49 protein-coding genes and 3 pseudogenes (2 of these 52 cut by a window edge) are annotated in these 57135 nt (G+C 73.5%); 28 read left to right on the plus strand and 24 right to left on the minus strand.

Going from position 1 to position 57135, the window contains the following annotated elements:
* From ACZ434_RS11075 to ACZ434_RS11100, 6 genes are all read right to left on the minus strand, one after another.
* Positions 1-1103: the 5' portion of a neutral/alkaline non-lysosomal ceramidase N-terminal domain-containing protein gene (locus ACZ434_RS11075; RefSeq protein ID WP_468454120.1), read on the minus strand. It extends 964 nt beyond the left edge of the window; 1103 of the gene's 2067 nt are visible here — the first part of the coding sequence; the start codon lies at positions 1101-1103; its stop codon lies beyond the left edge, outside the window.
* A 137-nt stretch (positions 1104-1240) separates the two neighbouring features.
* Complete coding sequence (locus ACZ434_RS11080; RefSeq protein ID WP_468454122.1) at positions 1241-2845, minus strand: alpha/beta hydrolase; 1605 nt, start codon at positions 2843-2845, stop codon at positions 1241-1243.
* Between the two features lie 229 nt (positions 2846-3074).
* The gene (locus tag ACZ434_RS11085) at positions 3075-3791 is read right to left on the minus strand and encodes a peptidyl-tRNA hydrolase (protein WP_468454124.1); all 717 of its coding nucleotides are present in this window, start codon (positions 3789-3791) and stop codon (positions 3075-3077) included.
* 34 nt (positions 3792-3825) lie between these two features.
* Entirely contained in the window at positions 3826-4017 is a 192-nt protein-coding gene (locus tag ACZ434_RS11090; RefSeq protein WP_468454127.1) for a hypothetical protein, read from the minus strand.
* Complete coding sequence (locus tag ACZ434_RS11095; protein WP_468454129.1) at positions 4014-4886, minus strand: polysaccharide deacetylase family protein; 873 nt, start codon at positions 4884-4886, stop codon at positions 4014-4016. The genes ACZ434_RS11090 and ACZ434_RS11095 overlap by 4 nt, the downstream gene beginning before the upstream one ends.
* Before the next feature lie 93 nt (positions 4887-4979).
* Positions 4980-6503, minus strand: coding sequence for an FAD-dependent oxidoreductase (locus ACZ434_RS11100; RefSeq protein ID WP_468454131.1), 1524 nt, complete (start codon positions 6501-6503; stop codon positions 4980-4982).
* A gap of 84 nt (positions 6504-6587) precedes the next feature.
* Between ACZ434_RS11100 and ACZ434_RS11105 the strand changes: the two genes are divergently transcribed.
* Positions 6588-7004 carry an ArsR/SmtB family transcription factor gene (locus ACZ434_RS11105; protein WP_468454133.1) on the plus strand — a complete coding sequence of 139 codons (417 nt, stop codon included), beginning with the start codon at positions 6588-6590 and terminating at the stop codon, positions 7002-7004.
* Positions 7001-7489, plus strand: a complete 489-nt coding sequence (locus tag ACZ434_RS11110) for an SRPBCC family protein (RefSeq protein ID WP_468454135.1) — start codon at positions 7001-7003, stop codon at positions 7487-7489. Before ACZ434_RS11105 ends, ACZ434_RS11110 begins: the two co-directional genes overlap by 4 nt.
* Positions 7490-7541: 52 nt before the next feature.
* On the opposite strand, the gene ACZ434_RS11115 is transcribed toward ACZ434_RS11110, so the two are convergent.
* Positions 7542-8936, minus strand: a complete 1395-nt coding sequence (locus ACZ434_RS11115; protein ID WP_468454137.1) for an alkaline phosphatase PhoX — start codon at positions 8934-8936, stop codon at positions 7542-7544.
* Between the two features lie 227 nt (positions 8937-9163).
* Complete coding sequence (gene zapE, locus ACZ434_RS11120; RefSeq protein ID WP_468454527.1) at positions 9164-10231, minus strand: cell division protein ZapE; 1068 nt, start codon at positions 10229-10231, stop codon at positions 9164-9166.
* Positions 10232-10304: 73 nt separating this feature from the next.
* Here zapE and ACZ434_RS11125 point away from each other — a divergent pair, with 73 nt between their 5' ends.
* From ACZ434_RS11125 to msrB, 4 genes are all read left to right on the plus strand, one after another.
* Entirely contained in the window at positions 10305-11129 is an 825-nt protein-coding gene (locus ACZ434_RS11125) for a pyrimidine reductase family protein (protein WP_468454139.1), read from the plus strand.
* A gap of 193 nt (positions 11130-11322) precedes the next feature.
* Entirely contained in the window at positions 11323-11796 is a 474-nt protein-coding gene (locus ACZ434_RS11130) for an indole-3-glycerol phosphate synthase (RefSeq protein WP_468454141.1), read from the plus strand.
* 80 nt (positions 11797-11876) lie between these two features.
* Positions 11877-13265 carry a UDP-N-acetylmuramate--L-alanine ligase gene (gene murC / locus ACZ434_RS11135; protein ID WP_468454143.1) on the plus strand — a complete coding sequence of 463 codons (1389 nt, stop codon included), beginning with the start codon at positions 11877-11879 and terminating at the stop codon, positions 13263-13265.
* A gap of 14 nt (positions 13266-13279) precedes the next feature.
* Positions 13280-13690 carry a peptide-methionine (R)-S-oxide reductase MsrB gene (msrB, locus tag ACZ434_RS11140; RefSeq protein ID WP_468454145.1) on the plus strand — a complete coding sequence of 137 codons (411 nt, stop codon included), beginning with the start codon at positions 13280-13282 and terminating at the stop codon, positions 13688-13690.
* 227 nt (positions 13691-13917) lie between these two features.
* On the opposite strand, the pseudogene ACZ434_RS11145 reads toward msrB, so the two are convergent.
* Positions 13918-15331, minus strand: a pseudogene (locus ACZ434_RS11145) (sensor histidine kinase).
* A gap of 38 nt (positions 15332-15369) precedes the next feature.
* A complete protein-coding gene (locus tag ACZ434_RS11150) occupies positions 15370-16059 on the minus strand; it encodes a response regulator transcription factor (protein WP_468454147.1) in 690 nt (229 codons plus the stop codon).
* A gap of 150 nt (positions 16060-16209) precedes the next feature.
* Here ACZ434_RS11150 and ACZ434_RS11155 point away from each other — a divergent pair, with 150 nt between their 5' ends.
* From ACZ434_RS11155 to ACZ434_RS11185, 7 genes are all read left to right on the plus strand, one after another.
* Positions 16210-17550: a ferredoxin reductase family protein gene (locus ACZ434_RS11155; protein ID WP_468454149.1), complete on the plus strand. Its 1341-nt coding sequence runs from the start codon at positions 16210-16212 to the stop codon at positions 17548-17550.
* A 29-nt stretch (positions 17551-17579) separates the two neighbouring features.
* The gene (locus tag ACZ434_RS11160) at positions 17580-17975 is read left to right on the plus strand and encodes an FMN-binding protein (protein ID WP_468454151.1); all 396 of its coding nucleotides are present in this window, start codon (positions 17580-17582) and stop codon (positions 17973-17975) included.
* A gap of 1 nt (position 17976) precedes the next feature.
* A complete protein-coding gene (locus ACZ434_RS11165) occupies positions 17977-18717 on the plus strand; it encodes an FAD:protein FMN transferase (RefSeq protein ID WP_468454153.1) in 741 nt (246 codons plus the stop codon).
* A 117-nt stretch (positions 18718-18834) separates the two neighbouring features.
* Positions 18835-19959 carry an ABC transporter ATP-binding protein gene (locus tag ACZ434_RS11170; protein WP_468454155.1) on the plus strand — a complete coding sequence of 375 codons (1125 nt, stop codon included), beginning with the start codon at positions 18835-18837 and terminating at the stop codon, positions 19957-19959.
* The gene (locus ACZ434_RS11175) at positions 19956-20660 is read left to right on the plus strand and encodes an ABC transporter permease (RefSeq protein WP_468454157.1); all 705 of its coding nucleotides are present in this window, start codon (positions 19956-19958) and stop codon (positions 20658-20660) included. Before ACZ434_RS11170 ends, ACZ434_RS11175 begins: the two co-directional genes overlap by 4 nt.
* Positions 20657-21322: an ABC transporter permease gene (locus tag ACZ434_RS11180; RefSeq protein ID WP_468454160.1), complete on the plus strand. Its 666-nt coding sequence runs from the start codon at positions 20657-20659 to the stop codon at positions 21320-21322. The genes ACZ434_RS11175 and ACZ434_RS11180 overlap by 4 nt, the downstream gene beginning before the upstream one ends.
* 88 nt (positions 21323-21410) lie before the next feature.
* Positions 21411-22367, plus strand: a complete 957-nt coding sequence (locus ACZ434_RS11185) for an ABC transporter substrate-binding protein (RefSeq protein ID WP_468454162.1) — start codon at positions 21411-21413, stop codon at positions 22365-22367.
* Between the two features lie 42 nt (positions 22368-22409).
* Here the strand turns inward: ACZ434_RS11185 and ACZ434_RS11190 are convergent, their stop codons facing one another.
* From ACZ434_RS11190 to ACZ434_RS11210, 5 genes are read right to left on the minus strand one after another with little or no spacing between them, the layout of a single operon-like run.
* Complete coding sequence (locus ACZ434_RS11190; RefSeq protein WP_468454164.1) at positions 22410-23006, minus strand: GTP-binding protein; 597 nt, start codon at positions 23004-23006, stop codon at positions 22410-22412.
* On the minus strand, positions 22993-23352 hold the full coding sequence (locus tag ACZ434_RS11195; protein ID WP_468454166.1) for a DUF742 domain-containing protein: 360 nt from the start codon (positions 23350-23352) through the stop codon (positions 22993-22995). Before ACZ434_RS11195 ends, ACZ434_RS11190 begins: the two co-directional genes overlap by 14 nt.
* 1 nt (position 23353) lies before the next feature.
* Positions 23354-23785, minus strand: a complete 432-nt coding sequence (locus ACZ434_RS11200; RefSeq protein WP_468454168.1) for a roadblock/LC7 domain-containing protein — start codon at positions 23783-23785, stop codon at positions 23354-23356.
* The gene (locus ACZ434_RS11205) at positions 23782-26166 is read right to left on the minus strand and encodes a sensor histidine kinase (RefSeq protein WP_468454170.1); all 2385 of its coding nucleotides are present in this window, start codon (positions 26164-26166) and stop codon (positions 23782-23784) included. The genes ACZ434_RS11200 and ACZ434_RS11205 overlap by 4 nt, the downstream gene beginning before the upstream one ends.
* A gap of 51 nt (positions 26167-26217) precedes the next feature.
* The gene (locus ACZ434_RS11210; RefSeq protein WP_468454172.1) at positions 26218-27228 is read right to left on the minus strand and encodes a substrate-binding domain-containing protein; all 1011 of its coding nucleotides are present in this window, start codon (positions 27226-27228) and stop codon (positions 26218-26220) included.
* A 676-nt stretch (positions 27229-27904) separates the two neighbouring features.
* Between ACZ434_RS11210 and ACZ434_RS11215 the strand changes: the two genes are divergently transcribed.
* The 4 genes from ACZ434_RS11215 to ACZ434_RS11230 all read left to right on the plus strand — a co-directional run bounded on the left by ACZ434_RS11215 (position 27905) and on the right by ACZ434_RS11230 (position 32636).
* Positions 27905-28552 carry a ScbR family autoregulator-binding transcription factor gene (locus ACZ434_RS11215; RefSeq protein WP_468454174.1) on the plus strand — a complete coding sequence of 216 codons (648 nt, stop codon included), beginning with the start codon at positions 27905-27907 and terminating at the stop codon, positions 28550-28552.
* Positions 28553-28593: 41 nt separating this feature from the next.
* The gene (locus ACZ434_RS11220; RefSeq protein ID WP_468454176.1) at positions 28594-29772 is read left to right on the plus strand and encodes a damage-control phosphatase ARMT1 family protein; all 1179 of its coding nucleotides are present in this window, start codon (positions 28594-28596) and stop codon (positions 29770-29772) included.
* A gap of 94 nt (positions 29773-29866) precedes the next feature.
* Positions 29867-32023, plus strand: a complete 2157-nt coding sequence (gene cyc2 / locus ACZ434_RS11225) for a germacradienol/geosmin synthase Cyc2 (RefSeq protein ID WP_468454179.1) — start codon at positions 29867-29869, stop codon at positions 32021-32023.
* A 28-nt stretch (positions 32024-32051) separates the two neighbouring features.
* Positions 32052-32636 carry a PDZ domain-containing protein gene (locus tag ACZ434_RS11230; protein WP_468454181.1) on the plus strand — a complete coding sequence of 195 codons (585 nt, stop codon included), beginning with the start codon at positions 32052-32054 and terminating at the stop codon, positions 32634-32636.
* On the opposite strand, the pseudogene ACZ434_RS11235 reads toward ACZ434_RS11230, so the two are convergent.
* A pseudogene (locus tag ACZ434_RS11235) lies at positions 32629-33383 on the minus strand (metallophosphoesterase). The gene ACZ434_RS11230 and the pseudogene ACZ434_RS11235 overlap by 8 nt on opposite strands.
* A gap of 191 nt (positions 33384-33574) precedes the next feature.
* Between ACZ434_RS11235 and ACZ434_RS11240 the strand changes: the two are divergent.
* Complete coding sequence (locus ACZ434_RS11240; RefSeq protein WP_468454183.1) at positions 33575-34702, plus strand: M24 family metallopeptidase; 1128 nt, start codon at positions 33575-33577, stop codon at positions 34700-34702.
* Between the two features lie 50 nt (positions 34703-34752).
* Positions 34753-35709, plus strand: a complete 957-nt coding sequence (locus ACZ434_RS11245) for an aminoglycoside phosphotransferase family protein (protein WP_468454185.1) — start codon at positions 34753-34755, stop codon at positions 35707-35709.
* Positions 35710-35803: 94 nt separating this feature from the next.
* On the opposite strand, the gene treZ is transcribed toward ACZ434_RS11245, so the two are convergent.
* Complete coding sequence (gene treZ, locus ACZ434_RS11250; RefSeq protein ID WP_468454187.1) at positions 35804-37549, minus strand: malto-oligosyltrehalose trehalohydrolase; 1746 nt, start codon at positions 37547-37549, stop codon at positions 35804-35806.
* Between the two features lie 174 nt (positions 37550-37723).
* Between treZ and ACZ434_RS11255 the strand changes: the two genes are divergently transcribed.
* The 3 genes from ACZ434_RS11255 (at position 37724) to ACZ434_RS11265 (ending at position 40234) form a co-directional block, all read left to right on the plus strand.
* Positions 37724-38275: an FHA domain-containing protein gene (locus ACZ434_RS11255; RefSeq protein WP_468454190.1), complete on the plus strand. Its 552-nt coding sequence runs from the start codon at positions 37724-37726 to the stop codon at positions 38273-38275.
* Between the two features lie 166 nt (positions 38276-38441).
* Entirely contained in the window at positions 38442-39794 is a 1353-nt protein-coding gene (locus tag ACZ434_RS11260) for a M14 family zinc carboxypeptidase (RefSeq protein ID WP_468454529.1), read from the plus strand.
* Positions 39791-40234: an SSI family serine proteinase inhibitor gene (locus ACZ434_RS11265; protein ID WP_468454192.1), complete on the plus strand. Its 444-nt coding sequence runs from the start codon at positions 39791-39793 to the stop codon at positions 40232-40234. The genes ACZ434_RS11260 and ACZ434_RS11265 overlap by 4 nt, the downstream gene beginning before the upstream one ends.
* A 625-nt stretch (positions 40235-40859) precedes the next feature.
* On the opposite strand, the gene ACZ434_RS11270 is transcribed toward ACZ434_RS11265, so the two are convergent.
* From ACZ434_RS11270 to glgX, 3 genes are all read right to left on the minus strand, one after another.
* Positions 40860-42116: a M14 family zinc carboxypeptidase gene (locus tag ACZ434_RS11270; RefSeq protein WP_468454194.1), complete on the minus strand. Its 1257-nt coding sequence runs from the start codon at positions 42114-42116 to the stop codon at positions 40860-40862.
* A 135-nt stretch (positions 42117-42251) separates the two neighbouring features.
* Entirely contained in the window at positions 42252-44600 is a 2349-nt protein-coding gene (treY, locus tag ACZ434_RS11275; protein ID WP_468454196.1) for a malto-oligosyltrehalose synthase, read from the minus strand.
* Positions 44601-44694: 94 nt separating this feature from the next.
* Entirely contained in the window at positions 44695-46803 is a 2109-nt protein-coding gene (gene glgX, locus ACZ434_RS11280; protein ID WP_468454198.1) for a glycogen debranching protein GlgX, read from the minus strand.
* 299 nt (positions 46804-47102) lie between these two features.
* On the opposite strand from glgX, the gene ACZ434_RS11285 reads away from it, so the two are divergent.
* A complete protein-coding gene (locus tag ACZ434_RS11285) occupies positions 47103-48344 on the plus strand; it encodes an SAV2148 family HEPN domain-containing protein (protein ID WP_468454200.1) in 1242 nt (413 codons plus the stop codon).
* A 131-nt stretch (positions 48345-48475) separates the two neighbouring features.
* Complete coding sequence (locus tag ACZ434_RS11290) at positions 48476-49198, plus strand: exonuclease domain-containing protein (protein ID WP_468454202.1); 723 nt, start codon at positions 48476-48478, stop codon at positions 49196-49198.
* A gap of 51 nt (positions 49199-49249) precedes the next feature.
* On the opposite strand, the gene ACZ434_RS11295 is transcribed toward ACZ434_RS11290, so the two are convergent.
* Complete coding sequence (locus ACZ434_RS11295; RefSeq protein ID WP_468454204.1) at positions 49250-50113, minus strand: phosphotransferase enzyme family protein; 864 nt, start codon at positions 50111-50113, stop codon at positions 49250-49252.
* Positions 50114-50412: 299 nt separating this feature from the next.
* On the opposite strand from ACZ434_RS11295, the pseudogene ACZ434_RS11300 reads away from it, so the two are divergent.
* Together ACZ434_RS11300 and mgt are read left to right on the plus strand one after the other, a co-directional pair.
* Positions 50413-50524, plus strand: a pseudogene (locus tag ACZ434_RS11300) (ErmE/ErmH/ErmO/ErmR family 23S rRNA (adenine(2058)-N(6))-methyltransferase); the annotation flags it as partial.
* A gap of 201 nt (positions 50525-50725) precedes the next feature.
* Complete coding sequence (mgt, locus tag ACZ434_RS11305; protein ID WP_468454207.1) at positions 50726-51925, plus strand: macrolide-inactivating glycosyltransferase; 1200 nt, start codon at positions 50726-50728, stop codon at positions 51923-51925.
* A 64-nt stretch (positions 51926-51989) separates the two neighbouring features.
* On the opposite strand, the gene ACZ434_RS11310 is transcribed toward mgt, so the two are convergent.
* Positions 51990-54239 carry an MMPL family transporter gene (locus tag ACZ434_RS11310; RefSeq protein WP_468454208.1) on the minus strand — a complete coding sequence of 750 codons (2250 nt, stop codon included), beginning with the start codon at positions 54237-54239 and terminating at the stop codon, positions 51990-51992.
* A 370-nt stretch (positions 54240-54609) separates the two neighbouring features.
* Between ACZ434_RS11310 and ACZ434_RS11315 the strand changes: the two genes are divergently transcribed.
* Positions 54610-55179: a DUF1697 domain-containing protein gene (locus tag ACZ434_RS11315; RefSeq protein ID WP_468454210.1), complete on the plus strand. Its 570-nt coding sequence runs from the start codon at positions 54610-54612 to the stop codon at positions 55177-55179.
* Between the two features lie 66 nt (positions 55180-55245).
* Positions 55246-55863: a mycothiol-dependent nitroreductase Rv2466c family protein gene (locus ACZ434_RS11320; protein WP_468454212.1), complete on the plus strand. Its 618-nt coding sequence runs from the start codon at positions 55246-55248 to the stop codon at positions 55861-55863.
* A gap of 187 nt (positions 55864-56050) precedes the next feature.
* On the opposite strand, the gene ACZ434_RS11325 is transcribed toward ACZ434_RS11320, so the two are convergent.
* Positions 56051-56788: a sirohydrochlorin chelatase gene (locus ACZ434_RS11325; protein ID WP_468454214.1), complete on the minus strand. Its 738-nt coding sequence runs from the start codon at positions 56786-56788 to the stop codon at positions 56051-56053.
* Between the two features lie 8 nt (positions 56789-56796).
* Positions 56797-57135, minus strand: partial view of an ABC transporter permease gene (locus ACZ434_RS11330; RefSeq protein WP_468454216.1) — the 3' end only. The gene runs 558 nt beyond the window's last position; the window shows 339 of its 897 coding nt (coding positions 559-897); the start codon falls outside the window, past its right edge; it ends in the stop codon at positions 56797-56799.

Raw genomic sequence — 57135 nt, forward strand, 5'->3', positions numbered from 1 at the left:
TGGGTGCGTCCGTCGCCGGTGAACTCGGGGCGTACGGTGACGTCGGAGAGGTCGACGTACACCAGCCGGGAGTCGACCGGACCGGACAGCCTCACGCCGGGCCGCCCCAACTGGGCCGCGGCGGCCTCGTACTGCCGGAGCCCGCTCGCGCGGGTGCGCGCGAAGTCCTCGGGCGTCGTGGGCGGTCGGAGATCCAGGTTCGGCGACATGTCGCCGCTGTTGGTCTGGGCGAAGGCGGAGACGAACGCCGGGGAGCCGTCGGCGAGATAGTCGACGCCACTGACCTCGCGCTCCCAGTGGTAGGCGGCGTAGCCCTTGTTGTCCGCGCTGATCAGCCGGTTGTCCCCGGACATGCTGGTGCTGTGCACCGGGAACCAGTTGACGGCCCCGACCGCCCGGCCGGCCCGCTCCACCCGGAGCAGGGTGGTGTGCGTGTCGACGGCGTCGGGGAAGTGGTCGCGGTCCGCCTTCGGGTTGCGGTCGAAGGCGGCACGGGAGCGGTTGACGCTCGCGCCGGTCAACGTGCCGTGGGTGAGCACGAGTTCGGACGGGGCGAGGTCGTCGTGGGCCCGCTGCCCGGCCTCGAACAGGCCGTCCGCCACCGCCTCGAAGGTCTTGCGGTGGAAGCCGAACGTCGTCGTGTTGTACAGCAGGTGATGCGAGTAGCCGCCGGGGCCGGCATGGGTGTGGGTGGCGGTGATGAGCACGTTCCGCACGGTGTAGAGATCGCCGTACGCCTCGGCCAGCCGGCGCAGCACCGCCTGGTGCACGCTCTCGAAGATCATCGGTGAGTCGGCGACGATCAGCATGACCCGCCGGCCGCTCGCCCGGTCCACCACGACGAACGCCCGCGCCCGCAGCCGCGTGTGCAGCCCCGCGGCCTGCTGGTCGAACCGGCCGTAGCCCATCATCCCGACCTCGGCGACCTCACCGGTGGCGTCGGCGAGACCGCGCCCGACGAGAAAGCCGCCCTCACCGGAGGGGGCGGCGCCGGCCGGACCGGGGGCCGCCAACTGCGCCCCGGCCAGCCCCAGACCGGTCAGGGCGCCCGCCCGCAGGACGGTACGACGGCTGCTGCTCATGGGACGACGTTCCGCGGACATCCGCTGCTCCTCCGGCTCGATCGGCCCCCCTGAGGACACGGAACCTGAACAACGTTCAAGTTCCGCGCCCTCATTGGTACACCGCGCGTCGCGGGCGCGGCAAGGGGTGTGCCGATCGGCGGGGGAGAAGCGCGGCGCTACTGCTTGCCCTGGGGCGGCTCGTGCGCGCACACGCTTCCCGGGGCGGGGAGTTCACCGTCGAGGAGGTACGCCTCGACCCTGCTCCGGACGCAGGCGTTGCCGGAGTTGTACGCGCCGTGGCCCTCGCCCTCGTAGGTGAGTTCCACGCCGACGCCCTCGCCGAGCTGCTCGGCCATCCGCGCGGCCCCCTGGTACGGGGTGGCGGGGTCGCCGGTGTTGCCGACGAGCAGGACGGGCGCGGCGCCGGGGGCCCGGACGTCGGGGTGCTCGGACCTGCCGGGCACCGGCCAGTCGGTGCACTGCAGCGCGCCCCACAGCATGGTGTCGCCGAAGAGCGGTGAGGCCTTCTCGAACTCGGGGGCCGCCGCCAGCAGTTCGTCCACGGTGTAGCGGTCGCTGCGGTCCGCGCAGGTGATCGCGGCCTGGGCGTCCTGCTGGTCGCTGTAGACCCCGGCGTGGCGGTCGCCCAGGGCGTCGGCGAGGTTCAGCATGGTCTCGCCCTCGTCCCCGGTGAGGAGTTCCAGGCCGACCTCGAGGGCGGGCCAGGCGGTCTCCAGGTAGAGCGCCTGGACGACCGCGTCGAGGAGGAGCGAGCCGGTGAGCACCCTGTCCCCGCCGAGGGGCAGCGGATCGTCGTCCAGCGCCGCCTCCAGCTCCATGACGACCGCCGCCACCTCGTCGGCGCTGTCGCCCAGCGAACACCCCGTCCGCACGCACCACTCGGCGAAGTGGTCGAAGGCGAGCTGGAACCCGCCGGCCTGTGCCAGCGCCTCCTCCAACGGGTCGAGCGTGGGGTCCACGACCCCGTCCAGGACGGCACGGCCGACGTGCTCGGGGAACAAGTGGGCGTACACACCGCCGAGTTCGGTGCCGTAGGAGATACCGAAGTAGTGCAGCTTGTCGTCGCCGAGGAGGTGCCGCATCAGGTCCATGTCGCGGGCGGCGTCCTCGGTGCCCACGTGCGGGAGCATGCGGCCGGACTCCCGTGCGCAGGCCGCCGCGTATTCCTGCCTGCTCTTCAGGACGGCCCGCACCTCGTCGTCGCCGTCGTCCGGGGTGTCGTCCCGCTCGGCCATCTCCTCCATGGCTCCGGAGTCCAGGCACGTGACCCCGTTGCTGGCGCCGACCCCGCGCGGGTCGAAGGAGACCAGGTCGTAGCGGGCGCGGAGTCGCTCGTAGTCGGTGGCGAGAGCGGGCAGGGTGGCGACTCCGGACTCACCGGGGCCGCCGAAGTTGAACAGCAGCGAACCGATCCGGTCGCCGGCCTCCGCGGCGGACCGGGCCCGGATCAGGGCGACGTCCAGGGTCTCGCCGCCGGGCTTGTCCCAGTCGAGCGGGGACTTCATGGTGGCGCACTGCCACCGCGTCCCGTCGGGCAGCGGCGCGGGCGCCTCTCCGCCGCCTTGCAGGGGGGACGGGGCGGGGCAGTCCTTCCAGCTCAGGGACTGGGCCCATATGCGTCCCGGGTCGTTCCCGCCGGGCTCGCCCCCGCCGCCGGTGCCGCTCTCGCCGGCCCGGCCGCAGGCGGCCAGGGACACGGAGAGCAGCACGGTGGTGGAGAGCAGCGCGGCAGCGGCTGTCGCAGGTCTTCTTTTCGGCATGCGCCCAGCCTCCGGCCGCCCCACCCCCACCGCACGGTCGCGCGTCCATCCGGGGGAACGGGCCGGCCGCACCAGACGCCGAGGCGGCTGTCAACTCCCGCCGCGGCCGGGGCAGTCCGCGCACGCCCGCCGAGCCCCGGGCCGACCGGGCCGCCTCCCGGACGGCCTCGCCGTCACCGCTCCTGCCGACGAGCGGCGAGCGGATCGTGCGTCCCGCCCCGGCACCGGGTCAGCGCAGCGCCGGATGGTCCGCCACCACGGTGCACGAACCCGGGGCGATCTCCGTGAAGCCCGCGTCGCGGACCGTGGGGAGGCCGCCGGCGGTCAGGGCGGGCCAGTGGGCCGGGTCGGCGGTGCGGACGGTGAGGGGGAAGCCCGTGGCCCGCCAGATGTCGCGGGCCTCGGGGGAGAGCGCCAGCCAGGCCAGTTGTGCGCCGTGGCCCGCCTGGGCCATCGCCTTGCCGGCCGACATGTCGAGGCCGGGGTTGAGCCACAGGGCGGGGCCGGCGGGGTCCGCCGGGGGCAGCGGGCCGGGGTCGTCGAGGTCGGTGCCGGAGACCTGGAGGCGCGCCAGGTCCTTGGGCCAGCCGTCCAGCGGGACCGGCGGGAAGACGCGGACCTCGGCGGACGTGCCGGTGACCGTGACGCCGGGGAGCGCCTCCGCGCGGCGCCACTCCGCGCCGCGTGCCCGGCGCACCACCTTGCGGATGCGGCCGTCCTGCCAGTCCCGCATCGCCCCCGCCCACTCGCCCTCGCCCACCGAGCGCTCGTCGGACAGCATCACCAGGACCGCGCGGGCCGCCGTCTCCAGGGCGTCCGTACGGGCCGGGGGTGCCGCCCGTTCGATGCGGACCACCAGGGGCAGCACGAACTGGGGCGCCCGGTCGCGGTCGGCCGGGTCGGGGCGGAAGGGACGGTCGGCGGCGGAGGATCGGTCGGTGCTCACGGAGCCCAGTGTGCCAAGCCGCGCGCCGGCGCCGTCAGCCGGAGCAGGAGGTGCGCTCCGCCTCGCGCCACTCGCAGACCGGGCACAGCGTGATGCCCTTGTACGACTCCGGGTACTCCGTGGGCTCCTGGCACAGCACGCACTCCGCGTACGGCGGGCCGTCGGCCTTGGGCGGCCTGGCCGTGTCGATCAGGCAGTAGTCGGTGTCGGTGTCGGTGTCGCTCATGACTCCAGCGTAGGACGCCCGGCCCCGTCCGCCCCGGCGGCGATCAGTTCGGAGACCTTCACGAAGCGGTACCCCTGGCGGCGCAGCTCGGGGACGATCCTCCGTACGGCCCGTTCCGTCGCCGGGGCCGCGCTGCGGGTGCAGTGCAGCACGACCACCGAGCCCGGGCGCACGCCGTCCAGCACCTGCCGGGCCACCGCGTCCGCGTCGGTGGCGAACGCGTCGCCGCCGACCACGTCCCACTGCACCGCCGTGACGCCGGCCGGGACCAGGGCCTTGAGCGCCCCGCGGTCGTAGCAGCCGCCGGGGAAGCGGAAGTACGGCATCGGATCCCGCACGCCCACCTTCCGGAACACCGCGTACGCCCGTTCCACGTCCGCCCGCATCCGGTCCGCGGAGACGGTGGGCAGGCCGTAGCAGTCGCCGGTGAAGGCGTAGTGGCTGTAGGAGTGGTTGGCGACCTCGAAGAGCGGGTCCCGGCCGATGGAGCGGGCCTGGTCCGGGTACTCCTCGGCCCAGCGGCCGGTCATGAACACCGTGGCCGGCACCTTCAGCGCGCGCAGGGCGGTGATGAGCTCGGGGTGGTCGAACCGCTCGCCCGCCGCGGCCCTCGGGCCCTGGTCGGCGGTCATGTCGGCGTCGAAGGTGAGCGCGACCGTCCGGCCGCCGGTGCGCGGACCGTGGTCGAAGACCGGGGTCAGGCCCGCGGGCCCCGGGGCGAGGGTGGGCGGCGGCGGAGCGGCGGGGGAGGCCGAGGGGGCGGGGCGGGGCGACTGCCGGGCGGGCTCGGTGGGCTGGGCGGTGGCGCAGGCGGTGAGCGCGGTGGCCAGCACACACAGGGCGGCCACCCGACGTGAAAGTGTGATCACCGCATGACGGTATGAGGTGATTCGTGGAGATCCCGGCTGCCTGAGCGGAGGTGCGGCGGGCTGTCACCCGGCCGGCCGCCCCCCGCCCGCCCCTCAGATGTCCCGCTGCTCCAGCGGCCGAGTCGCCGGACCCTGGACGACCTTGCCGTCCGTGTCGAAGCGGGAGCCGTGGCAGGGGCACTCCCAGGCGCGCTCGGCGGCGTTGAAGTCGACCAGGCAGCCCATGTGGGTGCAGCGCGCCGAGAGGGCGTGCAGATTGCCCTCGTCGTCGCGGTACACCGCCAGCCGCCCGCCGTCGGCGCGCACCACGGCGCCCTCGCCCGGCGGCAGCGCCTCCACCGGCGGGGACGGTCGCAGCCGGTCACCGACGAAGTGCTTCGCGACCTGCGCCTGGTGCTTGAGGAAGGACGGCGCCTCGCGCACGGCGGAGGCCAGGCGGCGCGGGTCGTACAGCGCGCTCCACTCGCACTCCTCGCCGGTGATCTGCCGGGTGAGCAGCAGGCCCGCCATCATGCCGCCGCTCAGGCCCCACCCGCCGAAGCCGGTGGCCACGTAGGTGTGCCGCGCGCCCGGGTGCAGCGGGCCGACCAGCGGCACGGTGTCGGTGGGATCGTTGTCCTGGGTCGCCCAGGAGTACGTGAGCTCCACCTCGGGGAAGTGCCCGCGGGCCCAGGCGGAGAGCCGGTCGAAGCCGGCCCGGGTGTCACCCGTGCCCGGCGTGAAGTGCTCGCCCGTGACCACGAGCAGGCGCCGGGTGCCGTCCTCGCCGTAGGGGGCGGTGCGGACCGAGCGGGTGTTCTCCTCGGGCGTGATGTACATGCCGTCCGGGTCCAGGCCGGCCGGGACCGGCCCGGCGACGACCAGTTCGCGGCGCGGGGACAGGCGGGTGAACAGCAGCGCCCGGTCGAAGATCGGGTAGTGGGTGGCGACCACGACGTCGCGGGCCCTCACCACGGCCCCCGTCGACGTCGACAGCCGGCACGGCGTCCCCTCCTCCAGGCCGAGCACGGTGGTGTCCTCGTGGATGCGTCCGCCGTGCGCGACGATGTCCCGGGCGAGGGCCAGCAGGTACTTGCGCGGATGGAACTGGACCTGGCCCGTCACCTCGACGGCGCCCGCCACGGGGAACGGCAGCCCGGTCTCCGTCACGAACGAGGCGGGCAGCCCCGCCTCCCGCGCGGCCCGCGCCTCGGCGCGCAGCTCCTCCACCCCGCTCTCGTCGCGTACGAAGGTGTAGGCGCTGCGGCGCTCCCACTCGCAGTCGATGCCCAGCTCCGCCACGACGTCCGCCGCGTGCTCGATCGCCTCGGACTGCGACCGGGCGTACAGCCGCGCGCCCTCGCTGCCGCGGGTGCGGCGCAGCTTGTCGTAGATCAGCGTGTGCAGGGCGGTGACCTTGGCCGAGGTGTGCCCGGTGACGCCGGCCGCGATCCGCCCGGCCTCCAGCACCGCGACGCTCCGGCCCGCCCGGGTCAGCTCCCGTGCCGTGCACAGCCCGGCGATGCCCGCGCCGATCACGGCGACGTCCACCTCGAGGTCGTCGGTCAGCGCGGGATGCCGCCCGTCCGGTGCGGTCTCCAGCCAGTACGAGGCGCCGGTCTCATGCTTCTCCGTCATGCCGGGGCGAGTACCCCGGTGTGTCCTGTTCAGTGGCGGTCCTCCACTTGCGGGACGGGCGGGACGGGATTAACGTACAACCAAATGGTTGTACATGGGATGGCGGACGAGTCCGCAGAAACCGTGGACCGGCTGTTCCAGGCCCTGGCCGACGCGACGCGGCGCGACATACTGCGCCGCTGCGTCCGGGGTGAGCTGTCCGTGTCACGTCTGGCCGCGGCGTACCCGATGAGCTTCGCCGCGGTGCAGAAACACGTCACGGTGCTGGAGCGGGCCGGTCTGGTCACCAAGGAGCGACGCGGACGGGAGCAGCTCGTGCGCACCGATCCCGATGCGGTGGGCCGGGCGCGGCGGGCCCTGGACGAACTGGAGTCGGCCTGGCGGGCCCGGGTGGACCGGATGTCCGGTCTGCTGGCGGAGGACGCCGGCGGGACCGACGGGACCACCCGTCCCGGAGCCTCGGCCCACGAGGACGACACGACGGAAGGACCGGACAGATGACTCTCACCAGCGTGGACAAGGACGTCGACCACCTCACCCTCACGCTCGTCGCCGACTTCACCGCCCCGGTGGAGCAGGTGTGGCGGCTGTGGGCCGACCCGCGGCAGCTGGAGCGCTGGTGGGGCCCGCCGAGCTACCCGGCGACGTTCGAGGAGCACGACCTGACGCCCGGCGGCGGCGTGAAGTACTACATGACCGGACCGGAGGGCGAGAAGTTCGGCGGCTGGTGGCGGATCTCCTCGGTCACGCCGCCGACCGCACTGGAGTTCACCGACGGCTTCTCCGACCAGGACGGCAAGCCCGACCCCGAGATGCCGACCACCTCGGTACGGATGACGCTCACCGAGCACGAGGGCGGTACGCGGATGGAACTGCGCTCCGTGTTCGACACGCGCGAACAGATGGAGCGGCTGGCCGAGATGGGCATGGTGGAGGGGCTGAGCCAGTCCGTCGGCCAGATGGACGCCGCGCTGGCGGCGGGCTGACCGCGGAGCCGGGACGGAGGACGGCGCACCGCCCTCCGTCCCGCGGACGTGGCTACCTGCGCCAGGGGCCCGTCACCGCGAACGTCGTGCCCGGGTCGTAGCAGTTGACGTACATCGTGCGGCCATCCGGGGAGAAGGCGACCCCGGCGAACTCGCCGAACTCCGGTTCCTCGGGGGTGTTCGTGTTCTGGCGGTTGCGGGCCATCTCGTAGACCTCGCCGTGCCGCGTGACACCGTAGACGTGCTGGGCGCCGCCACCGTCCTCGCAGACCATCAGACCGCCGCTGGGCGCGAGGCAGATGTTGTCCGGTGACTCGCCGGGCAGCTCGACGTCCGTGTCCGGGCCGAAGACGATCACCAGGGTCAGCCGGCGCCGGTCCGGGTCGTACCGCCAGATCTGACCGTAGTGGTCACCGGCCGAACCCTCGGCGCTGCGGGCGAAGGACGAGACGAAGTACACCGAGCGGCCGCCCCAGTAGCAGCCCTCGAGCTTCTGCGCGTGCGTGATGCCCTTCGGGCCGAAGTCCTGGTGGCGGATGGGTGTTTCGACGGCCAGCGGGTCCGGTACGTCGACCCACTCGACGCCGTCGAAGCGGGCGCCCGTCTCCTGGATCGAGGACAGGTCGGGCACTCCCGGCACCCGCATCGCCTGGAGCCGGCCGCCCGCGCGCAGCGAACCGGTGCCGCCCAGGGGCCTCCTGGGCAGGAAGCGGTAGAACAGGCCGAAGGGCCGCTCGAAGGCGTCCTCGGTCTCGTAGACCACGCCCCGCTTCGGATCGACGGCGACCGCCTCGTGCTGGAAGCGGCCCATCGCGGTCAGCGGGACGGCACCGGTGCGGTGCGGGTCGGCGCCGTCGACCTCGAAGATGTATCCGTGGTCCTTGGTGTAGCCGTTGGTGCCGGCCTTGTCCTCGGTCTCCTCGCAGGTCAGCCAGGTGTCCCAAGGGGTCGGGCCGCCCGCGCAGTTGACGGCCGTACCGGCGATCGCGACCCGCTCCGACAGCACCCGGCCGCGGTGGTCCAGGGTCAGCGCCGTGCAGCCGCCCTTGCCCTCCGGGTCGTAGGTCAGACCGTCGATCACCGGGACGGGGGCTCTGCCGGTGGCGCGGTTCTCGTGGTTGCGGACCAGGTGGACACGGCCGTGGCGGCCGGCGAACGCCGCCATGCCGTCGTGGTTGGAGGGCACCGGGCCCTCGCCGGAGCGCAGTGGGTCGCCCTCGCGGGAGAGGACCCGGTAGCGGAAGCCCCTGGGCAGGTCGAGCAGTCCGTCGGGGTCGGGGACGAGGGGGCCGTAGCCCTCGTGGCCGAGGCCCTGGGCGGCGGCGGTGCCGGTGAAGAGTTCGGAGAGGGCGCCGGAGAAGGCGATGCCGATGCCCGCGGCGCCGGTACGGGCGAGGACCTGACGGCGTGACGCGGCGGAGTCGGTGGGGGACCCGGTCGTGGACATGGTGGGGGAAACCTTCCTGCTGGCGGACAGGAACTGTGACCCAGCCGTGTCTATCACCTGGTGCGGGTCCCGGGAACCACGCGTGTCGCATGTGTCCCCCGGCCCGGGGGCTTCGCCCCCGGATCCCCTTGGCGCCACGCGGCGGAGCCGCAAGCCTTCGCCCGACAGGCACACCGGGACGGGCCCCGCTCATCGACGCCGATTCGCCCGGTCGTCCCAGACCCGCCCTACGGGGTGTCGGCGAGGCGTTTCGCGTCGCGGGCCAGTGCGGTGAGCCGCGAGATCGCCCGGAAGTACTTCTTGCGGTAGCCGCCCTTCAGCATGTCCTCGCTGAACAGCCGGTCGAACGGCAGCCCCGAGGCGAGGACGGGCACCTCACGGTCGTAGAGCCGGTCGGCCAGGACGACGAGGCGGAGCGCGGTCGACTGGTCCGGCACCGGGCGCACCCCGGTGAGGCACACCGCGCTCAGCCCGTCGGTGAGGGCGCCGTAGCGGCTGGGGTGCACCTTCGCCAGGTGGTCCAGCAGCTCCGGGAAGGCGTCCAGCGAGGCGCCCCCGGTGGCGTGCGCGGTCCGGGTCACCAGCTCGTCGGAGTACGGCGGCGGCGCCTCGGGCAGACCGCGGTGGCGGTAGTCCTCGCCGTCGATGCGCAGGGCGCGGAAGTGGGCCGACAGGCCCTGGATCTCGCGCAGGAAGTCGGCGGCCGCGAACCGGCCCTCGCCGAGCTTGCCCGGCAGTGTGTTCGAGGTCGCGGCGAGTGCGACACCGGCCTCGACCAGCCTGCCCAGCAGGGTGGAGACGAGCACGGTGTCGCCCGGGTCGTCCAGCTCGAACTCGTCGATGCACAGCAGCCGGTGCCCGGAGAGGGTCCGCACCGTCTGCTGGAAGCCGAGGGCGCCGACCAGATTGGTCAGCTCCACGAAGGTGCCGAACGCCTTGAGCGAGGGCTCCGCCGGGGTGGCGTGCCACAGGGAGGCCAGCAGATGGGTCTTGCCGACGCCGTAGCCGCCGTCGAGGTAGACGCCGCGCGGGCCCGCCGGGGCCTTCTTCGGCGCCTTGCCGAAGCCGAACAGCCTGCGCCGGCCCGGGTCACCGGCCGGCGCCCCGCCGAGACCCGCCGCGAAGCCCTCCAGGACGCGTACGGCCTCGGTCTGGCTCGGCTGGTTCGGGTCGGGTATGTAGGTGCCGAAGCGCACCGAGTCGAACCGCGGCGGCGGCACCATCTCGGCGACGAGCCGGTCCGCGGGGACGTGCGGCTCACGGGCGCACAGGGACAGCGGAGCCACGTCGGCCATCGGACCGGGACGGGGGGCGGGGGAGGAGGACGACACGGTTCACCATGCTACGGGGCGTGGAAGACTGCTCGGCATGCGACGCCTGTTCCCCGTGACCGACGTGACCGACGAAACAGCAGCTCCCGGCGGGGCGGACGGCGGTGAGTGGAGCCTGGCCGAGCTGGCCGCCGCGTACGCCTACCCCGAGCCGGGGCCCGGCGGCCGGGAGCCGTGGCTGCGGGCCAACATGGTGTCCACCCTCGACGGCGCCGCCCAGCACGACGGCCGCTCGCAGCCCATCTCCTGCCCCGCCGACATGCGGATCTTCGGCGTGCTGCGCGCCCTCGCCGACGTGGTGGTCGTCGGCGCCCAGACGGTACGGCAGGAGGGCTACCGTCCGGCACGCGCGCGGGCCGAGTTCGCCGCGGCCCGGGAGGCGGCAGGGCAGGGACCGGCGGCTGTGATCGCGGTGGTGACGGCGAGCCTGGACCTGGACTTCTCGCTGCCGCTGTTCACCTCGCCCCTGCTGCCCACGCTCCTCCTCACCGGCGCCGGGGCCGCCCCGGACCGGGTCGCCGCCGCCGAGAAGGCGGGCGCGCGGGTGGTCGTCGCCGGGGAGGGCGCCGCGGTGGACCCCGCGCGGGCGGTGCGGGCGCTCGCGGAGCTCGGGCACACCCGGCTGCTGACGGAGGGCGGACCGCGGCTGCTGGGCCAGACGGTGGCGGCCGGGGTGCTGGACGAGCTCTGCCTGACCGTCTCCCCGATGCTCACCGCGGGTGACGCTCAGCGCATCGCCGGTGGACCGTCGGTGACACTTCCGCGGCGTTTCACGCTGAAGTCGATGTTGGAAGAAGACGGATTCCTGTTCACGCGGTACGGGCGGAGCCGACCGTTCCCGGCACCCGGGAGCGACCGGTGAGGCCCGGGGACGCGGCCGCCGGCGACCCTCGGTCCGGCGATCGGCGGAACCGGCCCGGCCGCCCGCCGGGGCGACGGCGACACTGAATCCGGCAGTACCCGTGCGAACACGGGGCAGGATGGTTTCCGCGGGGCCCCGCTCGGCCCCCGGAGCGGAGAGGGCCCGCCGGTCCTCCGAGGAGAAGGGGCGCACGGTGTTCACAAGCGTACTGATGATCGAGAAGGCCCTGACGTCCGCGGACGTGGAGTTCGTCACGACCCTGCACGGTGACGAGCCGGTCTCCTTCCATGTGCTGCTCCAGCCGCGCGGCGAGCAGGCCGACCGGCTGCTGAGAGCCATCGACGACGTCGCGCTCGGCGAGCTCGACGAGGCCGTCCGCGAGCACGAGACCCCCGAGGGCGAGGAAGCCCAGAGCATGGGGGAGCGTGCCCTGGCCGTGTCCCTGCAGGCCCTGCGCGCCACCGGCGACACGGCGGACGGGCGGCTCATCGCGGACCACCCGCTGGACGCGCTGAAGGCCATGGTGGAGGAGACCGGGGCGGACGAGGTGATCGTGCTGACCGACCCGCACTACGTGGAGGAGTTCTTCCACCGGGACTGGGCCTCCCGGGCCCGGCACAAGGTGGGGGTGCCGGTGCTGAAACTCTTCTCGCACAGCAAGGCATAGGCTGGGGCGGCGCTCTCCCGGCTCTCCCGCGAGGGCGCGAAGACCGTCGTCCCGCTCGTCGCACCACTGGGAGAACACGCATGGCACCCGGCCTTCCTACCGCCATGGACCGACCGCACTTCATCGGCATCGGCGGCGCCGGGATGTCGGGCATCGCCAAGATCCTCGCCCAGCGCGGGGCGCGGGTGGCCGGCAGCGACGCCAAGGACTCCCCGACCGCCGACGCCCTGCGCGGCTTCGGCGCCACCGTGCACATCGGGCACGCCGCCGGGCACCTCGCCGACGACGCCAGCTGTGTCGTCGTCTCCTCCGCCATCCGCGAGGACAACCCCGAACTGGTCCGGGCGGCCGAGCTGGGCATCCCGGTGGTGCACCGCTCCGACGCCCTCGCCGCCCTGATGAACGGCCTGCGCCCGATCGCGGTGGCCGGCACCCACGGCAAGACCACCACCACCTCCATGCTGGCCGTCTCCCTCACCGAACTGGGCAGGGAGCCGTCGTACGCGATCGGCGGCGACCTGGACGCCCCCGGCTCCAACGCGCTGCACGGCACGGGCGAGATCTTCGTCGCCGAGGCCGACGAATCGGACCGCAGCTTCCACAAGTACGCCCCCGAGGTCGCGATCGTCCTCAACGTGGAGCTGGACCACCACGCCAACTACGCGTCCATGGAGGAGATCCACGAGTCCTTCGGGACGTTCGTCGGCCGGATCGTGCCCGGCGGCACGCTGGTGATCTCCGCGGACCACGAGGGCGCCCGCGAGCTGACCCGCCGGCTGGACGGCTCGGTGCGCACGGTGACGTACGGCGAGGCGGAGGACGCCGACGTGCGGGTGCTGTCGGTCGTCCCGCAGGGGCTGAGGAGCGAAGTGACCGTCGAGTTCGACGGCGTCCCCCTCACCTTCACCGTCTCCGTCCCCGGCCGGCACTACGCGCACAACGCGGTCGCCGCGCTCGCCGCGGGCGCCGCGCTGGGCATCCCGCCCGCCGAGCTGGCGCCCGCGCTGGCCGCGTACACCGGGGTGAAGCGGCGCCTCCAGCTCAAGGGCGAGGCCGCGGGCGTCCAGGTCATCGACTCCTACGCCCACCACCCGACCGAGATGACCGCCGACCTGGAGGCCATGCGCGCCGCCGCCGGCGACGCCCGCATCCTCGTCGTCTTCCAGCCGCACCTGTTCTCCCGCACCCGCGAGCTGGGCAAGGAGATGGGCCAGGCCCTGTCCCTGGCGGACGCCTCGGTGGTGCTGGACATCTACCCGGCCCGCGAGGACCCGATCCCGGGCGTCACCAGCGAGCTGATCACCGAGGCGGCCCGGGCGGCCGGCGCGGACGTGACGGCCGTCCACGACAAGGCGGAGATCCCCGAGGTGGTCGCGGGAATGGCGAAGCCCGGTGATCTCGTTCTCACCATGGGAGCGGGCGACGTCACCGACCTCGGCCCGCGCATCCTGGACCGTCTGTCGAAGTAAGGGGCTGGAAGCTCATGCCGTACGACGTCGAGAAGCCGGACGAGCAGTGGCGCGCGGAACTGTCGCCGTCCGAGTACGCGGTGCTGCGCCAGGCGGGGACGGAACCGGCCTTCACCGGTGAGTACACCGACACCAAGACCGAGGGCGTCTACTCCTGCCGCGCCTGCGGCGCCGAGCTGTTCACCTCGGGCACCAAGTTCGAGTCGCACTGCGGCTGGCCCTCCTTCTACGACCCGAGGGACACCGACGCCGTGGAACTGGTCGAGGACCGCTCCCACGGCATGGTGCGCACCGAGGTCCGCTGCGCCCGCTGCGGCTCCCACCTCGGCCACGTCTTCGAGGGCGAGGGCTACCCGACCCCCACGGACCAGCGCTACTGCATCAACAGCATCTCGCTGCGCCTGCACCCCGCCACCGAAGCCTGACCCACCCCTCCTCCCGGCCGCCCCACCACCGGCGGCCGGCCGGGAGCCGGCCCCACGGCCCGGCGGCCCCGTCCACCACCGCCGCACCCGCCAGGCGCACACCCCAGCACCCCGCACGACGCAACCATGGGTGCCGTCCGCAGCCTGGGGCGGGCGGCCGGGGTGATCGTGGTGTTCGGCACGTGGCCGACGCGCACGCGCCGGTGCCGGGCGCGCGTACGGGTGTGTCACCGGCCCGTGGGGCCCGCCCCGGGCCGTGGCAGCCGTACGGTGAAGACCGTGGTGCCCGGCTCGCTGGTCAGTTCGATCGTGCCGCCGTGGGCCCGTACCAGTGACCGGGCGACCGCGAGGCCCAGTCCGCTGCCGCCCCGGTCCCGGCTGCGGGCCTTGTCGACCCGGTAGAACCGGTCGAAGACCCGCTCCCGGTCCTCCGCCGGGACCCCGGGGCCCGCGTCGGCCACCCGCACCAGCGCCGTGTCCCCGGCCACGGACACCGCCACCGACACCGGGGTGCCGGCCGGGGTGTGCACGGCGGCGTTGGTGAGCAGGTTGTCCAGCACCTGCCGGACGCGCTGCGGATCCAGCCGCAGCGTCAATGGGCCCGCCCCGGCCGTCACCGTCAGCGGATGCCCCGGATGGGCGGCCCGGAAGGCGTCGGCGGCCTGCCACCAGCTCCGCCAGGTCGGTGTCCGCCGGCCGCAGCGGCGCCTCCACCTCCGCCGCGTCCAGCCGGGCGAGCAGCAGCAGATCGTCGAGCAGCACCCCCATCCGGGCGGCCTCCGCCCGCAGCCGGGCCAGATGGCGGTCGCGTTCGGCCGGCTCGTTGGCGGCCGCGTACTGGAACAGGTCCGCGTAACCGCGTACCGACATCAGCGGGGTGCGCAGTTCGTGCGAGGCGTCGGCGACGAAGCGGCGCAGCCGCAGCTCGGCCTCCGCGCGGACCGCGAGGGAGTCGTCGATGTGCTCCAGCATCGTGTTGAACGCGGTGCGCAGCTCCGCCACCTCCAGGCCGCCGTCCCGTCCGTCCGCGCGCAGCGGCAGCCGGGACGCCGACTCGCTCAGGTCGTGCGAGGCGATGCCGTGCGCGGTGTGCGCCATGTCGCTCAGCGGTTTCAGCCCGCGCCGCAGCATCCGCCGCCCGGACACCACCAACGCAAGCAGCGCCAGCGCGAACACCACGACCTGCACCGTGATCAGCTGCTCGACGGTCTGCTCGACGTCCTTCACCGGAGCCGCGCTCACCAGCACCACCCCCGGTTCCACCTCGCAGCCGCGCAGCCGGTACGTGCCCTCCCCGTCGATCCGCGCGGTGCGCGTCAGCTCGGTGTCGGAGTGCGCCATCGCCCGCGCGAGGTCGGCCATCGCCCGGGTGTCGCCCGGCACGTCGGAGGGCCTGCGCAGCGTGACCGCGTCGCCGGAGACGTCGTACACCGCCGTGTACCAGCCGTAGTACGGCTTCCGCCGCACCGTGCCGTGCGCCGCCGCGTCCTTCGCCTGCACGGTCTGGATCAGCTTCAGCTGGTCGCCGAGCTGCCGCTCCAGATAGTCGTGCATGTACATGGTGAGGGCGGTGCCGACGACCGCGAACACCGCGAGCGACAGCACGCCGAGGCCCAGCGTCAGCCGGGTGCGCAGCCGCATCCGCCGGTAGGTGTCGCGCAGCCGCCGCGGACCCGCGGTCACTCGGTGGCCTGCCGTATCACGTACCCGAAGCCCCGCACGGTCTGGATCAGCGGCTCACCGGTGTCGTCCAGCTTGCGCCGCAGCCGGCTGACCACCAGCTCCACCACGTTGGAGCGGCCCCCGAAGCCGTACTCCCACACGTGGTCCAGGATCTGCGCCTTGGTCAGCACGGTCGGCGAGCGGCGCATCAGATAGCGCAGCACCTCGTACTCGGTCGGCGTCAGCGACAGCAGCCGCTCCCCGCGCCGCACCTCACGGGTGTCCTCGTCCATCGTCAGGTCCGCCACCCGCAGCACCGACCGCTGGTAACCGGGCCCCGCGCTGCGCCGCAGCACGGTGCGCAGCCGCGCCATCAGCTCCTCCACGGCGAACGGCTTGACCAGGTAGTCGTCCCCGCCCCGGGTGAGTCCCGCCACCCGGTCGGCGACCCCGTCCCGCGCGGTCAGGAACACCACCGGCACCATCGTCCCCGAGCGCCGCAGCCGGTCCAGGACGCCGAAACCGTCGACGTCCGGCAGCATCAGGTCCAGCACCACGATGTCCGGGCGGAACTCGGCGGCGCGGCGCAGCGCCTCCTCACCGGAGTTGGCGGTGACCGCCTCCCAGCCCTCGTACCGGGCGACGGTCGCCACCAGGTCGGCTATCGGCGGGTCGTCGTCCACGACGAGGAGTCGTACTTTGTCCACCCGCCCATACTGCGGCACCGGCCCCCCGGAGCCGGAGGGCGGTGCGCATCCGCGTCCCGATCGATAAAAACCTGAAAGTCGACCGACAGCGGATCGACAGCGCCGGCGACCAGGCTCGGTGTCCCAGGACCCGATCAAGGAGACTCCGGCGTGACAGCAGTCGCATCGCCTTCCGCACCACCCGCCGCGAGGCGGCGCCCCGGGGCGGTGGCGCGCACCGGCCTGTACGGCCTGCTCGGCGCGAACGCGGCGGTGGTGGCCGTCCTCTTCGTCCAGGCGGGGTTCGGCTCCAACGCCCTCGTCCTGCTCGGCCGCCTCACCGGCCTGTACGCAGGCCTGCTGATGGCGTTCCAGCTGCTGCTGGTGGCCCGGCTGCCCTGGCTGGACCGCAGGATCGGCATGGACCGGCTCACCCTGTGGCACCGCCTGGTCGGCTTCGGACTGCTGTGGACCCTCCTCGCCCACGCGGTCTTCATCACCTTCGGCTACGCCGGGATGTCCTCGATGGACCCGGTGAACCAGCTCGTCGACCTCGCCGAAACCGTCGAGGGCGTCCTGCGCGCCGTGGTCGCGCTGGCGCTGATCGTCGTCGCCGGCGCCGTCTCCGCCCGCCGCGCCCGGCGCCGGCTCGCCTACGAGACCTGGCACTTCATCCACCTCTACACCTACGTCGCCGTGGTGCTGGCCTTCACCCACCAGGTCGCCGTCGGCACCACCTTCACCGCCTCGACCGCCGCCACCGTCTACTGGTACGGCCTGTGGGGAGCCGCCCTCGCCGCCGTGTGCGCCGGGCGGCTCGTCCTGCCGCTGTGGCGGAACCTGCGCCACCGGCTGCGGGTCACGGCCGTCGTCCCCGAGAGCGACACCGTGGTGTCCGTCCACATCACCGGCCGCGCACTGCACCGACTGCCCGCCCGCGCCGGCCAGTTCTTCCTCTGGCGGTTCCTGACCCGGGACCGCTGGTGGCAGGCCAACCCGTACTCGCTCTCCGCCGCGCCCGACGGCCGCACCCTGCGCCTCACCGTGAAGGCGGCCGGTGACGGCAGCGCCGCCCTGCGCCGGCTGAGGCCGGGCACCCGCGTGTTCGCCGAGGGCCCCTACGGCGCCTTCACCGCCCTGCACCGCACCCGCACCGACACCCTGCTCATCGCCGGAGGCGTCGGCGTCACCCCGATCCGCGCCCTGCTGGAGGAACTGCACGGCCACGCCGTCGTCCTCCACCGCGTGAACACGCGGGCCGACGCCGTGCTCCACGACGAACTGCGCGAACTCGCCCTCGCCAAGGGCGCCGAACTGCACCTGATCACCGGCCCGCCCGTGCCGGACCGGCTGGCCCCCGGCGAACTGGCCCGCCTCGTGCCCGACCTCACCGACCGGGATGTCTACGTCTGCGGCCCGCCCGGCATGACCACCGCCGTCCTGCGCACCCTGCGCGAACTGGGCGTCCCCCGGCGGCAGATCCACCACGAGCGCTTCAGCCTGGCCGGCTGACGGACGCGCGGCGCAAGAGGAGAAACCCCGTGAAGCGAGCACTGCCCGTCCTGGTCCTGACCGTCGCCGGCCTGATCCCGGTCTGGCGCTACGCCCCGGCCGATGGGACACGGACCGCCCAGCCCGCCCCCGCCCCCACGGTGTCCACCGTCCCGGGCGGCACCACCCGCGTCGTCGCCGGCCCCACCGTCGACACCGAGAAGGGCCCCGTCCGGGTCGAGGTGACCCTCGACGGCGACCGCATCACAGACGTCCGGATGCTCCGGCAGCCGGACCACCCGCAGACCACGGCCGCCGTGCCGGTCCTCATCGAGGAGACCCTCCGGGCCCAGAGCGCCGACGTCGACACTGTCTCCGGCGCCACCGTCACCAGCGACGGCTACCGGCGGTCGCTGCAGGCCGCCCTCGACGCGGGGGACTCCTGACGTGCGGCGCGTCGAACACGTCATGGGCTTCCCGGTGTCGCTGCGCGTCGACGACGAGGGGTTCCCCGGCGCCGCCGTCGACGAGCTCTTCGCCTGGCTGCGGGAGGTGGACGCCCGCTTCAGCCCGTTCCGCGAGGACAGCGAGGTGTGCCGGCTCGACCGGGGAGAGCTGCGTCCCGACCGTCTCAGTCCCGCCCTGACGGAGGTCCTCGACCTCTGCGAGCGGTACCGGACCGCCACCGGGGGCGCCTTCGACGTGCGGCTGCCGGGGCGGCGGCTCGACCCCTGCGCCGTGGTGAAGGGCTGGTCGGTGCAGCGGGGTGCCGAACTGCTCCGGGCCGCCGGGGCGCGGCGGTTCTGCCTCAACGCCGGCGGAGACGTGATCACCGCCGGCGGACCGTGGCGCGTGGGCGTACGGCACCCGGAGCACGCCGGCCGGCTGTGCACCGTCGTCCGCCTCACCGGCGGCGCGGTGGCCACCTCCGCGCGCTACGAGCGCGGCGACCACATCCTCGACGGGCGCACCGGCCGCCCGGCCACCGGACTGCTGAGCCTGACCGTCACCGCCCCCACCCTGACCGAGGCGGACGCGGTCGCCACGGCGGCCTTCGCACTGGGGCGGGAGGGGATCGCGTGGGCCGCGGCACGCCCCGGCTGCGAGGTGTTCGCCGTGACCGCGGACCGGCGGGTACGGCGCACACCGGGGTTTCCGACGGCGGGATCCGGGCAGGTGGCGGCGTAGCCCGAGGCCGTCCCGGCCGGGGTGACGGGGTTCTGTCGGTGGTGCGCTTTACACTCACCGGCGGCAGAGTGAGCGAACCCGGTCAGAAACTTCCGCCACCCGAAGGGCATCGGCGTCTTGATACGGATCGATTCAGTCACGAAGCGGTACCCGGACGGCACGGTGGCGGTCGACCGGCTGCCGCTGGACATCCCCGACCGCTCGATCACCGTCCTCGTCGGGCCCTCCGGCTGCGGCAAGACGACCACCCTCCGCATGATCAACCGGATGGTGGAACCCACCGAGGGAACGATCCTGCTCGACGGCGAGGACATCCGGCGGCAGCCGGTCACCACCCTGCGCCGGTCCATGGGGTACGTCATCCAGAACGCCGGTCTCTTCCAGCACCGCACCGTCGTCGACAACATCGCCACCGTCCCCCGCATGCTCGGCTGGGGGAAGCGGAGGGCCCGGGAACGGGCGGCGGAGCTGATGGAGCGGGTGGGCCTGGACACCTCGCTGGCCCGGCGGTACCCGTACCAGCTCTCCGGCGGCCAGCAGCAGCGCGTCGGGGTGGCGCGGGCGCTCGCCGCCGATCCGCCGGTGCTGCTGATGGACGAGCCGTTCTCGGCCGTCGACCCCGTCGTACGCAAGGGGCTGCAGGACGAACTCCTGCGCATCCAGGAGGAGCTGGGCAAGACCATCGTCTTCGTCACCCACGACATCGACGAGGCCATGACACTCGGCACCATGGTCGCCGTGCTGCGCGAGGGCGGCCGGCTCGCCCAGTACGCGCCGCCCGCCGAACTGCTGTCCGCACCCGCGGACGCCTTCGTGGAGGACTTCCTCGGCGCCGACCGCGGCATCCGCCGGCTGTCCTTCTTCCCCTCCGCCGCACTGGAGTTGACCACCGACGCCGTGCTCCCGGCCGACGCGCCCCCCGAACGCGTCGCCGCGGCCGGGGCGGCCCACCTGCTCGTGACCGACGCCGACGGCCGCCCGCTCGGCTGGGCCGCACGGGACGAGCAGACCGCCGGGGACCTCGCCACCCGCCGACTGCTGCCGTACGGACGGCCGTTCGTGCCCGGCGCCGACTCCCTGCGGACCGCCCTCGACTGCGCGGTGCTCTCGCCCACCGGCTGGGCGGTCGCCGTGGACGGCGACGGACGGGTGACCGGGGTCGTCTCCCAGCAGGCCATCGGCGAGGCGATCCGCGCCGCCCACACGGCGGGCCGCGCCGAGGACGAGAAGGTCGCGGGATGAGCGGCTACTTCGACATCCCCAGCGACCTCGAGCACAGCTGGGCCGGCCTGATCGGGCTGCACCTGCGCGAGGCCCTGCTGCCGGTGGCCGCCGGGCTGCTCCTGGCGCTGCCGCTCGCACTGCTGTGCGGCCGCCTCCGCTGGCTGTACCCGCCCGTGCTCGCCGTGACGACGGTCCTGTACGCCATTCCGTCCCTGGCGTTCTTCGTCGTCCTCATCGACTACACCGGCCAGACCGAACTCACCGTGATGATCCCGCTGGCCCTCTACAGCCTGGTGGTGCTGGTCCCGGCGATCGTCGACGGTGTGCGCTCGGTGCCGGACGAGACCCTCGCCGCCGCCACCGCCATGGGCTTCGGGCCCGTACGGCGCTACGTCCAGGTGCAGTTGCCGATCGCCGCCCCAGCCATCATCGCCGGACTGCGGGTCGCCACCGCCTCCAGCATCTCCCTGGTCAGCGTCGGCGCCCTGATCGGCAACCAGGGCGCCCTCGGCAATCTGCTCGCGGCCGCGCAGAAGTACGACCGGCCCGAACTCGCGGTGAACGCCGTGGTCACCATGGCCTGCCTGGCAACCCTGTGCGACGCCCTGCTGGTGCTGCTGAGGCTGGTGCTGACCCCGTGGATGCCGCGCGGCGGCACCGTCCGGCCGAGGCCCGCCGCGCGGCGGGCGGAGATCACCCCGGAGGGCGCGGTCCGGTGAACGTCCTCGACTTCGTCAACGCCTTCTTCAGCGACAGCGCCCACTGGCACGGCTACGACGGCATCCCGCGGCGCTTCTGGGAGCACGTGCAGTACTCGCTGCTGGCCCTCGCGATCGCCGCCGCGATCGGCCTGCCCGTCGGCCTGCTGACCGGCCACACCGGACGCGGCGGGAACGCGCTCGCCTTCATCGCCAACGCCGCCCGCGCCCTGCCCAGTTTCGGCCTGCTGGTGCTGGCCGTGCTGCTGATCGGCTTCGGTCTGCTGCCCGTGATGATCCCGCTGGTCGTCCTGGCGGTCCCGCCGGTCCTGGTGACCACCTACGAGGCGGTCCGCTCCGTCGACCCCGCCCCGGTGGACGCCGCCCGGGGCATGGGGATGCACGAGTCCCGGATTCTCTTCCAGGTCGAACTGCCCGTGGCGCTCCCGCTGATCCTCAGCGGCCTGCGCTCCGCCGCCATCCAGATCGTGTCGACGGCCACCATCGCCGCGTACGTCAGCCTCGGCGGCCTCGGCCGGTACATCATCGACGGGCTCTACCAGCGCGACTACGAGAAGGTGGTCGGCGGCGCCACCCTCGTCGCGGTCCTGGCGCTCGTCACCCTCGCCCTGTTCTGGGCCGTGGGACGGCTGGCGGTGTCGCCCGGTGTGCGCAGGCGCTGACGCGGACGCCGAGGCACCCCCGCTCATACGGCAAACCGTGACCACCATGTTCTTGACTGACCGTAAAACGGCTGGATTGGATCGGTGAATGACTTCTACCGCGAAGAGAAGCAGGTCAAGGACGAGGCACACCGGCGCGGCGGCCGTCGCGCTCACCGCCGCGGCGGCCCTGCTCGCGGGCTGTTCCTCCGACGGCGACCCCGACAACCCCCTGGCGGGGGAGAAGGCCGAGGCGGGCACCGTCGTCGTCGGCTCGAACAACTTCGCCGAGAGCACCCTGCTCGCCGACATCTACGGCGAGGCGCTGCGCGCCAAGGGCCTCAAGGTCGGCTACAAGCACAACATCGGCAGCCGTGAGACGACGTACGGCATGATGAAGAACGGCTCCATCACGGTCCTGCCGGAGTACAACGGCTCGCTCCTCGCCTACCTCGACCCCGAGGCCGGGCAGGAGTCGGCGGAGGCGGTGAACGAGGCCGTCAAGGCGAAGCTGGACAAGAAGCTGACGCTGCTGGAGTCCTCGCCGGCCGAGAACAAGGACTCGGTCAGCCTCAACGCGCAGACCGCGGAGAAGTACGGCCTCACCGCCGAGTCGACCCTCGCCGACCTCGAGGAGACCGCACCGGACCTGGTGATCGGAGGCTCGCCCGAGTTCCAGACCCGGCGGCAGGGGCTGAAGGGCCTGGAGGACGTCTACGGGCTGAAGTTCAAGTCGTTCAAGGCGCTCGACGCGGGCGGCCCGCTGACCCAGGCGGCGCTGATCCAGAACGAGGTCCAGGCCGCGGACGTCTTCACGACGGACCCGACCATCGTGAAGGAGGGGTTCGTCGTCCTGAAGGACCCGGAGAACCTCTTCGGATTCGCCAACGTGACCCCGCTGGTCCACAAGGACGCGCTCCCCCAGGAGGGCGTCGACGCGCTGAACGCCGTATCGGCGAAGCTGGACACCGAGACGCTCCTCGACCTCGACGCCCAGGTGCAACTGGAGAAGAAGGACCCGCTGGACGTGGCCAAGGCCTGGCTGAAATCGGCCGGCCTGGACTGACCGCCGCGGGGGTGCGGCCGATCCCGGCCGCACCCCCGGCGGTCATCCCGCCGGGGCCGCCTGGGCGATCAGCCGGTCGATCAGCGCGATCAGCACGTCCCTGCTCGACTCCCGCTCCCGCGCGTCGCACAGCAGCACGGGCACGCCCTCCGGCAGCGTCAGCGCCTCCCGGATGTCCTCCGCCGGGTACGGGTGCTCACCGTGGAAGCCGTTGGCGGCGACCACGAACGGTATGCCCCGGCGCTCGAAGAAGTCGATCGCGGCGAAACTGGACTTGGGCCGGCGCACGTCCACCAGCACCACCGCGCCCAGCGCGCCGAGGGCCAGGTCGTTCCACATGAACCAGAACCGCTGCTGCCCCGGCGTGCCGAAGAGATACAGCACGAGATCGTCCGAGACGGTGATCCGGCCGAAGTCCAGGGCGACCGTGGTGGCACGTTTCTCCTCGACGCCGTCCAGGTCGTCGACGTCCAGCCCCGCCATGGTCAGCGGCTCCTCGGTGCGCAGCGGGACGATCTCGCTGACCGAGCCGACCATGGTGGTCTTGCCCACGCCGAAGCCACCGGCGATCAGGATCTTGACCGTGTCGGGTGCCGGACGGTCGGCGGATGCCTGAGCGGTGGTGTCAGAGCCGGCCAAGGCCCTCCCTCACTTTCTGCAGCAGGTCCAGATCCGGGGTGGTACGTGTGACGGGGTGCGGCGGGTGGACGGTGATCCGCCCCGCCTCCAGCAGGTCGCAGAGCATGATGACGATCACGCTCACCGGGAGGTCGAGCCGCGCGGCGAGCTCGGCGACCGCGACCGGCCGGTCGCACAGCCGCAGGATCCGCAGATGTTCGGGCTGCGGCCGGGCCGCGCCCACGGGCTGCGGATCGGCCGCCGTCACCGTGGTGATGAGGGTGAAGTCGGCGCGGCTGGGCCGGGTGCGGCCACCGGTCAGGGTGAACGGCCGTACCAGCCGGCCCGCCGAGTCGCTTCCGCCCACCTCACACGCCGGGGTCGACGGCGGGTCCCGCGGTCTCCCGCGGCGCCGCGCTGAGGTGCTCACCGATCTTCTTCACCAGCATGTTCATCTGGTACGCCACCACGCCGACGTCCGCGTTCGGCCCGGTCAGCACCACCAGATGGGCGCCGGGACCGGCCGAGGTGAGGATCAGGTAGCTGTGGGCCATCTCGATGAGCGCCTGACGCACCGGGCCGCCGCGGAAGTCCATGCTGACGCCCTTGCTGAGGCTCATCAGACCGGACGCGGTCGCCGCGAGGCGCTCGGCGTCGTCGCGCGGGAAACCCGTGGACTTGCTGACCACCAGCCCGTCCTCGGAGAGCACCACGGCCTGGTTCACGTCGGCGACCCGTTCCACGAGTCCGGTCAGCAGCTGGTCCAGCTGGGTGTGGGTGGCGGGGGCGGGGCGTGTCATGACGGTGTTCCTTCGTGAGCGGTCGGCGGTCGGCGGTCGGCGGTCGGAGTCGTGAACTCGGCGGGGGCGGCGGGCACATGCGCCGGTACGGCCTCGTCGGCGCCGTCCGTGCCGTCGTCCCGCGCCTGGCTCGTGCCCCGCTGGAAGCCGGCGAGGGAGGAGGCGGCGCGCTCCGCGGTGAAGTCGTCACCGGGGTCCTCACCGGCGTCCGGCACGGACTCCTCGCGCAGCTCGGCGGCCAGGCTGGTCTGCGGCACCCGGCGGGGGAGCGGGGTGAGCCCGTCCGGGCGGGCGGCGGGCGCCGGGTCGGCGGCCGGTGCCGGCGCGGTCCGTACGGCGCCGGCCGGCCGGGGCACGGCGGCCCGCGGGCCCGCGGCGGTCCCCCCGGATCCGCCGTCCGCCGTGTCCCGCACGGCCGCGGGTTCCGGAGCGCTCGGTGCGCCGCCGTCGTCCGGCGCGTCCCGCACCACGATCTCGTGCGGGATCAGCACGATCGCCGTGGTCCCGCCGTACGGCGACGGGCGCAGGGTGACGGCGATGCCGTGCCGGTGCGCGAGCTGCGAGATCACGAACATGCCCAGCCGGAGGTCGTCGGCGAGCGCGACCACGTCGAACTGCGGCGGCTCGGCCAACTGGGCGTTGAGGGAGGCGTAGTCCTCCTCCGACAGGCCGAGGCCCCGGTCCTCGACCTCCACGGCGAGCCCCTTGGCCACCATCGCCGCCCGCACCCCGACGGGGCTGGGCGCCGGCGAGTACACGGTCGCGTTGTCGATCAGCTCGGCCAGCAGATGGATCACGTCGGCCACCGCCGGCGGGGCGAGCGACACCTCCTCGTCGGTGAGCACCTCCACCCGCTGGTACTCGGCGACCTCCCCGACGGCACTGCGCACGATGTCGATCAGTGCGACCGGCTCGCTCCAGGAGCGGCCGGGACGCTCCCCGCTGACGATGACCAGGTTCTCCTCGTACCGGCGCAACTGGCTGGCGGTGGAGTCCAGTTCGTACAGGCCCTTGAGGACCTCGGGGTCGGTGTGCCGGCGCTCCAGCGCGTCGAGCTTGCTGAGCTGGAGGTTGACCAGGTTCTGGCTCTGGCGTGCGATGCCCAGGATGATCTTCTGGAACCCGCGTCGGGTGTCGGCGAGTTCGACCGCGGTGAGCACGGCGGTGCGCTGCGCGGTGTTGAACGCGCTCGCGACCTGGCCCAGTTCGTCGTGTCCGTAGTCCAGCGGGGTGGTCGCCGACTCCGCGTCGACCTTCTCGCCGCGCTCCAGCCGGGCCACCACGTCGGGCAGCCGCTCCTCCGCCAGCCCCAGGGTGGCCATCCGCAGACCGCGCAGCCGGCGGGACAGCGACCGGGTGATGCGCCAGGACAGGCCGACGCAGAGCAGCAGCGCGAGCAGCCCGGCGGCGCTCAGGGACGCGGCCGTCACCAGCAGGCTGCGGGCCTCGTCGGCGCTGCGGGTGAGCAGCGCGTCGGTCTGCTGACGGATCATCGTGGCGTACTGCGGGGAGACCTTGTCCATGGCCTGCTCCCACCGCGCCCGCAGGTCCGGGAGTTCGACGCTGCGGTCCTCGCCCTCCGCCGCGGTGGCGAGCACCTGGTCCTCGACCGCCTCCAGGGCGCGCCACTCCGCGCTCCGCAGGATGCGTTCGGTCTGGGTCCTGGTGCTGCCGGTCAGGGAGGGCACGATCTGGTCCTGGACCAGCCAGCGGCGGGTGTGGACCAGCTTCGCGAACTCGCTCCAGCCCTCCGCGTCGAGACGTCCGGACGGCCAGGCGAGGGTGAGGTGGGCGTCCTCCCGGGAGACCAGCTCGGCCGCGCGCTCCAGCGCGATCAGCGGCTGGGCCTGCGAGGTCAGGTCCCCGTCGTCGACCTGGGAGAGCTCCTGGAAGGCCTGGATCTGGTCGTCGATGATCGAGGTGTACTGGTCGAGTGCCTCCTCGGCCGTGATGTCACCGGGGTCGTCCACCTGGTCCCGGTAGTACTCCAGGCTGCCCACCGAGCCGAGCACCGAGTACAGCCGGTCCGAGACGCGCGCCGGCGCCTCGGCGATCACGTCGGCCTTCCCGGACAGTTTCGCCACCGCCGCGTCGGTCGTCTCGCGCTGGGCCTCCATCGCCGACCGCGAGCTCCGCGGATCGGCCAGCCACGCGGCGGTCAGCCTGCGCTCCTTCTGGAGCGCGAGGGTGGCGTGCGTGCCCATCGCGCCGGTGGAGCGGCTCAGTTCCGTCTGGGAGCGCAGCTCCAGCCCTTCCGAGAACATCTGGATCGTGGTCAGGCCCCACATGCCGGCGAGGGTGACGCTGGGCACGAGCGCGAGCAGGAACAGCGAGAGGCGAATGGAGCCGAAACGGCGCCGGGCCCCTGTCCGTGGAGACATCGTGGTCCTAGAGCGGTCGGGTGTCGGGGGAGGAGGTGGGCACGGCGCCCGTCAGCGGGTTCCGCGGGCGGCGAACCCGGCGACCGAGTCCGCGTTGGCCTTCGTGACGAACGCCGGTCCGGTCAGCACCGGCGCGACCCCGCCGCCGCTGATGTTGCCGTTGGCCCGGTACAGCCACAGCGCGTCCACGGCGAGGTAACCCTGAAGGTAGGGCTGCTGGTCGACGGCGAACTGCACGTCGCCGCCGCGTACGGCGTCCACCAGGTCCTTGTTGAGGTCGAAGGTGGCGACACCGGCGTCGCTGCCCGCATCCGCGGCCGCCTCGACCGCGGTGAGCGCGAACTCCGCGCCGTTGGTGACGACTTGGTCGATGCCGGGCTCCTGCCGCAGCTTCGCGGTGAGGATGCCGGAGACGGCACGCGTGTCGGTCCCGTCGACGTACAGGTTCTCCGTCGTCCCGTCGAACGCCTTCCGCACACCGGCGCAGCGGGCCTCCAGGCCGACGTTGCCTCGCTCGTGGACGACGCACAGGGCGTGCCCGGCCTTCAGTTCGTTCAGCTTCTCGCCGACGGCCCGGCCCGCCACGCTCTCGTCCTGACCGAAGAACTCCAGCAGCCCGGCCGGTTTCCAGGCGTCGATGCCCGAGTTGAGCCCGACGACGGGGATGTCCGCGGACCGTGCCTCGTTCACCGGGCCCTTCATGGCCTGCGGTTTGGCGAGCGTCAGCGCGATGCCGTCGACGCCGTCACGGACCGCCTGGCGGACCAGTTCGGCCTGGCCGGCCGGGTCCGGGTCGCTCGCGTACGTCAGCTCGATGCCGTCCTTGGCCGCCGCCGCCTCGGCGCCCTTCCGCACCCGGTCCCAGAAGGCGTCGCCCTCACTGCCGTGGGTGACCATCGCGACCTTCGTCCGCCCCGTGCCGGGCCCGCTCGCCCCGTCTGCGTCCGAGGAGTCGCCGGACGTCCCGAACGCGGAGCAGCCGCTCACCAGCAGACCGACGGCGGCTGCCAGGACCGCCGCGCGGTGTCGCGGGAAGCGCCGGGGCGGGGGAGACGTGTTCATGAGGAGTGCGGACCTCGCTGTACGGCCGAGCAAGAGCAGGGGAGAGCACGGCCGGCTGCCGCGGGGAGCGTACGCCGGCGGGGTGACTCTCGCTGGCCCGGAGCCAACCCTGTGCGACCGCTGGTCGTCAAGTGAAGGGCCACGTGAAGTGAGGTGATGCTGCCGCATTGTGATGAACCGTGAGACGGGGCGGCCGGCCGCGGCCGAGCCCTCCGGCGTGCCGCCGGCCGGCTCCGTTCGCCGCCGATGCGGGGCATAGCGTCCCGATCCCGGTCAACCGCCTTCCGGTGAGGGTGGGTTCCGGGCCGGATCGAGGGTTATCCCCGTATCCGGCCGGCCCGTGCGCTGCCTATCGTTCGAGCGCGGCCGGCCTCCGGTGAGTCCCGGACGGGCCCGCCGCCTGGCGTCCGGCCGTCACCAGCAGGCGGGCCGGCCGGTGCGGATGGGGCACCGGCCGGCCCGCCGTTCTCTTTCCTCCCGCCGATCTCTTTCCTCCCGGCCGCACTTGAATACCGGACGTGCTGTTTTCTTTGCGGCTCGACGTCCGCTTTGCCCTGGGGTGGCCAAATGCGTTGGCCCACCCGCGTGGTGGACACCGCCACAGGGTGAGTTATCGTGTACAAGGCGTTAAAACAAACGGCATGACCCGTTCCTTTCCGGCTCAGGAGTACAGGCGATGGCGAGGCAGGTACGCGCCGAGCAGACCCGCGCGACGATCATCACGGCCGCCGCCGACCTGTTCGACCGCCAGGGATACGAATCGACCAGTCTCAGCGACATCGTCGAGCACGCCCACGTCACCAAGGGGGCGCTCTACTTCCACTTCGCGGCGAAGGAGGACCTGGCCCACGCCGTCCTGGAACTCCAGTCCGCGACCTGCCGCCGGCTGGCCAGGGACACCGAGACACGCGGCCACACCTCCCTGGAGGCGCTGATGCGCCTCACCTTCTGCATAGCCAGGATGTCCGCCGAGGACCCCGTCCTGCGGGCCGGACTGCGGCTCGCCACCGGCGGCACCCGCCCGCGCCCGCCGCTCAGTCACCCCTTCACCGAGTGGCTGGACATCGTCACGGCCCGGCTGCTCGGCGCCGTCAAGGAGGCCGACGTCCACCCCGACGTCGACATCGACGTCGTGGCCCACTCCCTCGTCTGCTTCTTCGTCGGCACGCGTGTCGTCGGCCGCTCCCGGGAATCCGTCGCCCGGCAGCCCCGCCGTACGGCCGAGATGTGGCAGATCCTCATCCGCGGACTGGTCCCCGTGACCCGCCGCGCCCGCTACCTCTCCCTGGCCGCCCGCCTGGAACGGGAGATCGCGCCGGTCTGACATCCGGCGTGCGGCAACGGGCGCGCGTTACGGTGAGCCGCATGTCCGACATCCCCGCCGCGCCCGTGATCACCGCCGACCGGCCCGGCACGTTCCCGCACGGTGTGCTGGCCGAGCGGCACCCCGCGATCATCCGGCAGGTGCGCGAGGCCTTCCCGTACGAACCCGCCCAGCACCGCGCCCTCGACGCCCTGCTGGCCGAGTGCACCGAGGGCACCGTCGAACCGCTCCCGGAGGGCGCCCACGACCGGGAGCGCTGGCGGGCCTGGGGGATGGACACCTACGCCGGGCGCTCCTGGTACGACGTGCCGTGGCTGTGGTCCGAGAGCTGGTTCTACCGCCGGCTGCTGGACGCGGTGGGCTACTTCGGCCCCGGCCCCTGGCAGGGCATCGACCCCTTCCGCCCCTCCAAACTCGCCGAACTCCGCTCGCCCGCCACGGACGAGGAACTCGCCGCCCTCGACGACCTCACCGGCCGCCCCGAGGACGAACGGGCGGGCGCCCTGCTGCACGGCTCCCTGTGGGGCAACCGCGCCGACCTCGGCTTCCGGCTGTCCGCCGAGGGAGCCGAACAGGGCGCCGCCGTCCCCGCCCTGGTGGCCGACGACAGCGAGCGGCTGTGGCCGCTGCTCGACGCCTCCCCCACCGGCACCCTGTGCCTCGTCGCCGACAACGCGGGCCGCGAACTCGTCCCCGACCTGCTGCTCGTCGCCCATCTGCTCGCCCACGGCCGCATCGGCCGCGCGGTGCTGCACCTCAAACCCCACCCGTACTACGTCTCCGACGCCACCACCGCCGACGTCGTCGACGCGGTGCGCCGGCTCACCGGCGCCGGGGGAGCGGCGGCCGGGTACGGGCAGGGTCTGTGGGCCGCCCTCCGCGACGGCCGGCTCACCCTGCGCGCGCACCCCTTCTCCTGCTCGCCCCTGCCCTATGAGGACATGCCGGACGGCCTCCGCGCCGACTTCGCCGCCGCCACGGTCACCGTCCTCAAGGGCGACCTCAACTACCGCCGTCTCGTCGGCGACCGGTACTGGCCCGCGACCACACCGTTCGCCGACGTCACCGCGTACTTCCCGGGGCCGGTCGCCGCCCTGCGCACCCTGAAGTCCGACGTGATCACCGGGCTGAGCGCCGGAACCGAGGCGGCGCTGACGGCAGCCGAGGAACAGCGCTGGCGCACCGGCGGCACCCACGCGCTGATCCAGGTACGGACATGAGCCGATGACTCCCGTACGGGGGAGAGTTCACGCGATGGTGTGATCACGGCCCGGCCGGCGGATGCCGCCACCGGGCCACGGGTAGCCCCCGGCCATGACGCAGCCGTTCGAACTCCCGCACTTCTACATGCCGCACCCCGCGCGCCTCAACCCGCACCTCGAGGAGGCCCGCGCCCATTCGACGGCGTGGGCCCGCGAGATGGGCATGCTGGAGGGCAGCGGGGTCTGGGAGCAGGCCGATCTCGACGCGCACGACTACGGCCTGCTCTGCGCCTACACCCACCCCGACTGCGACGGGCCCGCCCTCTCGCTCATCACCGACTGGTACGTGTGGGTCTTCTTCTTCGACGACCACTTCCTGGAGATGTTCAAGCGCACCCAGGACCGCGGCGCCGGAAAGGCCCACCTGGACCGGCTGCCGCTGTTCATGCCGCTGGAGCCGGGAGCGCCCGTGCCCGAGCCGGAGAACCCGGTCGAGGCGGGCCTCGCGGACCTGTGGGCGCGTACCGTGCCGGCGATGTCCGCCGACTGGCGCCGCCGCTTCGCCGTCGCCACCGAGCACCTCCTCAACGAGTCCCTGTGGGAGCTGTCCAACATCAACGAGGGGCGGATCGCCAACCCCGTCGAGTACATCGAGATGCGCCGCAAGGTGGGCGGCGCCCCCTGGTCGGCCGGGCTCGTCGAGTACGCGACCGCCGAAGTGCCCGCCGCCGTCGCCGGGACGCGGCCGCTCAGGGTGCTCATGGAGACGTTCTCCGACGCCGTGCACCTGCGCAACGACCTGTTCTCCTACCAGCGGGAGGTCGAGGACGAGGGCGAACTCAGCAACGGCGTACTCGTCCTGGAGACCTTCTTCGGCTGCAGCACCCAGGAGGCCGCCGAACTCGTCAACGACGTCCTCACCTCACGCCTGCACCAGTTCGAGCACACCGCGTTCACCGAAGTGCCCGCCGTGGCGCTGGAGAACGGCCTCACCCCGGACCAGGTCGCGGCGGTGGCGGCGTACGCGAAGGGCCTGCAGGACTGGCAGTCCGGCGGCCACGAATGGCATCTGCGCTCCAGCAGGTACATGAACGAGGGCGCGCGCTCCGGCGCCCCCTGGCTGTCGCCGTCCGGCCCGGGGACGTCCGCCGCCGACATCGGCGCGCTGCTCGCCACCACGGGGGCCCGGCGCTGGCGTGCCCACACCCAGGTGCCGTTCCCGAAGGTCGGCCCGTCGGTCATCCCGGAGATCGAGATGCCGTTCCCGCTGCGGCTCAGCCCCGCCCTCGACGGATCGCGGCGGCACCTGCTGGAGTGGTCGCGGCGGATGGGCATCCTCAGCGAGGGCGTCTGGGACGAGGACAAGCTGGAGAGCTGCGACCTGCCGCTGTGCGCGGCCGGCCTCGACCCGGACGCCACCCAGGAGCAGCTCGACCTCGCCTCCGGATGGCTGGCGTTCGGCACCTACGGCGACGACTACTACCCGCTGGTGTACGGGCACCGCCGCGACCTGGCCGTCGCCCGGCTGACCACCGCCCGCCTCGCCGCCTGCATGCCCCTGGACGACGGGCCGGTGCCGCCGCCCGCCAACGCCATGGAACGCTCCCTGCACGACCTGTGGACGCGTACGACGGCCGGTATGACGCCGGACGAGCGCCGTCCCCTGAAGGCGGCGGTCGAGACGATGACCGAGGCCTGGGTGTGGGAGCTGGCCAACCAGATCCAGAACCGGGTCCCGGACCCGGTGGACTACCTGGAGATGCGGCGCGCCACCTTCGGCTCCGACCTCACCCTGGGACTCTGCCGCGCCGGACACGGGCCGGCGGTGCCGTCCGAGGTCTACCGCAGCGGGCCCGTGCGCTCCCTGGAGAACGCGGCGATCGACTACGCGTGCCTGCTCAACGACGTCTTCTCCTACCAGAAGGAGATCGAGTTCGAGGGCGAGATCCACAACGCGGTCCTCGTCGTGCAGAACTTCTTCGGCGTCGACTACCCGACCGCGCTGCCCGTGGTGCAGGACCTGATGAACCAGCGCATGCGCCAGTTCCAGCATGTCGTGGCACACGAACTGCCCGTCGTCTACGACGACTTCCAGCTCTCGAAGGAGGCACGGGAGATCATGCAGGGGTATGTGACGGACCTGCAGAACTGGATGGCGGGCATCCTCAACTGGCACCGGAACGTGGCGCGGTACAAGGACGAGTACCTGTCCGGCCGGATCCACGGCTTCCTCCCGTACCGCGCGCCGGCCCTCCCGGCGCTCGTCTGACGGCCGGGCGCCGCTGCCGGAGGTGACCATGGAACAACCCGCGCTGCGGCCCAGGCCCCTGCCCGGGGAGCGGGGCGGTCCGAACGGCCGGGGCGGTCCGCGGGACCGTCCCGGGTCCGGCCGGGTGTCCGGGCAGCACGCCGGGCGCCTGCGCGGGCGACGGTTGGTGAGTGCGGTGCTCGGCGTCCTGGCGGGTGGGGTGCTGGTGCTGTCCGGCGTCGGGCTGGGGGCGATGGGCGCCACCGTCGTCGGCGCGGGCGGGATCGCCGACGTGACGGGCCGGCCGGCGACGGCCCCCGCTCCCGGCCCGTCCCCGCCGTCGCCCCCCGTCGCCCCCTCCGCGCCGGTCGCCGCCCGGCTCGGCGTGGAGGTGGCCGACGACCGCGGACCGGGCGCCCGGGTCGTCGGAGTGCACATCCCGGGCCCCGGCTTCTCGGCCGGTCTGGCACGGGGGGACGTACTCCTCGACTTCGGCGGTACGCGCGTCGACTCCGCCGCGGACCTGGCCCGCGCCGTCGCCCGGGCCCGCCCGGGCGACGAGGTGAGACTGACGGTGCGCCACCGGGGCGGCGGCTACCGGCAGCTGACGGCGGTTCCCGGCGTCGTCACGTGACCACGCGGAAGTGGCTGGTGAGCCGGGCCTCGTCGTCCAGGACGTGGAAGGCGAGGCCGACCGGGGCGTCCCGGTCGGCGATCTGCCCGCCCTCCCAGGGCAGCCGCAGCGTCCAGGTCACCCCCGGCCCACGAGCACCGGACGGCCGGCGAAGGTGGTGGCGGCCGGGGTATGGGCGTGACCGGTGATCAGCCCGGCGACCTGCGGCCGGCCCGCCAGGAGGGCGGCCGGCCGCCCGGCGCCGCGCAGCGGGCAGGAGTCGGGGAGGGGGTGGTGCAGGGGCACCGGCGGGTGGTGGAAGGCGAGCAGCACCGGCAGGCCGTCGTCGAGTCCGTCGAGCGTCGACTCGATCCAGGCGAGGGTCTCCGCGTCCAGCTCGCCGTCGTCACGGCCCGGGGTGCTCGAGTCGCACATCAGCACGGCGCCGCCGTCCAGCACGTGGGCTCGGTTCACCGGCCCGTCCGCGGCCGGCTCCCCCAGCAGGACCTCGCGGTACGGGGCCCGGCTGTCGTGGTTGCCCGGACAGGTCAGCACGGGTAACGGGGCGTCCCCGCCGGGCAGCCCGAGGAGGCGGGCGGCCTCCTCGTACTCGGCCTCGGTGCCGTGGTCCGCGATGTCCCCGGTCACCAGCAGCGCGTCCGGCCGCCGCGGCAGCTCCCACAGCAGGTCGCGCACCCGCCGGGCCCGTTCGGCCGCCCGCTCCGTTCCGTCCAGATGCAGATCGCTGATGTGTGCGAGTACGAGCACGGTCGGGGGTCTCCTCGGCTCGGTCTGCGGGCGGTCACACGTGGTCAAGCACGATGACCAATGCTTGAACACCGTCTATCCATTGGTCGGCGGGGATGGCCGGGCGAACACCGCGAACCGGCTCGCGCCGCCCCCGTCCGCCGGGCAGGATGCTGCCCGTAGCCCTGACGCCCGCCCTGGGAGGCCACCGGATGACCGGCACCGCGCCCGCGCCCTTCACCGCCGACGACTACAAGGCCCGTATGGACCGGGCGGCACGGCAGGCCGCCGGGGCCGGGCTCGCCGGACTGCTCGTGGCGCCGGGCCCCGACCTGGTGTGGCTCACGGGATACACCCCCACCGCGGTCACCGAGCGGCTCACCCTGCTGGTCCTGGCCCCCGGCCGGGACCCCGTGCTCGTCGTCCCCACCCTCGAGGCCCCGGACGCCGAGCGCGCCCCGGGCGCCTCCGCCCTGACCCTGCGCGACTGGACCGACGGCAAGGACCCCTACGCCGCCACCGCCGCCCTGCTGGACACCGACGGCCGGTTCGGCATCAGCGACAACACCTGGGCCATGCACCTGCTGGGCCTGCAGCAGACGCTGCCCGGCACCTCGTACGCCTCCCTCACCGAGGCCCTGCCGATGCTGCGCGCCGTCAAGGACACCGCCGAGCTGGACCTCCTGGCCGCCGCGGGAGCCGCCGCCGACGCGGCCTTCGAGGAGATCGGGAACGCCCCCTTCGCGGGCCGCAGGGAGACCGACGTCGCCGCCGACCTGGCCGCCCTGCTGCGCCGGTTCGGACACTCCCAGGTCGACTTCACCATCGTCGCCTCCGGCCCCCACGGGGCCAACCCGCACCACGAGACCGGCGACCGCGTCATCGAACGCGGCGACATGGTCGTCCTCGACTTCGGCGGCCTCAAGGACGGCTACGGCTCCGACACCTCCCGCACCGTCCACGTCGGGGAACCCACCGACGAGGAACGCCGGGTGCACGACCTGGTGCGCGAGGCCCAGGAGGCGGGCTTCCGCGCGGTACGGCCCGGCGCCGCCTGCCAGGACGTCGACCGGGCCGCCCGCGCCGTCATCGCCGACGCGGGGTACGGGGAGTACTTCATCCACCGCACCGGGCACGGCATCGGCGTCACCACGCACGAACCCCCGTACATGATCGAGGGGGAGGAGCAGCCCCTCGTCCCCGGCATGTGCTTCTCCGTCGAACCCGGCGTCTACCTGCCCGGCCGGTTCGGGGTGCGCATCGAGGACATCGTGACCGTGACCGAGGACGGCGGGCGGCGGTTGAACAACACCGCGCGGGAGATGGTCATAGTGGACTGAACGACCCCTTCCGTCCCTGTGTCGCCTCCCCGAACGGCAAGGGCACGACCATGACCCAGGCACCGACACCCACCGCGGACACCGTCCGCCGACTGGCCCGTTCCCTGCTCGAGGACGCCGGGGGAGGAGGCGGTGCGGCAGCCGCCGCAGGTCCCGACGTGCGGCCGGTCACCGGGGGCGCCGCGCCCGCCGCCTGGTGGGTGGGCGCCCGCCATGTGCTGCGCCTGGCCCCGGACCGCGACACGAGCGCCCGCCGGCGCCGCGAACTGCGGCTGCGCGACCTGGTCCGCCCGCACGTCCCGCTCGCCCTGCCGGCCTCCGTCGCACAGGGGGAGTGGGCACCCGGTCTGCTCTGCACCCTCGACACCAGGCTGCCCGGCGGGACGGCGGAGGAGCACGCCGTGTCCGCCGTCGGCGAGACCGACCTGGCCGGGCTGCTCACGGGACTGCGCGAGGTACCGGCGCGGCAGGCCGGGACGCTCGGCGTGCCGCGCGTGTCCCCGCGGTCCCTGGAGGCGCTGCGCCGGACCGCCGCGCAGGCCGCCGAACGGCTCGCCGCGGCCGACGAGTTCGACCCCGCCCGGCTGCACCGGCTCACCCCGCCGGCCGCGGCGCAGCTCGCCGCTCAGCCCGGTACGGCGGTCCTCGTCCACCACGCCCTCACCGGCGGGCACCTCGTGGTCGGCGCGGACGGCCGGGTGCGCGGGGTCCTCGGCTGGGACGCGGCGGTGGTCGGCGACCCGGCCGAGGACATCGCGGGCCTCGCGCTCGCCGTCGGCGCCCCGGCCGCCGTACGGGCCGCCACCCTCGCCGGCTACGGCGCCCGCCCCTGCCTGCGCGGCCTGTGGCTGGCCCGCTGCGACGCCCTCGTCCACCTGGACGCGGAACTCACCGGCCGCACCCCCGCCACGCCGCCCCTCCTCCCGCGCACCCGGCTGCGGCGCGCCTGGGAGCCGATCATGCTGGAGCGCGTGACGGACCTCAGGGACGGCGACGAGGCTCCCTAGGGGCCCCCTAGGGGACCCCTTTGAGGCCCCTAGACGGTCCCGTCGCCCTCCCGTCCGGCGGGCGGAGCCGGCGACAGGACCCGGCCGGGCGGTCTCACTCCTGCACCAGCACCACCGCCGACTCGGCGGGCAGACGCAGCACTCCGTCCGGGCCCGGCGGCTCCACGGGCTCCCACGCGGCGAGCACCCGCGCGCCGGGGACACCGAGGGGGACGGCCGCCGGGCGGTCCCCGAGGTTCACCGCCACCCGGACGTCTCCGCGCCGGAAGGCGAGCCAGCGGTGCTCCTCGTCGTAGGCCACCTTGGTGTCGCCGAGGTCGGGGTCGACGAGGTCCGGCTGGGCGTGGCGCACGGCGACGAGCAGCCGGTACCAGGCCAGCACGCGCGCGTGCGGCTCGCGTTCCGGCTCCGACCAGTCCAGGCAGGAGCGGTCGCGGGTGGCGGGGTCCTGCGGGTCGGGCACGTCCTCTTTCGCCCAGCCGTGCGCCGCGAACTCCCGGCGCCGCCCGTCGCTCACCGCCTCGGCGAGCTCCGTGTCGGTGTGGTCGGTGAAGAACTGCCAGGGCGTGCCCGCCGCCCACTCCTCGCCCATGAACAGCATCGGCGTGAAGGGAGCGGTCAGCGTCAGGGCCGCGGCGCAGGCCAGCAGCCCCGGGGAGACCAGCGCGGCGAGACGGTCCCCCTGGGCGCGGTTGCCCACCTGGTCGTGGGTCTGGCTGTACCCGAGGAGCCGGTGCCCGGCCACCCGGGTGCGGTCCAGCGGGCGGCCGTGGTGCCGGCCCCGGAAACTCGAGTACGTGCCGTCGTGGAAGAAGCCGCCGGTGAGGGTCTTGGCCAGGGCCGCGAACGGGGCGCGCGCGAAGTCGGCGTAGTAGCCCCGTGACTCGCCGGTCAGGGCGGCGTGCAGGGCGTGGTGGAAGTCGTCGTTCCATTGCGCGTGGATCCCGAAGCCGCCGTCCTCGCGCGGCGTGACGACCCGGGGGTCGTTCAGATCCGACTCGGCGATCAGGAAGAGCGGCCGGCCCGTGTCGGCGGACAGGTCGTCCACCGCGCGGGAGAGCTCCTCCAGGAAGTGGTACGCGCGTGTGTCCACCAGCGCGTGCACCGCGTCCAGCCGCAGCCCGTCGATCCGGTAGTCCCGCAGCCACGCCAGCGCGCTGTCCACGAGGTACGCGCGCACCTCGTCGGAGCCGGGCGCGTCCAGATTGACCGCCGCGCCCCACGGGGTGTGATGGGTGTCGGTGAAGTACGGGCCGAACAGCGGCAGGTAGTTCCCGGACGGCCCCAGATGGTTGTGCACGACGTCCAGGACGACGCCGAGACCCAGCGCGTGCGCCCGGTCGACGAACCGTTTCAGCCCCTCGGGCCCGCCGTACGGCTCGTGCACCGCCCACAGCGAGACGCCCTCGTACCCCCACCCGTGCCGGCCCGGGAACGGGCACACCGGCATCAACTCCACGTGTGTCACGCCCAGGTCCGCGAGATGACCGAGCCGCTCGGCGGCCGCGTCGAAGGTGCCCTCGCGCGTGTACGTGCCCACATGCATCTCGTACAGCACCGCGCCGGGCAGCGGACGCCCCGCCCACCGCGCGCCCCAGGCGAACCGGTCGTGGTCCACGACGGCGCTCGGCCCGCCCGGCCCGTCGGGCTGACGGCGCGAGCGCGGATCGGGCAGCAGCGGCCCGTCGTCCAGCGCGAAACCGTACCGGGAGCCGTCCCGCGCCTCGGCCTCCCCGCGCCACCACCCCTCACGCTCCGGATCGCGCTCCAGCGCACGCGCGACGCCGTCGCACTGGAGCGTCACCCTGCCGGCCTGCGGTGCCCACACCTCGAACTGCACGGACGGTTCCCCTTCGTCTGCTCACCGTGATGTAGCCCGTCCATCGTGCGTCATGGCAGATCGATTCGCCGGGGGATTCCCCCTTCCGCCGCAGGTGTCGCCGGGCACGCCCGCGCGCCGGCCCTTTCCCCGGTTTCTGGACAGTCCGGCCGTCGCTGACCGACAATCAAGAGCGTGACGTCGTCCTTCGAGTTCCACACGTACCCCGCGCGGCTGTCCGACGCGGAGCGCGACAAGGCGCTGAGCGTGCTGCGGGACGGGGTCGCCATGGGCCGCCTGTCCCACGACACGTTCATCCGCCGGATGGAACTCGCCCTCGCCGCGCGGCGTTCCGACGAACTCGCCGCGCTCACCGCCGACCTCCCGAGGGAAAACCGTTTCTCGCGCGCGGTGTTCGGCACCGTCGAGGCGGTGTCCGGGTTCACCGTGCGGCTGCGCAGGGCCTGGCAGGCGGAGAAGCTGCCCAAGCTCCTGCTGCCGCATCCGGCGGCCGGGCATCCCCTGCGCATAGGGCGCGACCCCGCCAGCGGACTGAGGCTCAGCCACGAAACGGTCTCCCGCGTGCACGCCGAACTCCGCCACCAGGGCGGCCTGTGGGTGCTGCGGGACCTCGGCTCGACCAACGGCACGACGGTGAACGGGCGTCGGGTGGTCGGCGCGGCCGTCGTCCGCGAAGGCGACCAGGTCGGCTTCGGCCAGATCACCTACCGGCTGGCGGCCGACTGACCGGGGCCCGCTGCCGGCGCGCGGCCGACTGACCGGGCCCGCCCGGGCGCGGTCGCCGCGGCCCCGTGACGGCCGCGGTGTTGACGTACCCCTCGGCTCCGTGACTCACTGTGTGGACACCGTGCACTGGCGGTGAAACGACGGCGCCGTTCGCAGGAGGTGTGCCCTGCCGCCCCTCCCGCGCTACCCGACCGTCGACGAACTGGGCGCACGGGCCGCCGCCCTCGCCGCCCGGCACCCCCGCCGGGCCCGGCTGCGCCGCGTCGGCCTCTCCCGCGCCGGCACCCCCCTGTGGCTCCTCCGCGTCGGCCACGGCAGCCGTCAGGCCCTCGTCGTCGCCGGGCCGCACGCCAACGAGCCCGTGGGCGGCGCGACGGTCCTGCGGCTGGCCGAGCGCGCCCTGGCCGACCCCCGGCTCACCGAGGGCGCCGACACCACCTGGAACCTGCTGCTCTGCCTCGACCCCGACGGGCTGCGCCACAACGAGCGCTGGCTGACCGGCCCCTACACCCTCGGCCACCACTACCGGAACTTCTTCCGGCCCGGCTTCCTCGAACAGCCCGAGTGGCTGCCCGACGGCGCCGCGGCAGCCACCCTCCCCGAGACCCGCGCCCTGCTCGCCCTCCAGGACGAACTGCGGCCCTTCCTCCAGTGCTCCCTGCACGGCGTCGACGTCGGCGGCGGCTTCGTCGAACTCACCCGCGACCTGCCCGGCCTCGACCGCCGGGTCGCGGGCATCGCCGCCCGCCTCGGCGTCCCGCGCGAACTCGGCGCGTACGACGCCCTGTACTGGCCCGGGCTCGGCCCCGCCGTCTACCGGATCCCGCCGCCGCACCGCCGCGACCTCGCCGCCGCCATCACCGAGGCCGCCGTCGAGTCCACCTGGTTCCACCCGCACCGGTACGGCACCCTCACCGCGGTCGTCGAGGCGCCCATGTGGGGCGTGGCGGCCGTCGCCGACGGCTCCCCGCCCGAGGACGCCCAGGCGGAACTGCGCTCGGTGAGCCGTACGCTGCGCCAGGACACGCTGCTGCTGAGCGGTCTGACGGCGCGGATCCGGCCGTACCTCGCCAGCGTGCCCGACGCCGCGCGGCTGCTCGCCCCGGTCGACGACTACCTACTGGTCTGCCCCGGGCTCGCCGACGCGTGGGACCCCGACTGCGGGAACGATTCTGCTCATCCGTTGCCGCCCATGACCACCGCCCGTCTCACCGCCCTGCGCCTCGCCGGGCGGCGGCTCGCGCTGCGCACCGCCGGGCTGCTGCACCAGTTGGTGACCCGCGCGGGGCGCGATCCGGCGGGGGCGCTGCCGGAGCTGGACCGGCTGATCGACGCGCGGTGCGCCGACTACCGGGACGTGTCCGGGGCGCGCTGGATCACGGTCGCGCGCCAGGCCGAGTACCAGGCGCGGGTCGTCCTCGCCGCGTTCGCACTGGCCGTGCGGGAGGGGGTGGCGTCCTCCCGTTCGGGTGAGCGGGGGTGGGGTTCGGGGGCTGCTGTGCCGATGCATCGGGAATGAAGCAGATTTCACTGACAGCCGCAGCCGCAGCCGCAGCCGCAGCCGTAGCCGTGCGGGCTGGGCTCGCCGCTCTGGTCCTGCTCGCCGCTGCGGCACCCGCGAGGGCCGGTACCGAGCCCTCCTCCGCCCAGGAGAGCCGGCTGATGCTCACGGTCAGCCGGGGTGAGACGCCGACCGCCTCGGAGGGCGGCACGATGCTGCGGTGCGACCCGCCCGGGGGCGAGCACCGGCGAGCGGTGGAGGCATGCGCGGAGCTGGCCGCGGTGGACGGGCGCATCGGGGACATTCCGCCGAGGGAGGTGTTCTGTCCGATGGTCTACGCGCCGGTGACGGCGCACGCGAGCGGCACATGGCGCGGGCAGCCGGTCACCTACACGGAAACCTTCCCCAACCCCTGCACCCTGACCGCCCACACAGGCCCCGTCTTCGAACTTGCGTAGCTGAGGACAGCCAAGCTCGCTCACCCAGCTGCGGGCAGTCGTGCTGCTCCCGCGTGGGCGGCCGTCTTGCAGCGGCGGGCAGCGAAGCTCGCTCACCCAGCTGCGGGCAGTCGTGCCGCTGGGGCGGCACGGGTGGGCGCAGCGGCACCCGGGCGAGCGCCGGCAAGCGAACCCACCCCCGCTCAGCACCCACGTCGGTGCACATGGCGCTCCTGAGCACCCACCCGGTGCGTCAGCGGGCGGGGGGAGGTGGCGCAGCCCGGCGCCAACGGGGTGCCGTCGCGCCCACCCGTGCCGCCCAGCGGCACGACTGCCCGCGGCTGGGCGGTGGGGCTGCCGGCGGCTGGGCGGCGGGGTGGCCGTGGTGCGGCACGACTGCCTGCGGCTGGGCGGTGGGGCTGCCGGCGGCTGGGCGGCGGGGTGGCCGTGGTGCGGCACGACTGCCTGCGGCTGGGCGGCGGGGCTGCCGGCGGCTGGGTGGCGGGGTTGCCCGTGCTGCGGCACGACTTGCCCGCGGCTGGGCGGCGTGGTTGCCCGTGGCTGGGCGGCGGGGCCGCCCGCGGCTGGGGGGCCGGGTTGCTCGTGGTGCGGCGGGGCTGGCCGCGGCCGTTGGCGGCGTCTGGCGCTACGTCGCGTGTTCGCGGGTGTGGTGGGCCGCTGCCACCACCGTGCGGGACTGGTGCTCGACCTGGTGCCCCACCGGCACCCACCGCGCACGGAACCGCGCCGCGAACGCCTCGCTCCACAGGGCCACCAGCCGCTCCAGCCGCTCCACCGCCCCCGCGTCCGTCCCGCTCAGCGCCCGCCGCAGCATCGCCGCCGCCCTGAGCGGCACCCGCCGCGCGAACGCGTCCACACTCCCCACGTACGCCCGTGTCCCGTCGGCCGGCGGCGTGCGGACCAGGTCGTCGGCCAGCCCCGGCACCAGCTCCAGCCCCCAGAGAGCCGCCCGCAGCAGCGGCCCGCCGGCCTCCGCGGGCCCCGCCCCCACGTCCGTCCCGCCCAGCGCCCGCCGCACCTCGCCCGCGTCCCCCAGCAGCCGCTCCGCGAGCCGGTGCATCGCCGCGTCCGGTGCCGGATGCGGAGCGGGGTCGTCCACCAGGTCGCTGGCCCACATCGGCACCTCGATCACCGCGGTCATGCCGCCGTACCGGTGCGCGTGGTACCAGGTGCTGTGCCGGGCGTCGTCGGTCAGGCTCGGGTAGGCCCGCCCGGCCTCCGGTGCCGGCATCACATGGACCCCGGGGCCGGACGCCGGCCAGCCCGCCGCGTCCGAGGCACCCGTCTCCACCGGAATGTGCAGCTGCGCCGCCGACTTGGCGAACGGCTCGGCCAGCCCCGGCACGTCCCTGGTCAACTGCACCCAGCTGCCGCCCAGTTCGGTGCCGTGCAGGGACACCTGCAGATAGGGCCGCAGCTCGTCGATCACCCCGGTCAGCGCGAGCGTCTCCGGCGGCAGCCGGTCGGGCGGCAGCACCGACGGCGCCCACTCCGGCTGTTCCGGCCCCGCAGGACGAAAGAACCCCAGGTGATAGTCGTACAGACTGCGTGGTGCCGGGGTCACATGGAGGCTCGCCCCGTCGGGGTCCGCGCAGAGCAGGAAGTGCCACGACACGCCGTCGCGCAGCTCCCGCTCCCGCACGGCCCGCCGGGCCAGCGCGAGCAGCGTCCCCCCGGCGGCCGGTTCGTTGGCGTGCGCGCCGGCCACCACGAGCACGGCGCGCGGGGCGCGCCCCACGGACAGCAGGTGCAGCGGCCGTCCCGCGCGGGAGACCCCCACCTGCCGCAGTGCGCACAGTTCCGGCCACTGAACGGCCAGCGCACGGGCGGAGAAAACCAGTTCGGCCACCGTCGGATAGCGCGACTCCCGCAGCGGACCCACCCCCCGTCACCACCTGAATCCGCACTGCACTGCGCAGTACCCCACGGCCGGGAGACGGTGTCAAGAGCGCGACGGGGGAGCCCTCGGGGGGCGCCCGGAAGCACTCCGGAACCGGACACCCCGCCCGGGCCGTCGTCAGTCCCCGGCCCGTTCCAGCAGGGCCACCGGCAGCCGCCCGAACAGTTCTGCCACGCGCGCGTGGCCGTCGAACTCCCGTCCCGGCTCCAGCACATCGGCCCACCGCCCGGGAGGCAGCGGCAGCCGGGTGTCGCGCCAGCCGCCCTCCTCCGCCAGCCGCAGCGACAGGCGGGTCACCGCGGTGAGCACCTCTCCGGAGCGCGCGAAGGCCGTACAGTGCGCCGCCGCGGGACCCTCGGCCGGCAGCGGCTCGTACGACGCCGTGTCGCCGAAGACCTCCGGCCGCCGCGCCCGCAGCCGCAGCGCCGCCCGCGTCACCGTCTCCTTGTCGCCCCCGTCGCCGGCGAAGCGCACGGTCCGCCGGTTGTCCGGGTCGACCAGGGCCCGGTACTCGTGCTCCGTGCCCTGGTAGAGATCGGGCACCCCCGGCATCGTCAGATGGACCAGGGCGGCGCCCAGCACGTTGGCCCGGATGTGCGGCTCCAGCGACGCGCGGAACGCCGCCACCCGCTCGCCGGGCGCCCCGCACGGCCCCGCCGCCACGAACCGCGCCACCGCCTCCTCGTACGGCGGCTCCTGCTCCGTCCAGCCCGTGTACAGGCCCGCCTCGCGCACGTGCTTCAGCAGGGCCGCCTGCACCCGTTCCTCGTCCGCCGGGCCGAGCCCGAACACCGTCTGCCAGGCGGCCCACGCCAGCTGGGCGTCCGGCACGCCCTCACCGCCGCGCGTCACCTCCGCGAGGACGTCCGCCCACCGCTGCGGGCACTCGGTGAGCACATGCAGCGCCGCGCGTACGTCGGCGCTGCGCTTCGCGTCGTGCGTCGACAGGACCGTCCCGGTGGCCGGCCAGTCGCGCTGCACGCGCGCGCAGTACGCGTGGAACCGCTCCGGCGGCACCGCCGGGCTGCCGGGGTCGCCGCCCACCTCGGTCGCCGACAGCAGCGGCACATAGCGGTAGAACGCGGTGTCCTCGACGGACTTGGCCCGCAGCGCGGACGACGTCTGCGCGAACCGCGTACGGAACTCCACGTGGGCCGGCCCGTCCCCGTACCGCCCGAGGACCAGATCCCGGACGACGTCCACCGCCCCGGCCTCCTCCGGGACGGCGAAGGCGAGCCGGGCCCCGGCCGCGGCCTCCTCCGTGACCACGGTGGCCGCGTCGACCGACTCGTACGGGCGGTAGACCTCCAGCCGCACCAGCAGCTCCTGGAGGGCCGTGCGCAGCGCCCAGGGCGCGCGGTCGCGCAGCCCGGTCTCCGCGGAGGTCGCGCACAGCCGGCTCGCCACCCGGGTCAGCCGGTCCACCTCGGCCGCCAGTTCGTGCGTGAGCACCTTGTACGCGGCCCGCCGCACCGTGGCGTCCCAGTCGCCGCCCCGGTCGGTCTGCGGGGCGGCGAACCGCCGGTACTGTCCGAGCAGCTCGCCGAACCCGGCCGGGTCGGTGAACAGGCCGTCCACGTGCCGCAGGGCGTCGTAGCCCGTGGTGCCCGCGACCGGCCAGGCGGCCGGCAGCGTCTCACCGTCGGCGAGGATCTTCTCCACCACCGTCCACCGGCCGCCCGTGGCCTCGTGCAGCCGCCGCAGATAGCCGTCGGGGTCGGCGAGCCCGTCGGGATGGTCGACGCGCAGCCCGTCGATCACACCGTCCCGGAGCAGCTCGAGGATCTTGGCGTGGGTCGCCTCGAACACCTCCGGGTCCTCCACCCGCACCCCGATCAGCTCCGAGATGCTGAAGAACCGCCGGTAGTTCAGCTCGGTCCGGGCCAGCCGCCACCACACGGGCCGGTACCACTGCGCGTCCAGCAGCCGCGGCAGCGGCAGTCCGGCGGTGCCCTCCCGCAGCGGGAACGCGTGGTCGTGGTAGCGCAGCACGTCGCCGTCCGTCTTCAGGTCGCCGGCCTGCGTGCCCAGCGGGCCGCCGAGCACCGGCAGCAGCACCTGCCCGCCCTGCGCCTCCCAGTCGATGTCGAACCACCGCGCGTAGCGCGAGGAGGGGCCGTCGCGCAGCACCTCCCACAGGGCGTCGTTGTGGCGCGGGGACATCGCCATGTGGTTCGGGACGATGTCCAGGATCATCCCGAGCCCGTGCTCCCGCGCGGTGCGGGCCAGCTCCCGCAGACCCTCCTCGCCGCCGAGTTCCTCGCGCACGCGCGTGTGGTCGACCACGTCGTAGCCGTGCGCCGAGCCGGGCACGGCCTCCAGGACGGGGGAGAGATGCAGATGGGACACGCCGAGCGAGGCGACGTACGGTACGGCGTGCGCTGCCGCTCGGAAGGGGAAGGCGGGCTGCAGTTGCAGGCGGTAGGTGGCCGTGGGCACGGGTGGGTCGGGTCGCTCAGGGGTCATGGGAACCTACGTACCCGCGTGGCCGCGTGTCGTGTCATCGGTGCTCCGTTCGGGGTGCGAGCGGGGGCGGGAACGCAAGGGCCCGCCCCCGCGCCTACACCGGCCGCCGCAGCACCGTCATGCTGCGGTCCGTCAGGGTCAGCCGCGTACCGGCCGCCACCTTCGGACCGCTCCCCGGCGGCACGCCATCCGCACGCGCGGTGTCGACGACCACCTCCCACTGCCGCCCGTGGTCGACCGGCACCACGAAGTCCAGCGGCCTGGGCGAGGCGTTGAACATCAGCAGGAACGAGTCGTCGGTGATCCGCTCCCCGCGCTGCCCCGGTTCGGAGATCGCGTTGCCGTTGAGGAACACCGTCAGTGCCGACGCCCGCGCGGAGTCCCAGTCCCGCTGGGTCATCTCCGCGCCCTCGGGCGTGAACCAGGCGATGTCGGACAGGTCGTCGTGGGTGCCCTCCACCGGCCGGCCGTGGAAGAAGCGGCGCCGGCGGAAGACCGGGTGGTCCTTGCGCAGCCACACCATCGCGCGGGTGAACCGCAGCAGGTCGTGGTCGTCCTCGGGCCATTGGACCCACGCCAGCTCGTTGTCCTGGCAGTAGGCGTTGTTGTTGCCGCGCTGGGTGCGGGCCACCTCGTCGCCGTGGCTGATCATCGGCACGCCCTGGGAGAGCATCAGGGTGGCGACGAAGTTGCGCATCTGCCGGGCCCGCAGCCGCAGCACCTCGGGGTCGTCGGTCTCGCCCTCGGCCCCGCAGTTCCAGGACCGGTTGTGGCTCTCGCCGTCCCGGTTGTCCTCGCCGTTGGCCTGGTTGTGCTTGTCGTCGTAGGACACCAGGTCGTGCAGGGTGAAGCCGTCGTGGCAGGTCACGAAGTTGATCGAGGCCAGCGGGCGCCGCCCGTCGTCCTGGTACAGGTCGGAGGAGCCGGTCAGCCGGGAGGCGAACTCCGCGAGCGCGCGCGGCTCGCCCCGCCACAGGTCGCGGACGGTGTCACGGTACTTGCCGTTCCACTCGGTCCACAGCGGCGGGAAATTGCCCACCTGGTAGCCGCCCTCGCCCACGTCCCACGGTTCGGCGATCAGCTTCACCTGGGAGACGACCGGGTCCTGCTGCACCAGGTCGAAGAACGACGACAGCCGGTCCACCTCGTGGAACTGCCGCGCGAGGGTCGCCGCGAGGTCGAAGCGGAACCCGTCGACGTGCATCTCGGTGACCCAGTACCGCAGCGAATCCATGATCATCTGAAGGACGTGCGGGGACCGCATCAGCAGCGAGTTCCCGGTGCCCGTGGTGTCCATGTAGTAGCGGCGGTCGTCGGTGAGCCGGTAGTACGACGGATTGTCGATGCCCTTGAAGGACAGCGTGGGGCCCAGATGGTTCCCCTCGGCGGTGTGGTTGTAGACCACGTCGAGGATCACCTCGATGCCGGCCTCGTGCAGCGCCTTCACCGCCGACTTGAACTCCAGCACCTGCTGGCCCCGGTCGCCCCAGGACGCGTAGGCGTTGTGCGGGGCGAAGAAGCCGATGGTGTTGTAGCCCCAGTAGTTGTTCAGGCCCATGTCCACCAGACGGTGGTCGTTCACGAACTGGTGAACGGGCATCAGCTCCAGCGCCGTCACCCCGAGCTCGCTCAGGTGCTCGATCACCGCCGGGTGCGCCAGACCCGCGTAGGTGCCCCGCAGCTCCTCCGGCAGCCCCGGATGGCGCATCGTCAGGCCCTTGACGTGCGCCTCGTAGATCACCGTGTGGTGGTACTCCGTACGGGGACGCCGGTCGTCGCCCCAGTCGAAGTACGGGTTGACCACGACCGATGTCATCGTGTGCGGCGCCGAGTCGAGGTCGTTGCGCCGGTCGCGGTCGTCGAAGTGGTAGCCGTACACCTCCTCGCCCCACCGGACGGCCCCGCTGATCGCACGCGCGTACGGATCGAGCAGCAGCTTCGCGGAGTTGCAGCGCAGCCCCCGCTCGGGCGCGTACGGGCCGTGCACACGGAAGCCGTACCGCTGCCCGGGCATGATCCCGGGCACGTACGCGTGCCGCACGAACGCGTCGCTCTCGCGCAGTTCGATCGCGGTCTCCGAGCCGTCGTCGTGCAGCAGACAGAGCTCTACTCGGTCCGCGGCCTCCGTGAAGACCGCGAAGTTCGTTCCGGCGCCGTCGTACGTGGCACCGAGCGGATACGCCTCGCCAGGCCAGACCTGCATGGATACGACTCTTTCAGGTGTACGGCGCCGGTGGGGCGCCTTGGCTCCGAGTGTTCCCGTGTCTCCCCGAAAGGCGGGAACCACCTTCTACCCACGCCCCTCCGGCCGACGACCCCCGCACCCGCCCGGCTCGCTATGAATCAGCTCACTCCCGCGTAGCGGAACCACGGAACGGTCGCACCGATACGGGAAGTTGAGAAACGACCCTGTCCATCGGGCTGCACCGCGCACCGTCGGCGGAGTACTCTCCTTGATCGTCGGGACGGGGAGTGCTCGGGGGAGCGGAAGGCGGTGCGTGGGTGGGCTCGGGAGGGCTGGAACTGCCCCCTGGTGACGAGGGTCACGAGGGGAGCAGTTCCACGGACGTCCCGCCCGGTGCGGTGTCCCTGGCACGGCCGATGGACGCGGGTTCGATCGGGCCGGAACTGGACTGGGACGCGGACGCCTGGCGCGAGGTGCGCACGCGCGCGCAGCGCGCCGGACGCGCCTACATCTGGCTGAACCTGGTGGAACAGCGGCTGCGGTCGGTCGTCGCCGCCGTGCTGCGCCCCGTCTACGAGCCGGTGCACGGCGACGACTGGGTGGTGGCCGCCGCCGGACCCGCCGGGCAGGAGTGGGTGCAGCGCGCGGTGGCGGTGCGCGAGGTCAGCCGCCGCAAGGGCTATCTGCTCGACCCGGCCGACGACAACGTGCTGTCCTTCCTCACCCTGCCGCAGCTGCGCGAGCTGATGGTCCAGCACTGGCCCTGCTTCGAGCCGTACTTCGACGACCGCCGCGACGTCGAACTCGCCCTGGACGAGCTGGAGGTCACCCGCAACGTGGTCTCCCGCAACCGGGCACTGTCCGAGGCGGTCCTGAACCAGGCCGAGCGGGCCTCCGCGCGGCTGCTGGAGATGCTCGGCGCGGGCGGCGACGTACCCTCCGCGCGGCGGCTGCCGGTCGACGCGGTCGAGGACCTGATCGGCGACCGGTACGCCGACGTCGTCGCCGTCCACCCCGACCGGGTACGGCTGCTGCGCCAGTTCCCGGCCGAGGACATCTTCGGCGGCGCCCGCCGCCTCGACGCCATCGGCATCGGGCTCAACCTGCTGGTGCAGAACTTCTCCGGACGCCGTCTCGTACGGCTCGCCGAGTCCGGCTGCCGGGTGCGGCTGCTGTTCCTCAACCCGGCCTCCAGCGCGGTCAAGCGCCGCGAGCGCGAACTCGGCATCAAGCGCGGCGAACTCGGCCGCGCCGTCGAGATGAACATCCTGCACATGCGGCGCGTCCGGTCCCGGCTGCGCGACCCCGGCGCCTTCGAGATCCAGGTCTACGACGAGACGCCCCGCTGCACGGCCTACCTGGTGGACGGCGACGGCGCGGACGGCATCGCGGTCGTGCAGAACCATCTGCGGCGCGCCCGGGGCATGGAGGCGCCCGTGCTGGTGCTGCGCAACGGGAGCAAGGTGGTCAAGCCGGGCGAGGTCGAGGAGGGCGGGCTGTTCCCCACCTACCGCGAGGAGTTCGAGCTGATGTGGGCGGATTCGCGTCCGGTGTCGTGAAACGCCCGGGTGGCGACCGGTTGTGGGCAGGTGTGCCCGGCGGTAAGCGGAACGCGGTCCTCTGATTGTCAGTGGCGCGTGGCAGGGTGGAGATCACTGGGGGAACGCACCACACAGAAGGGGGGCAGCCCATGGGCTGGCACCGGGAGCTGCTGATCGGCTTCGACCTGGAGACGACGGGTACCGATCCGCGCGAGGCACGGATCGTCACGGGCGCCGTGATCGAGGTCAGGGCGGGGGAGCCGATGGGGCGCCGCGAGTGGCTGGCCGACCCGGGCGTGCCGATCCCCGAGGACGCGGTGGCGGTGCACGGGATCAGCAGCGAGCGGGCGGCGGCCGAGGGCCGCCCCGCGGACCAGGTCGCCGACGCCATCGCCGGCGTCCTGACCGCCTACTGGCAGACGGGCGTCCCGGTCGTGGCCTACAACGCCGCCTTCGACCTCACGCTGCTCTCCGCCGAACTGCGCCGCCACGGACTGCCGTCCCTGCGGGACCGCCTGGGCGGCGCGGACCCCGCGCCGGTGATCGACCCGTACACGATCGACCGTTCCGTCGACCGCTACCGGCGCGGCAAACGCAACCTCGAAGCGGTCTGCGCGGAGTACGGAGTCGTGCTGGACGCGGCGCACGACGCGACCGCCGACGCGCTCGCCGCGGCCCGGCTGGCCTCCGCGATAGCCGTCCGCCACCCCAAGGTCGCGGCCCTCGGCCCGGCGGAACTGCACCGCCGGCAGATCGAGTGGTACGCCCAGTGGGCGGCGGACTTCCAGGACTTCCTGCGCCGCAAGGGCGAGACGACCGCGGTGATCGACGGCACCTGGCCCCTGCGGGAGCCGGTGGGCGAGCGGGTCTGACCTGCCCGGTGCCGGCCGCGGCGGTGGCCGGTGCCCGCCGGCCGGCCGCTCTCAGAACGGGTACCAGCGCACCGTCTCGTCCCCGTCCCGCAGGGACGCCACCCGGCGTTCGAACTCGGCCAGCGCCTTGGGGTTGCCCGGTGCGTGCTGGGACACCCAGGCGCAGCTCGCGGTCTCCCGGGCGCCGCGCAGCACCGAGCAGCCGTCCCAGGCGCGCACGTCCCAGCCGTAGGTGCCGGTGAAGGAGGCGTAGGCCTCGTCCGGGAGGCCGTAGCGGTCGTGGGAGAGCGCCATCACCACCAGGTCGTGCTCGCGCAGATCCGCCGAGAAGGTCTCCAGGTCGATCAGGACCGGCCCGTCCGGCCCTATGAGCACATTGCGCGGCAGCGCGTCGCCGTGGATGGGTCCCGGCGGCAGCTCGGGCGTCAGCGCCGCGGCGGCCGCCGCGAAGCCGTCGCGGCGCTCGCGCAGATACGCCGCGTCGGCGGGGTCGATCGTGTCGCCCGCGAGACGCAGCCAGCGCTCCACCCCGCCCAGCAGCTCGCGGGCCGGCAGCTCGAAGGGCGGCGCGGGCAGGGCGTGGACCAGCCGCAGCAGTCCGGCCAGATCGCGGGGCCCGGCCGGCCGCATGCCCTCCGGCAGCCGGTGCCACACGGTCACCGGGTGCCCCTCGACCAGCAGCGCCTCGGGCTCGGCCGCCCGCACCGCGGGCACGCCCTCCGCGGCCAGCCACTCCGCGATGTTCAGCTCCCGGCGGGCCCGCTCCAGCAGCTCGGCGTCGCGGCCCACCTTGACGGCCAGGCCACCGGCGGCGAACACCGCGTTCTCACCGAGGGCGAGGAGCCGCGCGTCCCGTGCCCCGCCGGGCAGCACCCCGGCCGCCGCGAGCACCTCCCGGGCCCGTGCCTCGTCCATCCGTCCCCTCCATGTCCGTCCGCGTCGGACCGCCGGGTTCCGGCCATCCGTCGGCCAGTGTCGCATTCCTCCAGGTCGAGGCGGTGTGCGCGGTCCCTCCACGAGCCGACCGACCCGGACACGCCCCCCGGAACCCCACTGCGACCGGCCGCACCCGCCGCCCCTCGCACGCCGGTGTCCGCCGCGATCCTCCGCTCCGGTCCCGTCCGCGGGCGCACGCACTCCGTCCGGACGCGTCGCGGTCCCGCTGTCCCGACCGGCCGAGGACCGCCGACCGACACCCTCGCGCCCCCGTGCCGGAGCCGCACGCTTACGAGACCGGTCCACGGCTCATACCCGCCCTGCGAGGCCGCCTTCGCCCGCACCCCGCATGTACGCGTCTGCGGCGCGGACGTCCTCGCCGCGCGCCCGGGCCCCGCCCGAGCGGCGGCTGCTCGTACGGACCGGCCGGCGTTCTTCTCCGGGCCGTGCCGTGGGTCGACGCCGGTGGGATCCGCGTCGGGTGCCGCCCGTTCGACGCCGTCGCGTCCGGCAGCCGGTGCCGGACACCTCCCGCCGCCGTGATCGGAAAACAGTTTGCACGAGACGTCTCGTCTCGCCTAGGGTGTCGGTATGACCACTCCCGCGCACATCGCCATGTTCTCCATCGCCGCCCACGGGCACGTGAACCCGAGCCTCGAGGTGATCCGCGAGCTCGTGGCGCGCGGCCACCGCGTGACCTACGCGATCCCGCCCCTCTTCGCCGAGAAGGTCGCCGAGACGGGCGCCGAGCCCAAGCCGTGGAACACCACGCTGCCGGGCCCCGACGACGACCCCGAGGCCTGGGGCACCACGCTGCTGGACAACGTCGAGCCGTTCCTGAACGACGCGATCCAGGCACTCCCGCAGCTCATCGAGGCCTACGAGGGGGACACCCCCGACCTCGTCCTGCACGACATTGCCTCCTACCCGGCGCGCGTGCTGGCCCACCGCTGGGGCGTGCCCGCCGTCTCCCTCTCGCCCAACCTCGTCGCCTGGGACGGGTACGAGAAGGAGGTCGCCGAGCCGATGTGGGAGGAGCCGAGGAAGACCGAGCGGGGGAAGGCCTACGACGCCCGCTTCCGCGGCTGGCTGGAGGAGAACGGGATCACCCTGTCCCCGGAGGACTTCGGGGGCCGCCCTGCCCGCTCGATCGTCCTGATCCCCAAGGCGCTCCAGCCGAACGCCGACCGCGTCGACGAGAGCGTGCACTCCTTCGTGGGCGCCTGTCAGGGCGACCGCGGCGCCGAGGGCGACTGGCAGCGGCCGGACGGCGCGGAGAAGGTCGTCCTGGTGTCGCTCGGGTCGTCCTTCACCAAGCAGCCGGCCTTCTACCGGGAGTGCGTCGAGGCGTTCGCCGGTCTGCCCGGCTGGCATCTGGTGCTCCAGATCGGGCGGCACGTCGACCCCGCCGAGCTGGGTGACGTACCGGAGAACGTCGAGGTGCGCTCCTGGGTGCCGCAGCTCGCGATCCTCAAGCAGGCCGACCTGTTCGTCACCCACGCGGGCGCCGGCGGCAGCCAGGAGGGGCTGGCGACGGCCACCCCGATGATCGCCGTACCGCAGGCGGTGGACCAGTTCGGCAACGCGGACATGCTGCAGGCGCTCGGTGTGGCCCGGCACGTCCCGGCCGACGAGGCGGACGCGGGGACGCTGCGGGCGGCGGCCCTCGCCCTGGTCGACGACCCGGAGGTCGCCGCCCGCCTGAAGACCATCCAGGCCGACATGGCCGAGGAGGGCGGCACCCGCAGGGCGGCCGACCTGATCGAGGCGGAGCTGCCGGTGCGGCACTGACGCGACCGCGGGAAGGGGCCCGGCGGAGAACCGCCGGGCCCCTTCCCGCAGCGCGCCTACCGCATCACACCGGTACCCGCTCGCCCTGGTCGTCCCGGGCCGCCGGAGGCGCCACCGGCTGCGGCGACTCGTCGTGCGTCAGGTCCGGCATCCGGTGCAGCCACTTCGGCAGGTACCAGTTGCGCTCGCCGAGCAGCGCCATCACCGCCGGGAGCAGCACGCCCCGGATGATCGTCGCGTCGATCAGCACCGCGGCCGCCAGGCCGACGCCCATCTGCTTCATGGACTGCATGGACAGCGTCCCGAAGATCGCGAACACGGCGACCATGATGACGGCGGCGCTGGTGACCACACCGGCCGTGGTGACCACACCGTGCTGGATCGCGTCCCGCGTCGTACGGCCCCGCATCCGTGCCTCGCGGATCCGGGAGACGACGAACACGTGGTAGTCCATCGACAGGCCGAACAGGATCACGAACAGGAACAGCGGCAGCCAGGTGATGATCGCGCCGACGCCCTCCGCGCCCACCAGGGACGCGCCCCAGCCGTGCTGGAAGACCGCCACGAGGATGCCGTAGGCGGCGCCCACCGACAGCAGGTTCAGCACGATCGAGGTGATCGCGACCGTCAGCGAGCGGAAGGACAGCAGCATCAGCAGGAAGGCGAAGACCACCACGAAGACGAAGACCGGGAGGACGGAGCCGACCAGCTGGTCGTTGAAGTCCTTGGAGCCGGCGATCTGCCCGGTGATCGGCGCCTCGACCCCGTCCACCGTGCCGAGCGTGGCGGGCCGCACCTCGTCGCGCAGCACGTCCAGGCTCTCGCCCGCCCTGTCCTGGTCGGAGCCGCCGACCAGCGGTACGTAGACGAAGGCGATGTTCTGCCGGTCGTGCACCTTGATCTCGACCGGGCCCCGCGAGGCGCCCGAACTGACCGCCCGCTCCCGGAAGTCGGCGAGCGCGGCCGTCACCTCGGGGGCGTCGATGTCCTTCGCCTTGACGACCATCTCGGCCGGTTCGGAGCCGCCCGGGAACGCCTCGTTGACCCGGTTGTACGTCTGCACGATCGGCAGCGAGTCGCCGAACTCCTGGTCCAGCGTGAGGTTCTGGGTCTTCATGCCGACCGCGGGAGCGGCCACGGCGAGCAGGGCCCCGGTCGCCAGCACGGCGGCGAGCACCGGCCGCGCGAGCACCCGCTTCAGTACGGCGGTCCAGAACCGGCTGTCCGTGCTCCCGCTCGCGCGCTTCCGGCGCAGGAACGGCACGCGGCCCTTCTCGACCCGCTCGCCGAGCAGCGACAGCAGGGCCGGCAGCACCGTCACGGAGCCGACCATGGCGACCGCCACCACCATCAGCGAGGCCAGACCCATCGCCTCGAACTCGGCGAGACCGGTGAACAGCATGCCCGCCATCGCCACGCACACGGTGACACCGGAGACGACGATCGCCCGGCCACTGGTCGCCGCGGCGATCCGCAGCGCCGTCTGCGCGTCCCGTCCTGCCGCCCGCTCCTCACGCTCACGGCGCAGGTAGAACAGGCAGTAGTCGACCCCGACGGCCAGACCCACCAGCAGCATCACCGAGTTCGCGGTCTCGCTCATCGGCTGGAGATGGCTGACCAGGCCCATCAGACCCATCGTCGCCATGATCGCGGTGATCGCCAGCACCACCGGCAGCAGCGCCGCCACCAGCGCGCCGAACGCGATCAGCAGGATGCCGAGGGCCACGGGCACCGCCGAGTACTCGGCCTTCTTGAAGTCGTCGCCGAACGCGTCGTCGAACGTCTTCATCATGCTGGCGCCGCCGATCTCCTCGATCCGCAGCGAGCCGTGCTCCTTCTGGACGTCCGCCACGGCCTTCAGCACCGGCTCGACACGGTCACCGGCGGTGTCGGAGTCGCCGCGCATGTCGAACTGGACCAGCGCGCTGCGCCCGTCCTCGGAGATGGTGTCGCTCTCGTAGGGCGAGGTGACCGCGGTGACCTCACCGGTCTTCTCCACGGCCGCGACGACCGCGGTGACCGCCGACCGGAACTCCTCGTCGGTGGCGGTGAGGCCGTCGCCCTTCGCCTGGACGAGCACGGTCTCACTGGCCGGCTCCTCGATGCCCGCGTCCTCGACGATACGGGCGGCGGTGCTGGTCTCCCCCTTGAGCTGATCGCTGTTGCCGACGTCGACCCGGCCGGCGGCCGAACCGAGCCCCATCGCCAGCACGACGAACAGCACCCAGATGCCGACCGCCGCCCAGCGGTGCCGGGCGCTCCAGCCGCCGGCCCGGGCGGCGAGGCCCCGTACCCGCGAATCTCCGTTCCCCATGACGGGCTCGCTCCCTCGTGTTCGGCAGCGACCCCCTGCCGCCACCTGACCTTTTCGAAGGTATGGGCCGCGTAAGCGCGTCTCGTCGTGCTGTCCGGTGAAGCTCGGGCGCCCGGAGTCATCCCCTCGGCGTTCCCGTTCTCCCCACTGAGGAGGACAAGCGCCCCCTACATGTACCCGGACAGGTGGGCGACGACGATCAGGGTCCGGAGTACGGCCGGTGGTTCCGCAACCTTGTTGAATAAGTCACAGACGCGTGTACCGGTTGCTCCGGGCCGCGCCGGTCCGCCAGAGTTTCGCGAAGTCCGCCGCGCGGACCCGGCCGTCGTGCCCGCCCCCACGGGGCACGACGGCCGTCTATCGTGTGCGGATGGCGACCAGATACGCGGCGCTGCTGCGCGGCATCAACGTGGGCGGCGGCAGGAAAGTCCCGATGGCCGAACTGCGCACCCTCGTGGAGGGCCTCGGCCACGACGGCGTGCGGACCCATCTCCAGAGCGGTCAGGCGGTGTTCACCTCCGACCACGGCGACGAGGAGTCACTGGCTGCTGAGTTGTCCACGGCGATCGAACGGCACTTCGGCTTCGCGGTGGACGTGATCGTGCGCGACCACGCCTATCTGAAGGGCGTCGTCGAGGCCTGCCCGTACCCGGCGGGCGAACTGGAGCCCAAACAGCTCCACGTCACCTACTTCTCGGCGCCCGTCACCGCCGAACGCTTCGCCGGGATCGACCAGACGTCCTGCCTCCCCGAGGAGTTCAGCCTCGGCGACCGCGCGCTCTACCTCTACGCACCGGACGGCCTGGGCCGCTCCACACTCGCCGATCAGCTGTCCAGGCCCCGCGTCACCAAGGGCGTCGTCGCCACCAGCCGCAACTGGAACACGGTGACCAAGCTCGTGGAGCTCACCGGGGACCGGCCGGCCGGGACACCGGCCTGATTGGACCACTGACAGGACGGCGAAGTGGACCAAGTGCCTGCCGCCCGCGGCACATACGGTCGACGCATGAGCGATGGATCACCCACCCGCGTCGACTGCTGGTTCGACCCCGCCTGTCCCTTCGCCTGGATCACCTCCCGCTGGCTGCTGGAGGTCGAACGCGAACGCCCCCTCGACCTGCGTTTCCACGTCATGAGCCTCTCCCTGCACAACACCGGCAACGAACTGCCCGACTGGTACCGGGACCTGGTCGACCGCTCGATCGGCCCGGTACGGGTCGCGGTCGCCGCGGCGGAACGGCACGGCGAGAAGGTGCTGCGCGACCTCTACACGGCCCTCGGCACCCGCATCCACGAACGCGGCATCGAGGACTTCGACACCGTGATCGCCGCATCCCTCACCGAGCTGGGCCTGCCCGCCGACCTCGCGGCGGCCGCGCACGACCCGGCGTACGACGACGCCGTGCGCCGCAGCCACGAGGCGGGCGCCGAACCGGACACGGGCGCCTACGTGGGGACGCCCACCCTCCATGTCGACGGAACCGTGTGGTTCGGCCCCGTCCTGAGGGCGATCCCCCGCGGCGACCGCGCGACCGCCCTCTTCGACAGCTTCCGCGTCCTGGCAGCCGACCCCGACGTCTTCGAACTGAAACGAACCCGGACGGGCGACCTGTCCTTCGCCTGAGCCCGGCGCGGGGACGGGAACCGGTGCCGGGAGCGGGGGCCGGGGCGCGGAGGTCGAAGCGCGGAGGTCGAAGTCGGCGGCCGGAGCACGGCGGCCGGGGCCCGGGGCGGGCCCCGGAGACCGTGGGCCGGGGCGACTCGCACCGACCCTGAGACGAGCGCCCCCCGGCCCCGCCCCGCGCGAGCGGTCAGGCGCCGACTGCCGTGAGCCGCGGTACCCGGGCCGCGTCGTACCGGTCCAGCAGGACCCGCGCCACCTCCGGCGCCGGGCCCAGGACGTCCGCCAGGACGTCCGCCTCCGCCGCGCCCCGGGCGATACGGTCCGGGAGGTACCCGGGTGCCAGCACGTACGGGGCGACGGCGACGCGTGCGCAGCCGAGCGCGCGCAGTTCGCGCACCGCCTGCTCGGTGCGGGGGAGGGATGCGGAGGCGAACGCAGGCCGCACGGCGCACCAACCGGTGTGCCGCCACTCCCGCGCGATTTCTGCGATCACTGCGATCGCCTCCGGGTCGGAGGACCCCGCCGAGGCCAGGACGACCCCGGTCGAGGACTTGTCGGCGGGCGTCAGGCCCGCCTCGTACAGCCGGCGCTCCAGGGCCGACAGCAGCAGCGGGGACGGACCCAGCACCTCGGCCTGGCGGATCCGCAGCCGCGGCGGGGCCTCGGCCAGCACCGCCGGGATGTCCGACTTGGCGTGGAAGGCGCGGGTCAGCAGCAGCGGCAGGGCCACCACATCACGGACGCCCTCCGCGTCCAGGGACTCCAGCAGCCCTTGCACGGAAGGGATGTTGAAGTCCAGGAAGCCGGTCTCCACCCGCACCCCCGGCCGCAGCGACCGCACCCGCCGCACCAGGTCGTGCACGGTCGCGGCGTGCCGCGGATCGCGGCTGCCGTGGGCGATGACGAGAAGTACCGGACGACGCATGGGATGCCTCAGCTCTTCACCAGCAGACCGCGGCTGCGCAGCACCCACCGCTCCAGCGGACTGAAGATCAGCAGGTCGATGGCGATACCGACGGTCAGGATCAGCAGGATCGCCTCGAACACCATGGCCATGTCGCTGGCGTTGCGGCCGTTCTCCAGCAACTGGCCCAGGCCGATGCCGAGGTCGGGGAAGGACGCGATGATCTCCGCGGCCATCAGCGAGCGCCAGGAGAACGCCCAGCCCTGCTTGAGCCCCGCCACATAGCCGGGCAGCGCGGCCGGCAGCACGATGTGCCAGGTGCCCTTCAGTCCCGTCGCGCCCAGCGTGCGTCCGGCCCGCAGGAACAG

The organism is Streptomyces sp. NPDC030893 (genome assembly GCF_055571535.1).

Excerpts from the sequence above, each read along its gene's own strand:
- ACZ434_RS11220 (WP_468454176.1), top strand. The coding sequence starts at position 28,594 with ATGTCCGACATCCCCGCCGCGCCCGTGATCACCGCCGACCGGCCCGGC.
- msrB (WP_468454145.1), top strand. The coding sequence starts at position 13,280 with ATGCCGTACGACGTCGAGAAGCCGGACGAGCAGTGGCGCGCGGAACTG.
- ACZ434_RS11125 (WP_468454139.1), top strand. The coding sequence starts at position 10,305 with ATGCGACGCCTGTTCCCCGTGACCGACGTGACCGACGAAACAGCAGCT.
- treY (WP_468454196.1), bottom strand. The coding sequence starts at position 44,600 with ATGACCCCTGAGCGACCCGACCCACCCGTGCCCACGGCCACCTACCGC.
- ACZ434_RS11215 (WP_468454174.1), top strand. The coding sequence starts at position 27,905 with ATGGCGAGGCAGGTACGCGCCGAGCAGACCCGCGCGACGATCATCACG.
- ACZ434_RS11295 (WP_468454204.1), bottom strand. The coding sequence starts at position 50,113 with ATGGACGAGGCACGGGCCCGGGAGGTGCTCGCGGCGGCCGGGGTGCTG.
- ACZ434_RS11100 (WP_468454131.1), bottom strand. The coding sequence starts at position 6,503 with ATGACGGAGAAGCATGAGACCGGCGCCTCGTACTGGCTGGAGACCGCA.
- mgt (WP_468454207.1), top strand. The coding sequence starts at position 50,726 with ATGACCACTCCCGCGCACATCGCCATGTTCTCCATCGCCGCCCACGGG.
- ACZ434_RS11090 (WP_468454127.1), bottom strand. The coding sequence starts at position 4,017 with ATGAGCGACACCGACACCGACACCGACTACTGCCTGATCGACACGGCC.
- ACZ434_RS11110 (WP_468454135.1), top strand. The coding sequence starts at position 7,001 with ATGACTCTCACCAGCGTGGACAAGGACGTCGACCACCTCACCCTCACG.
- ACZ434_RS11320 (WP_468454212.1), top strand. The coding sequence starts at position 55,246 with ATGAGCGATGGATCACCCACCCGCGTCGACTGCTGGTTCGACCCCGCC.
- murC (WP_468454143.1), top strand. The coding sequence starts at position 11,877 with ATGGCACCCGGCCTTCCTACCGCCATGGACCGACCGCACTTCATCGGC.
- zapE (WP_468454527.1), bottom strand. The coding sequence starts at position 10,231 with ATGGCCGACGTGGCTCCGCTGTCCCTGTGCGCCCGTGAGCCGCACGTC.
- glgX (WP_468454198.1), bottom strand. The coding sequence starts at position 46,803 with ATGCAGGTCTGGCCTGGCGAGGCGTATCCGCTCGGTGCCACGTACGAC.
- ACZ434_RS11210 (WP_468454172.1), bottom strand. The coding sequence starts at position 27,228 with ATGAACACGTCTCCCCCGCCCCGGCGCTTCCCGCGACACCGCGCGGCG.
- ACZ434_RS11325 (WP_468454214.1), bottom strand. The coding sequence starts at position 56,788 with ATGCGTCGTCCGGTACTTCTCGTCATCGCCCACGGCAGCCGCGATCCG.
- ACZ434_RS11265 (WP_468454192.1), top strand. The coding sequence starts at position 39,791 with ATGAAGCAGATTTCACTGACAGCCGCAGCCGCAGCCGCAGCCGCAGCC.
- ACZ434_RS11240 (WP_468454183.1), top strand. The coding sequence starts at position 33,575 with ATGACCGGCACCGCGCCCGCGCCCTTCACCGCCGACGACTACAAGGCC.
- ACZ434_RS11115 (WP_468454137.1), bottom strand. The coding sequence starts at position 8,936 with ATGTCCACGACCGGGTCCCCCACCGACTCCGCCGCGTCACGCCGTCAG.
- ACZ434_RS11205 (WP_468454170.1), bottom strand. The coding sequence starts at position 26,166 with ATGTCTCCACGGACAGGGGCCCGGCGCCGTTTCGGCTCCATTCGCCTC.
- ACZ434_RS11200 (WP_468454168.1), bottom strand. The coding sequence starts at position 23,785 with ATGACACGCCCCGCCCCCGCCACCCACACCCAGCTGGACCAGCTGCTG.
- ACZ434_RS11080 (WP_468454122.1), bottom strand. The coding sequence starts at position 2,845 with ATGCCGAAAAGAAGACCTGCGACAGCCGCTGCCGCGCTGCTCTCCACC.
- ACZ434_RS11175 (WP_468454157.1), top strand. The coding sequence starts at position 19,956 with ATGAGCGGCTACTTCGACATCCCCAGCGACCTCGAGCACAGCTGGGCC.
- ACZ434_RS11230 (WP_468454181.1), top strand. The coding sequence starts at position 32,052 with ATGGAACAACCCGCGCTGCGGCCCAGGCCCCTGCCCGGGGAGCGGGGC.
- ACZ434_RS11290 (WP_468454202.1), top strand. The coding sequence starts at position 48,476 with ATGGGCTGGCACCGGGAGCTGCTGATCGGCTTCGACCTGGAGACGACG.
- ACZ434_RS11310 (WP_468454208.1), bottom strand. The coding sequence starts at position 54,239 with ATGGGGAACGGAGATTCGCGGGTACGGGGCCTCGCCGCCCGGGCCGGC.
- ACZ434_RS11315 (WP_468454210.1), top strand. The coding sequence starts at position 54,610 with ATGGCGACCAGATACGCGGCGCTGCTGCGCGGCATCAACGTGGGCGGC.
- cyc2 (WP_468454179.1), top strand. The coding sequence starts at position 29,867 with ATGACGCAGCCGTTCGAACTCCCGCACTTCTACATGCCGCACCCCGCG.
- ACZ434_RS11245 (WP_468454185.1), top strand. The coding sequence starts at position 34,753 with ATGACCCAGGCACCGACACCCACCGCGGACACCGTCCGCCGACTGGCC.
- ACZ434_RS11185 (WP_468454162.1), top strand. The coding sequence starts at position 21,411 with ATGACTTCTACCGCGAAGAGAAGCAGGTCAAGGACGAGGCACACCGGC.
- ACZ434_RS11105 (WP_468454133.1), top strand. The coding sequence starts at position 6,588 with ATGGTTGTACATGGGATGGCGGACGAGTCCGCAGAAACCGTGGACCGG.